The sequence below is a fragment of the Streptomyces sp. NPDC058221 genome, from assembly GCF_042882365.1.
GTDB lineage: Bacteria > Actinomycetota > Actinomycetes > Streptomycetales > Streptomycetaceae > Streptomyces.
Genome location: NZ_JBHVWF010000002.1, coordinates 1 through 55604, shown reverse-complemented (window position 1 = coordinate 55604; position 55604 = coordinate 1). Strand labels below are relative to the sequence as shown.

General features: G+C 69.7%; 58 protein-coding genes. 24 read left to right on the top strand and 34 right to left on the bottom strand.

The features are described from left to right. The first annotated feature begins 56 nt into the window (after positions 1–56). From ACFVW8_RS01115 to ACFVW8_RS01095, 5 genes are read left to right on the top strand one after another with little or no spacing between them, the layout of a single operon-like run. On the top strand, positions 57–1607 hold the full coding sequence (locus ACFVW8_RS01115; RefSeq protein ID WP_389685474.1) for an FAD-dependent monooxygenase: 1551 nt from the start codon (positions 57–59) through the stop codon (positions 1605–1607). A gap of 57 nt (positions 1608–1664) precedes the next feature. After that, positions 1665–3107, top strand: a complete 1443-nt coding sequence (locus tag ACFVW8_RS01110) for a hypothetical protein (RefSeq protein WP_389685473.1) — start codon at positions 1665–1667, stop codon at positions 3105–3107. Beyond that, positions 3104–3802, top strand: a complete 699-nt coding sequence (locus ACFVW8_RS01105; RefSeq protein ID WP_389685472.1) for a class F sortase — start codon at positions 3104–3106, stop codon at positions 3800–3802. Before ACFVW8_RS01110 ends, ACFVW8_RS01105 begins: the two co-directional genes overlap by 4 nt. Continuing rightward, entirely contained in the window at positions 3799–4257 is a 459-nt protein-coding gene (locus ACFVW8_RS01100) for a VOC family protein (protein ID WP_389685471.1), read from the top strand. Before ACFVW8_RS01105 ends, ACFVW8_RS01100 begins: the two co-directional genes overlap by 4 nt. A gap of 55 nt (positions 4258–4312) precedes the next feature. Beyond that, the gene (locus tag ACFVW8_RS01095; RefSeq protein ID WP_389685470.1) at positions 4313–5206 is read left to right on the top strand and encodes a septum formation family protein; all 894 of its coding nucleotides are present in this window, start codon (positions 4313–4315) and stop codon (positions 5204–5206) included. Between the two features lie 15 nt (positions 5207–5221). Here ACFVW8_RS01095 and ACFVW8_RS01090 read toward each other — a convergent pair whose 3' ends face one another. Together ACFVW8_RS01090 and ACFVW8_RS01085 are read right to left on the bottom strand one after the other, a co-directional pair. Beyond that, positions 5222–5419, bottom strand: a complete 198-nt coding sequence (locus ACFVW8_RS01090; protein WP_389685469.1) for a hypothetical protein — start codon at positions 5417–5419, stop codon at positions 5222–5224. Then, on the bottom strand, positions 5416–5682 hold the full coding sequence (locus ACFVW8_RS01085) for a hypothetical protein (RefSeq protein WP_389685468.1): 267 nt from the start codon (positions 5680–5682) through the stop codon (positions 5416–5418). Before ACFVW8_RS01085 ends, ACFVW8_RS01090 begins: the two co-directional genes overlap by 4 nt. 105 nt (positions 5683–5787) lie before the next feature. Here ACFVW8_RS01085 and ACFVW8_RS01080 point away from each other — a divergent pair, with 105 nt between their 5' ends. Both ACFVW8_RS01080 and ACFVW8_RS01075 read left to right on the top strand, forming a co-directional pair. Continuing rightward, positions 5788–6624, top strand: a complete 837-nt coding sequence (locus tag ACFVW8_RS01080; RefSeq protein ID WP_389685467.1) for a helix-turn-helix domain-containing protein — start codon at positions 5788–5790, stop codon at positions 6622–6624. Next, a complete protein-coding gene (locus ACFVW8_RS01075) occupies positions 6621–6830 on the top strand; it encodes a DUF397 domain-containing protein (protein WP_389685466.1) in 210 nt (69 codons plus the stop codon). Before ACFVW8_RS01080 ends, ACFVW8_RS01075 begins: the two co-directional genes overlap by 4 nt. Positions 6831–6872: 42 nt before the next feature. Here ACFVW8_RS01075 and ACFVW8_RS01070 read toward each other — a convergent pair whose 3' ends face one another. Next, positions 6873–7253 (bottom strand): winged helix-turn-helix transcriptional regulator, encoded by a 381-nt coding sequence (locus ACFVW8_RS01070; RefSeq protein WP_389685465.1) that lies wholly within the window; start codon positions 7251–7253, stop codon positions 6873–6875. Positions 7254–7336: 83 nt separating this feature from the next. Between ACFVW8_RS01070 and ACFVW8_RS01065 the strand changes: the two genes are divergently transcribed. Then, positions 7337–7771, top strand: a complete 435-nt coding sequence (locus ACFVW8_RS01065) for a nuclear transport factor 2 family protein (protein WP_389685464.1) — start codon at positions 7337–7339, stop codon at positions 7769–7771. Between the two features lie 45 nt (positions 7772–7816). Here the strand turns inward: ACFVW8_RS01065 and ACFVW8_RS01060 are convergent, their stop codons facing one another. Continuing rightward, positions 7817–8239, bottom strand: a complete 423-nt coding sequence (locus ACFVW8_RS01060) for a MerR family transcriptional regulator (protein ID WP_389685463.1) — start codon at positions 8237–8239, stop codon at positions 7817–7819. A 55-nt stretch (positions 8240–8294) separates the two neighbouring features. On the opposite strand from ACFVW8_RS01060, the gene ACFVW8_RS01055 reads away from it, so the two are divergent. Continuing rightward, a complete protein-coding gene (locus ACFVW8_RS01055) occupies positions 8295–9266 on the top strand; it encodes an SDR family NAD(P)-dependent oxidoreductase (RefSeq protein ID WP_389685462.1) in 972 nt (323 codons plus the stop codon). 181 nt (positions 9267–9447) lie between these two features. Here the strand turns inward: ACFVW8_RS01055 and ACFVW8_RS01050 are convergent, their stop codons facing one another. Beyond that, positions 9448–10050 (bottom strand): hypothetical protein, encoded by a 603-nt coding sequence (locus ACFVW8_RS01050; RefSeq protein WP_389685461.1) that lies wholly within the window; start codon positions 10048–10050, stop codon positions 9448–9450. A gap of 250 nt (positions 10051–10300) precedes the next feature. On the opposite strand from ACFVW8_RS01050, the gene ACFVW8_RS01045 reads away from it, so the two are divergent. The 3 genes from ACFVW8_RS01045 (at position 10301) to ACFVW8_RS01035 (ending at position 12592) form a co-directional block, all read left to right on the top strand. Next, positions 10301–11110 carry an HAD family hydrolase gene (locus ACFVW8_RS01045; protein ID WP_389685460.1) on the top strand — a complete coding sequence of 270 codons (810 nt, stop codon included), beginning with the start codon at positions 10301–10303 and terminating at the stop codon, positions 11108–11110. 298 nt (positions 11111–11408) lie between these two features. Beyond that, positions 11409–12002 carry a hypothetical protein gene (locus ACFVW8_RS01040; RefSeq protein WP_389685459.1) on the top strand — a complete coding sequence of 198 codons (594 nt, stop codon included), beginning with the start codon at positions 11409–11411 and terminating at the stop codon, positions 12000–12002. 50 nt (positions 12003–12052) lie between these two features. Further along, positions 12053–12592, top strand: coding sequence for a hypothetical protein (locus ACFVW8_RS01035; RefSeq protein ID WP_389685458.1), 540 nt, complete (start codon positions 12053–12055; stop codon positions 12590–12592). A gap of 8 nt (positions 12593–12600) precedes the next feature. Here the strand turns inward: ACFVW8_RS01035 and ACFVW8_RS01030 are convergent, their stop codons facing one another. From ACFVW8_RS01030 to ACFVW8_RS01005, 6 genes are all read right to left on the bottom strand, one after another. Then, the gene (locus tag ACFVW8_RS01030; RefSeq protein WP_389685457.1) at positions 12601–13170 is read right to left on the bottom strand and encodes a DinB family protein; all 570 of its coding nucleotides are present in this window, start codon (positions 13168–13170) and stop codon (positions 12601–12603) included. A 162-nt stretch (positions 13171–13332) separates the two neighbouring features. Continuing rightward, positions 13333–13611, bottom strand: a complete 279-nt coding sequence (locus tag ACFVW8_RS01025; protein WP_389685456.1) for a hypothetical protein — start codon at positions 13609–13611, stop codon at positions 13333–13335. A gap of 735 nt (positions 13612–14346) precedes the next feature. Next, positions 14347–14706 (bottom strand): hypothetical protein, encoded by a 360-nt coding sequence (locus tag ACFVW8_RS01020; RefSeq protein WP_389685455.1) that lies wholly within the window; start codon positions 14704–14706, stop codon positions 14347–14349. A 3-nt stretch (positions 14707–14709) separates the two neighbouring features. Continuing rightward, positions 14710–16644, bottom strand: a complete 1935-nt coding sequence (locus ACFVW8_RS01015) for a restriction endonuclease fold toxin (protein WP_389685454.1) — start codon at positions 16642–16644, stop codon at positions 14710–14712. Beyond that, on the bottom strand, positions 16590–16862 hold the full coding sequence (locus ACFVW8_RS01010) for a hypothetical protein (protein WP_389685453.1): 273 nt from the start codon (positions 16860–16862) through the stop codon (positions 16590–16592). Before ACFVW8_RS01010 ends, ACFVW8_RS01015 begins: the two co-directional genes overlap by 55 nt. Positions 16863–16972: 110 nt before the next feature. Next, positions 16973–17593 (bottom strand): TetR family transcriptional regulator C-terminal domain-containing protein, encoded by a 621-nt coding sequence (locus ACFVW8_RS01005; RefSeq protein WP_389685452.1) that lies wholly within the window; start codon positions 17591–17593, stop codon positions 16973–16975. 73 nt (positions 17594–17666) lie between these two features. Here ACFVW8_RS01005 and ACFVW8_RS01000 point away from each other — a divergent pair, with 73 nt between their 5' ends. After that, positions 17667–17891 (top strand): hypothetical protein, encoded by a 225-nt coding sequence (locus ACFVW8_RS01000; RefSeq protein WP_389685451.1) that lies wholly within the window; start codon positions 17667–17669, stop codon positions 17889–17891. Beyond that, complete coding sequence (locus tag ACFVW8_RS00995; protein ID WP_389685450.1) at positions 17891–18061, top strand: hypothetical protein; 171 nt, start codon at positions 17891–17893, stop codon at positions 18059–18061. Before ACFVW8_RS01000 ends, ACFVW8_RS00995 begins: the two co-directional genes overlap by 1 nt. Before the next feature lie 45 nt (positions 18062–18106). Here ACFVW8_RS00995 and ACFVW8_RS00990 read toward each other — a convergent pair whose 3' ends face one another. The 5 genes from ACFVW8_RS00990 to ACFVW8_RS00970 all read right to left on the bottom strand — a co-directional run bounded on the left by ACFVW8_RS00990 (position 18107) and on the right by ACFVW8_RS00970 (position 23384). Then, on the bottom strand, positions 18107–18697 hold the full coding sequence (locus tag ACFVW8_RS00990; protein WP_389685449.1) for a TetR/AcrR family transcriptional regulator: 591 nt from the start codon (positions 18695–18697) through the stop codon (positions 18107–18109). A 197-nt stretch (positions 18698–18894) separates the two neighbouring features. Next, positions 18895–19833, bottom strand: a complete 939-nt coding sequence (locus ACFVW8_RS00985; protein ID WP_389685448.1) for an ABC transporter permease — start codon at positions 19831–19833, stop codon at positions 18895–18897. Beyond that, entirely contained in the window at positions 19820–20809 is a 990-nt protein-coding gene (locus ACFVW8_RS00980; protein WP_389685447.1) for an ABC transporter ATP-binding protein, read from the bottom strand. Before ACFVW8_RS00980 ends, ACFVW8_RS00985 begins: the two co-directional genes overlap by 14 nt. A gap of 107 nt (positions 20810–20916) precedes the next feature. Next, positions 20917–22155 (bottom strand): outer membrane lipoprotein carrier protein LolA, encoded by a 1239-nt coding sequence (locus tag ACFVW8_RS00975; protein ID WP_389685446.1) that lies wholly within the window; start codon positions 22153–22155, stop codon positions 20917–20919. 218 nt (positions 22156–22373) lie between these two features. Beyond that, positions 22374–23384, bottom strand: a complete 1011-nt coding sequence (locus tag ACFVW8_RS00970; RefSeq protein WP_389685445.1) for a polyprenyl synthetase family protein — start codon at positions 23382–23384, stop codon at positions 22374–22376. A gap of 156 nt (positions 23385–23540) precedes the next feature. On the opposite strand from ACFVW8_RS00970, the gene ACFVW8_RS00965 reads away from it, so the two are divergent. The 5 genes from ACFVW8_RS00965 to ACFVW8_RS00945 all read left to right on the top strand — a co-directional run bounded on the left by ACFVW8_RS00965 (position 23541) and on the right by ACFVW8_RS00945 (position 29816). Continuing rightward, complete coding sequence (locus ACFVW8_RS00965; protein ID WP_389685444.1) at positions 23541–25040, top strand: peptide MFS transporter; 1500 nt, start codon at positions 23541–23543, stop codon at positions 25038–25040. 9 nt (positions 25041–25049) lie between these two features. Continuing rightward, positions 25050–27044, top strand: a complete 1995-nt coding sequence (locus ACFVW8_RS00960) for a CocE/NonD family hydrolase (protein ID WP_389685443.1) — start codon at positions 25050–25052, stop codon at positions 27042–27044. A 151-nt stretch (positions 27045–27195) separates the two neighbouring features. Continuing rightward, complete coding sequence (fahA, locus tag ACFVW8_RS00955; RefSeq protein WP_389685442.1) at positions 27196–28425, top strand: fumarylacetoacetase; 1230 nt, start codon at positions 27196–27198, stop codon at positions 28423–28425. Then, entirely contained in the window at positions 28422–29072 is a 651-nt protein-coding gene (locus ACFVW8_RS00950; RefSeq protein ID WP_389685441.1) for a GPP34 family phosphoprotein, read from the top strand. The genes fahA and ACFVW8_RS00950 overlap by 4 nt, the downstream gene beginning before the upstream one ends. 135 nt (positions 29073–29207) lie before the next feature. Continuing rightward, entirely contained in the window at positions 29208–29816 is a 609-nt protein-coding gene (locus ACFVW8_RS00945; protein ID WP_389685440.1) for a Uma2 family endonuclease, read from the top strand. Positions 29817–29843: 27 nt separating this feature from the next. Here ACFVW8_RS00945 and recQ read toward each other — a convergent pair whose 3' ends face one another. The 15 genes from recQ to ACFVW8_RS00870 form a co-directional block, all read right to left on the bottom strand. Continuing rightward, positions 29844–31925, bottom strand: coding sequence for a DNA helicase RecQ (recQ, locus tag ACFVW8_RS00940; protein ID WP_389685439.1), 2082 nt, complete (start codon positions 31923–31925; stop codon positions 29844–29846). A 134-nt stretch (positions 31926–32059) separates the two neighbouring features. Further along, positions 32060–33724, bottom strand: coding sequence for an NADH-quinone oxidoreductase subunit NuoN (nuoN, locus tag ACFVW8_RS00935; protein ID WP_389685438.1), 1665 nt, complete (start codon positions 33722–33724; stop codon positions 32060–32062). After that, a complete protein-coding gene (locus ACFVW8_RS00930; protein WP_389685437.1) occupies positions 33721–35292 on the bottom strand; it encodes an NADH-quinone oxidoreductase subunit M in 1572 nt (523 codons plus the stop codon). The genes nuoN and ACFVW8_RS00930 overlap by 4 nt, the downstream gene beginning before the upstream one ends. A 4-nt stretch (positions 35293–35296) precedes the next feature. After that, positions 35297–37198, bottom strand: coding sequence for an NADH-quinone oxidoreductase subunit L (nuoL, locus tag ACFVW8_RS00925; protein WP_389685436.1), 1902 nt, complete (start codon positions 37196–37198; stop codon positions 35297–35299). A 15-nt stretch (positions 37199–37213) separates the two neighbouring features. Further along, a complete protein-coding gene (nuoK, locus tag ACFVW8_RS00920; protein ID WP_024493678.1) occupies positions 37214–37513 on the bottom strand; it encodes an NADH-quinone oxidoreductase subunit NuoK in 300 nt (99 codons plus the stop codon). Further along, positions 37510–38340 (bottom strand): NADH-quinone oxidoreductase subunit J, encoded by an 831-nt coding sequence (locus ACFVW8_RS00915; RefSeq protein ID WP_389685435.1) that lies wholly within the window; start codon positions 38338–38340, stop codon positions 37510–37512. The genes nuoK and ACFVW8_RS00915 overlap by 4 nt, the downstream gene beginning before the upstream one ends. Then, positions 38337–39065 (bottom strand): NADH-quinone oxidoreductase subunit NuoI, encoded by a 729-nt coding sequence (gene nuoI / locus ACFVW8_RS00910; protein WP_389685434.1) that lies wholly within the window; start codon positions 39063–39065, stop codon positions 38337–38339. Before nuoI ends, ACFVW8_RS00915 begins: the two co-directional genes overlap by 4 nt. After that, complete coding sequence (gene nuoH / locus ACFVW8_RS00905; RefSeq protein WP_389685433.1) at positions 39058–40461, bottom strand: NADH-quinone oxidoreductase subunit NuoH; 1404 nt, start codon at positions 40459–40461, stop codon at positions 39058–39060. The genes nuoI and nuoH overlap by 8 nt, the downstream gene beginning before the upstream one ends. Continuing rightward, entirely contained in the window at positions 40458–42965 is a 2508-nt protein-coding gene (locus ACFVW8_RS00900) for an NADH-quinone oxidoreductase subunit G (protein ID WP_389685432.1), read from the bottom strand. The genes nuoH and ACFVW8_RS00900 overlap by 4 nt, the downstream gene beginning before the upstream one ends. Beyond that, positions 42962–44329 (bottom strand): NADH-quinone oxidoreductase subunit NuoF, encoded by a 1368-nt coding sequence (nuoF, locus tag ACFVW8_RS00895; RefSeq protein ID WP_389685431.1) that lies wholly within the window; start codon positions 44327–44329, stop codon positions 42962–42964. The genes ACFVW8_RS00900 and nuoF overlap by 4 nt, the downstream gene beginning before the upstream one ends. Beyond that, on the bottom strand, positions 44326–45141 hold the full coding sequence (gene nuoE, locus ACFVW8_RS00890; protein WP_389685542.1) for an NADH-quinone oxidoreductase subunit NuoE: 816 nt from the start codon (positions 45139–45141) through the stop codon (positions 44326–44328). The genes nuoF and nuoE overlap by 4 nt, the downstream gene beginning before the upstream one ends. Before the next feature lie 29 nt (positions 45142–45170). Beyond that, on the bottom strand, positions 45171–46493 hold the full coding sequence (locus ACFVW8_RS00885; RefSeq protein WP_389685430.1) for an NADH-quinone oxidoreductase subunit D: 1323 nt from the start codon (positions 46491–46493) through the stop codon (positions 45171–45173). Next, entirely contained in the window at positions 46493–47206 is a 714-nt protein-coding gene (locus ACFVW8_RS00880; protein ID WP_389685429.1) for an NADH-quinone oxidoreductase subunit C, read from the bottom strand. The genes ACFVW8_RS00885 and ACFVW8_RS00880 overlap by 1 nt, the downstream gene beginning before the upstream one ends. Further along, a complete protein-coding gene (locus ACFVW8_RS00875) occupies positions 47203–47757 on the bottom strand; it encodes an NADH-quinone oxidoreductase subunit B family protein (RefSeq protein ID WP_123524257.1) in 555 nt (184 codons plus the stop codon). Before ACFVW8_RS00875 ends, ACFVW8_RS00880 begins: the two co-directional genes overlap by 4 nt. Before the next feature lie 18 nt (positions 47758–47775). Continuing rightward, entirely contained in the window at positions 47776–48135 is a 360-nt protein-coding gene (locus ACFVW8_RS00870) for an NADH-quinone oxidoreductase subunit A (RefSeq protein ID WP_123460983.1), read from the bottom strand. Positions 48136–48936: 801 nt separating this feature from the next. Here ACFVW8_RS00870 and ACFVW8_RS00865 point away from each other — a divergent pair. Continuing rightward, positions 48937–49776 carry a C40 family peptidase gene (locus tag ACFVW8_RS00865; RefSeq protein WP_389685428.1) on the top strand — a complete coding sequence of 280 codons (840 nt, stop codon included), beginning with the start codon at positions 48937–48939 and terminating at the stop codon, positions 49774–49776. Positions 49777–49927: 151 nt separating this feature from the next. On the opposite strand, the gene ACFVW8_RS00860 is transcribed toward ACFVW8_RS00865, so the two are convergent. Further along, entirely contained in the window at positions 49928–50305 is a 378-nt protein-coding gene (locus ACFVW8_RS00860) for a cupin domain-containing protein (RefSeq protein WP_389685427.1), read from the bottom strand. Between the two features lie 48 nt (positions 50306–50353). On the opposite strand from ACFVW8_RS00860, the gene ACFVW8_RS00855 reads away from it, so the two are divergent. Then, positions 50354–51196, top strand: a complete 843-nt coding sequence (locus ACFVW8_RS00855; protein WP_389685426.1) for a helix-turn-helix domain-containing protein — start codon at positions 50354–50356, stop codon at positions 51194–51196. On the opposite strand, the gene ACFVW8_RS00850 is transcribed toward ACFVW8_RS00855, so the two are convergent. Continuing rightward, on the bottom strand, positions 51162–52445 hold the full coding sequence (locus ACFVW8_RS00850; RefSeq protein ID WP_389685425.1) for a geranylgeranyl reductase family protein: 1284 nt from the start codon (positions 52443–52445) through the stop codon (positions 51162–51164). The two genes, ACFVW8_RS00855 and ACFVW8_RS00850, sit on opposite strands and share 35 nt — an antisense overlap. A gap of 157 nt (positions 52446–52602) precedes the next feature. Then, positions 52603–53295 carry a demethylmenaquinone methyltransferase gene (locus tag ACFVW8_RS00845; RefSeq protein ID WP_389685424.1) on the bottom strand — a complete coding sequence of 231 codons (693 nt, stop codon included), beginning with the start codon at positions 53293–53295 and terminating at the stop codon, positions 52603–52605. A gap of 160 nt (positions 53296–53455) precedes the next feature. On the opposite strand from ACFVW8_RS00845, the gene ACFVW8_RS00840 reads away from it, so the two are divergent. The 3 genes from ACFVW8_RS00840 to ACFVW8_RS00830 form a co-directional block, all read left to right on the top strand. After that, positions 53456–53965, top strand: coding sequence for a SigE family RNA polymerase sigma factor (locus ACFVW8_RS00840; protein ID WP_389685423.1), 510 nt, complete (start codon positions 53456–53458; stop codon positions 53963–53965). Between the two features lie 17 nt (positions 53966–53982). Further along, complete coding sequence (locus ACFVW8_RS00835; RefSeq protein WP_389685541.1) at positions 53983–54939, top strand: hypothetical protein; 957 nt, start codon at positions 53983–53985, stop codon at positions 54937–54939. After that, a partial coding sequence (locus ACFVW8_RS00830; RefSeq protein ID WP_389685422.1) for a DUF3152 domain-containing protein occupies positions 54929–55604 on the top strand: 676 nt, incomplete at its 3' end. The genes ACFVW8_RS00835 and ACFVW8_RS00830, both read left to right, overlap by 11 nt.

Sequence of the window (55604 nt, the reverse complement as noted above, 5' to 3'; positions counted from 1 at the left end):
TTTGACTCGGTTGCGTTTTCCTGGATGCCAACGGAAGCGACGACCGAGGAGTACGCATGCCCAAGCCCCCGACCACCGTGCTGATCGTGGGATCCGGCCCCACCGGTCTGACCCTGGCCGTCGATCTGGCCCGCCGGGCCGTCGCCGTGCGGATCATCGACAAGTCCCCGCAGTTCCCACGCAGCTCCCGGGCCAAGGGCCCCAACCCGCGTTCCCTGGAGATCCTGGAGGACCTCGGGGTCGTCGGCGAGGTGCTCGCCGCCGGATCGGCGCCGCTGCCGATGCGCAAGTACCGCGACGGGCAGGTGATCGCCGACGCGGACCCGTACGCGGCGATGCGCCCGACAGTGGACGCCCCCTACGACCGGCCGTGGCTGATCGCCCAGTGGCGGCTGGAGGAGATCCTGCGCGCCCGGCTCGCGGAGTACGGCGTACGGGTCGAGGTCGGCGCCGAGCTCGTGGGGCTGGCGCAGGACGACGACTCCGTGACGGCCACCCTGGCCGGCGGTGCGGAGATCGGGGCCCGGTACGTGGTGGGCTGCGACGGCGCCCACAGCGCGGTGCGCAAGCTGCTCGGCGTCCCGTTCGAGGGGAAGACCACCGAGGAGCAGATGATGGTCTGCGGCGACGTCGAGGTGAGCGGCCCGGACCGCGGCATCTGGCACCAGTGGTTCGACGAGGACGGCGCCGTGATGCTCTGCCCGATCCCCGGCACCGCCTCGGGCTGGTGGTTCCAGGCCGGCCCGGAGAGGGACGGCTCCGGCCGCCCCGTGCCCCCGTCGCTGGAGAGCTTCCAACGCCTCTTCGCCACACACACCCGGCTGCCCGGCGACCTCCTCACGCAGGCCACGCTCCTCTCCACCTACCGGGTCAACGAGCGCATGGTGGACCGCTACCGGGTGGGCCGGGTCCTCCTGGCCGGCGACGCCGCGCATGTGCACTCCATCGCGGGCGGGCTCGGCATGAACACCGGCATCCAGGACGCCTTCAACCTGGGCTGGAAGCTCGCCCGGGCCGCCTCCGGCCGGGCCTTGCCGGAGCTCCTCGACACGTACGAGGAGGAGCGGCTGCCGATCGCCGCCCACACCCTGGACCTCACCGCGGAGCGGCTGCGGGCCACGCTGGAGGCGATCAGGAAGCCCGGCGGCGGACTGGACTCGGCGATCACCCCGGGGACCTACGGCCTGGGCGACGGCTACCGCTGGAGCTCACTGGCCACCGGCGGCGGCACCGACCGGCTGCGGGCGGGCGACCGCGCACCGGACGCCCCCTGCCGTGACACGGCGACCGGCGCACCCCGCCGGCTGTTCGAGACCTTCGCCGGACCGCACTTCACCCTGCTCGGCTTCGGCGCGGGCAGCGTCCGGGCCCTCCGGGACGCGGCCGCGGCGCACGGCGACGAACTGCGGGCGTACGCCGTGGACGCGGGCACCACGCAGGGTCTCTCCGACGAGAGCGGCCGAGCCCGCTCGGCGTACGGAATCGGGCCGGACGAGGACGTCCTGGTGCTGGTCCGCCCGGACAACCACGTGGGCCTGATCGCGCCGGCCGGTGACCACCGGACCGTCGCCGACTACCTGAACGGTGAGGCATTGGAGCGAGCTTGAGCGCGTCGCAGCGGGGCGTCCACGCGATGGCCCGCTGCTTATCTTTTCCTCACATTTATGACCCGACCCCTGCGCACGTCCGGGACGCCCCGCACGCTTCTGCGCACCGCGACCGCCACCGCCGCACTCTCCGCCGTGTCCGTCCTCGCCTGCTCCATCGCTCCCACCGCAGCCGCCGACGACACCGTGCAGACCGTCCACCAGGACGGGCTCGGCCCCAGCGGCCCCTGGCTCCGCCTCCAGGAGACGACCCCCGACCGGGATCCCGGGATCCAGGAGATCTCCCCGAAGCCCGACCCGGTCCATCTGAACGGCAGCCTGCGCCTGGCCATCGCGGCCGGCCAACAGGCCCAGGCAGCGCACTACTTCAACGCGACCTGGACGCCGGAGCCGTTGCAGCCCCTGCTGGACGCGGGCGTCTCGTACTGGGCGTACACGGCGTCCGAGGGCTCCAGCGTCACGAACATCGGCGCCAACCTCCAGTTCCCCGCCTCCTGCGGGGGATTCACCACCCTGTCCTTCGAACCCGGCAACAACACCGATGAGCAGGGCGCGGCGCTGAAGCCCGACACCTGGCAGAAGTACCGGCTCACCGGCGACTCCGTGATGCGGACCTCGCGCGCCGTGGCGGGCATCCCGGCGGGCGGGGACGCCCCGCTGTCCCACTTCGTCACGGAGTGCGAGGGCGCGTACGGGGTGATCGCCAACATCGGCCGGCTCGGCGACCCGAACGGCACGCTGAACACGTACGTCGACAACATCACCGCCAAGGGCACCGTCTGGGACTTCGCCGTCACCGGCCGGGCTTCGGCGGCGCTCACCGTCCCCGAGGAGATCAAGGCGGGCGACGGTCCCCGCCCGGCCGACGCCTCCTACACCAATCCCGCGGACGGCCCCGAGTACCAGGGCATCGGCACGCATCTGACGCTCAACGGGCCGGCCGGCCTGACGGCGGACCAGCTGACCGTGATGTCCGAGGGATCCGAAGTCCCGCTGACCCGGCAGACGGACGGCTCGCTCACCGGCGAACTGCGCACCAACCTCCGGGCGGGCGGCAATCTGGAGCCCGACGGGAAGGCGGGGGCAGCGTTCACCCTGGCCGCCGCCGAGGACGCCCCGATCGGCCGGCTCGATGTGACGACCGAGCTGACCGTCACCGTCGACGGCACCGACGGCCCGGTCCGCACGGGCATCAGCGCCACCGACCGCAGCCGGATCACGGCCGCCGACACGGAGCCCAGCCCGTCGCCCTCGCCCAGCCACCCCCACCACCCCAGGCCCACCCCGCCCGGCGGCGGTCACGGCAACGGGCACTGGGGCGGCGGCCACGGCGGGGCACCCCTGCCGAACGGCCCGGTCGACGCGGGTGACGGCTCCACCGCCCTGACCGGCTCCACCGGCCTCTCCGGTGCGGGCTGGGCGGTCGGCGCGGCCGGCCTGCTGGCATCGGTGGCCGCCGCTCTCGGCGGGCTCCGCACGGCGCGGCGCCGGCGCGGTTGAGCTCCCGCACCCTGCGGGAACGGCCGCCGCGGCGGCTGTTCCCGCGCCTGACCGTGGCGGCCGGCCTGATCCCGGCCGCCACGGCGGCGCTGGTCCTGCTGCTGGGTTCCCCCCTCACGGAACCCGGCGCCGGCGCCGCCGCCCCCCGGTCCGGCCCCGCATCCACCGCATCTGCCCCCCTCCCCGCCTCCCGCCCCGTCCGCATCGACATCCCCGAACTCCGGGTCAGCGCACCACTGGTGGACCTGACCCTGGACAGCGCGGGCAAGCTCGGCGTACCCGACCCGGCCGAGCGCAACCTGGCCGGCTGGTACCGGGACGGCGTGACCCCGGGCTCCCCCGGCAACGCGATCGTGGTGGCCCACGTCGACACCCCCACCGGCCCGGCCGCCTTCGCCGGACTCGACACGCTGCGGCCCGGCGCACGGGTCGACGTACGCCGCGCGGACAGGAGGGTCGCGACCTTCCGCATCTACGCGATCGACGAGTACGAAAAGAGCGACTTCCCGAGCACCCGTGTCTACGGCCCGACGAAGGACGCCCAGCTCCGCCTGCTCACCTGCGGCGGCACGTACGACCGCAGCGCGGGCGGCTACCAGTCCAACGTGGTGGCGTTCGCCCGGCTGGCATCGGTGCGGGCCCCGGTTCGATCAAACGGTTCAGCCCGCGTCCCCCACCCTTCCGGTAAAGAATGACTCCCATGCCTCTTGAGTGGAAAGTCGTCATCGACGCTGCCGACCCGCACGCCCAGGCCGGCTTCTGGGCCGCGGCCCTCGGCTACGAGATCGAGGACAACAGCCCCCTGATCGAACGCCTCCTGGGACTCGGAGCCGTACCGGAGACCCTCACGACCACGGCCCACGGCCGCCGCGCCTGGCTCGACCTGGCCGCGGCCCGGCACCCGGACGACCCGTACGAGGAGGAGAGCGGTACGGGCCGGGGACGACGCCTCCTGTTCCAGCGCGTTCCTGAGCCGAAGACGGTGAAGAACCGCCTCCACCTGGACCTCCACGCCGGCCCGGACCGCCGCGAGGCGGAAGTGGCCCGGCTGGAGGGCCTGGGTGCGAAGGTGCTGCGCCGGTTCGAGGAGCCCGGCGGCACGTGGACACAGCTCAGCGACCCGGAGGGCAACGAGTTCTGCGTGCAGTGACCCGGCGTTCCGCACAGGTTTCGGACCGTCACCGAAGGCCTGTACCGTGCGCGGGATGAGGCTCAACTCCCGTCGCGGCTGCGCCGCGTTGCTGCTCGCCGTCGCCGTCCTCGCGGGCTGCACATCGGAACACGAGACGCCGGGAAGTGCCGCGAAGGACGGCGGCACCTCCCCCGGTACGACGAAGAGCGGCGCACCCTCTCCCGGCACGAGCGGGAAGCCTTCGGCCACTCCTTCTCCCCGGCCTGAACGCACCGGCGTGGGCCCGTACCGGCCGGGCGATTGCGTGGAGCTCAAGGACGGTGTGACAAAGGTGAATTGCGACCGGCCTCACGAGTACGAGGTGACGAAGTCCGCGTCGTTCCCGTCGTCCGTGTCGGACAACTACCCGCCGCCCGTGAAGAAGTACGCCAGGCCCCGCTGCGACGCCGCTGTCCCCGGCTATCTGGGCAGCCCCGACTGGGAGGCAAGCCGGCTCGACACGGTGGCGTTCTGGCCGACGGAGAAGCAGTGGAAGAACGGCGACCGGTGGTTCGCCTGCCTGCTCGGCGAACGCAGCCCGAAGGACGAGCCCGTGCGCCGGAAGGGCTCGCTGTACGCCGGTCTCGCCCACGGCCTCGCCGGCCTGCAGGCCTGCATGAAGGGCGAGCCGGAGCCGGGAGGACCGAACAGCGTCATCCCCTGCGACGAACCGCACCGCACCGAAGCCGTTCCGGGTGTCGTGGACCACGGCGACCCCGCAGGCCCGGCGCCCAGCGTGGACGAGATGCTCCAGCAGACCAAGGACCGCTGCCCGGAAGCGGTCAAGAAGTACCTGGGCGGCGACAAGCCGGGCGTGACACCGCACTGGTTGTCCCCGAGGCCCGATCAGTGGTCGAGCGAGTACCACACCTCGATCTGCTACGCCGTCTCGAAGAAGGCGCACACCGGCACCTTGGCGAGCCGCTGACCGGTCCGGGCCCTTTCACGTCCGGCCCCCGTGCTCCGCATCCTGGTGCCGCCTGCGCAGCACCCGGCAGTCGGTCTCCCGGCTGGCGTCCATTTCACCCCTGGCTACGGCCTCGGCCAGATCGATCTCCTGACACTCCAGGCACTCGACGGTGCCGGGGGCGCGGTCGGGGGTGTCGCCGGGAGTGACGCCGGGATCACTTGCGGCACTCACGCCACCTCACCCCGGCTCCTGGCGTTCTCCCGCGCGGTCCGGGCACCGAGGCGCTCGGCGGGCGTGGCAAGGCGGATGCACTCGGGAAGCGCCTCCCACTCGGGACCGCCCTTTGCCGGGCGGAGCATCCAGTAGGGGCCGGCGACTCCGCGGAACTCCCCCACCCGGTCACGCTCGCGGCGGCTGGTGTCCGCCACGAGCGTGCCGGGGGGCGGGGGCTGCGTAAGTTCCTGCATCTTCGGCGGACCGTTCTCTGCGGACACGGTCACTCCTCTCCGTAGTCGTTCCACTACCAAGGGGATTGAGCGTGGCCTAGAGTTGGGAACCACTCAACGTGTCAGGTGGGAACGGAAAGTTGGTGACACCCCTTGAACCGGAAGGAGTTGGAGCCCGACAGCAGTCCGCAAGCTGCCTTTGGGGCTCGGATCCGCAGCTCGCGGGAGGCGCGCGGCTGGAAGCAGGAAGACCTTGCCGAACGGACCGGGTACTCCAGCACCCATATCTCGGCCGTGGAAACCGGTCGCAAGATGCCAACCCTTCGCTTCTCGCGCAGTGCCGACCAAGCCTTCGGCACCGGCGACACCGCCGACACGTTCGAACGCCAGTGGCGCGAGATCAGGCACGGCTCGCTGCTGGAGGGCTTCCCGCAGTACGTCGGGTACGAGGGGCGGGCGGTGGAGATCCGGCTGTACGAGATCGGGATCGTCCCGGGCCTGTTGCAGACACCGGAGTACGCACAAGCGCTGGCGAACAGTGCCGTACGGCGGGGCGCGATCACACAGGAACAGGCAGACGAACGCGTGGCGTTCGTGGCCGAGCGGCAGGCGGCACTCGTGCGCCCCAGGCCGCCCATGCTGTTTGTGACCATGGATGAAAGCTGCATCCACCGACCCATTGGCGGGACAGCGGTCATGGACGCCCAGTTGGCGCGTCTGGCCGAGATCGCGGAGATGCCGAACACACTGCTTCAGGTGGCCCCGTACGAGATGGGCGAGCGGCGCACATTCGATCTGCCTGTCAATCTCCTGACGCTGCCGGACAGGTCCGTGGTCTGCTACGCAGAGTCCCAGACGCAGGGGCACTTGGACCGGGAAAGTACGTCGGTGTTGCCCATGTTGACGGCCTACCATCAACTACAGGCCGAAGCAGCGTCTCAAGCCGCGTCCGTGGCCATGATCAGGAATATGCGAAGGGGCACCCCGTGACGACCGACACCCCCCGTTGGTACACATCCTCGTACAGCAACAACGGCGGCAACTGCATCGAGGTCGCCACCAACCTCGTCGCCGCCCGCGGTGTGGTCCCCGTCCGCGACTCCAAGAACCCGGCCGGCCCGGTCCTGGACCTGCCCGCCGGCGCCTTCGCCACCTTTGTGACAGGCATCAAGCGCGGCGACCTCGACACCGCCTGACCGCCCCGGCAACTCCCCCTGACGATCACCGGGCAGCGCCCGTCAGCCGTCGTGTTCGCGGTCGTAGGCGGCCTGGGCGGCGGCGACCGCGCTGCCGTGCCGCCTGGCCCAGTCGGTGAGCCCCAGCAGCGACGCGTGGAGCTCTTGGGCCATGTCCGTCAGCCGGTACTCGACCTTGGGCGGAACGACCGGATGGACGGTGCGTACGAGCAGGCCGTCCCGCTCCAGCTTGCGCAAGTTGAGCGTGAGCATGCGCCTGCTGATCCCCCTGATCGAACGTTCCAGCTCAGTGAACCGGACCGGACCCTGCGCAGCGGCCACCAGGATGCCGATGCTCCACTTCCCGGAGACGTGGTCGAGGACCTCCGAGACCGGGCACGCCTGGCTGGCCAGGACTGACACATCGATGTGACTCCGGGACATGAAAGTGCCTTCTTCCGCCGGGCCCGACAGTTACCAATCATGTACTCGGTATCAAATCGTGCACCAAACCGGAAGGCGGCTCGATGCTCCAGGAACTCACCGACCGCGCTGCGATCGTGGCCACCGTCATCGCGTACGCGACCGCTCTGGACACCAGGGACTGGGAGACGCTGGGCACACTGTTCACGGACGACGCCTGCTGGGAGTACAGCGGTTCGGGAGAACGGCTCTGCGGGCCTGACGCGATCGTTGCCAGGATCAGCACCGGCCTGGCGCGCATCGACGCCACCCAGCACCTGAACGGCAACCATGTCGCCGCACCGCACGGTGACGAGGCCGAGCACACGTGCTACTACCAAGCCCAGCATGTCCGCCACGGCCTGCCCGACGGCGAGAAGTTCCTCGGCGGGGGCCGCTACGACGACCGGCTGCGCCGCACCCCGGACGGCTGGCGTTTCACCCATCGCAGGATCACCAACATCTGGAGCGAGGGAAATCCCGCCGTGGTCACGTCCTGACGTCGGACCATGACCCGAGACACGACGCGGCTGTCCGCGCCGGCTTCAAGCTGTCGGGTCCCAGAGCCCGCCGGCTTCGCCGCCGGCGAGGTGCTCGGCGTAGACACCGACCTTCCAAGTGATGACGGATCGGCACTCCTCCAGTGCCTGGATCTGTGCGTCGACGCGCTGTCGATGGGCTTCGAGCAGGTGCAGGCGTTCTGCCTCGTTGCCCGGTCCGTGGCGTACCAGTTCGGCGAAGTGCTTGAGGTCGGCGAGCGGCATACCGGATTCGCGGAGCTTGACGCAGATCAGCAACCAGTCGACATCGACGGACGTGTAGCGCCGTCGGCCGCCCGACGTGCGCTGGACCGGTCCGACGAGCAGGCCCTCGCGCTCGTAGAAGCGCAGGGCGTGCACGCTCAGTCCGGTGCGCTCAGCCACCTCGCCGATACTCAGCGACTGCGCGGCCGCTTCGGTGGTTGTCATGCCGCTCACCCCTGGACTTGATCTAGACCTCGCTCTAGATCGTAGCGTCTGCGGCATGACCGTTACTGATCAGCAGCCGCTCGGCTCGCCCTTCTCCACGGCCACCACCGCCGAGGACATCGTGGCCGGCCATGACTTCTCCGGCATGACCGCTGTGGTGACCGGGGGCTACTCGGGGCTCGGCCTGGAAACCACCCGAGCTCTGGCGGCCGCCGGGGCCCGGGTCGTCGTTCCCGCTCGCCGCCCCCACGTCGCCCGTGCCGCTCTGAAGGAGGTGAAGGGCAGCGAGGTCATCCCCATGGACCTGACCGACCTCGGCAGCGTCCACTCAGCCGCCGCGCACATCAGCGACCGTATCGACCGGCTCGACCTCCTGATGGCCGTCGCCGGCGTCATGGCCACCCCGGAGCGGCACGTCGGGCCCGGCTGGGAAAGCCAGCTCACCGCCAACCACTTCGGACACTTCACCCTCGCCTGCGAGCTCTACCCGCTCCTGGCCGCCGCAGGCGGCGCGCGCGTCGTGGTGAACAGCTCCGCCGGACACACCCTGACCGGCATCCGCTGGCACGATCCGCACTTCCGCACCGGCTACGACCAGTGGCTGGCCTACGGCCAGGCCAAGACCGCCAACGCCCTGTTCGCCGTGCACCTCGATGCCCTCGGGCAAGGCGACGGGGTCCGGGCGTTCAGCCTCCACCCCGGCAAGATCATCACCGGTCTCCAGCGGGAGATGCCGCTCCAGGAGCAGATCGACCGCGGGTGGGTGGACGAGCACGGCAATGTGGTCGGCGCAGACTTCAAGACCCCCTCGCAGGGGGCAGCCACCGGCCTGTGGGCTGCTACGTCCCCGCTCCTCGACGGCCGCGGCGGGCTCTACCTGGAGGACTGCGACATCGCCCGCGTCACCGCCCCCGGCACTCCCATGGATGACGGCGGCGTACGCGCGTACGCCATCGACCCCGAGGAGGCCGCCCGGCTCTGGGACCTGTCTGTCGCCGTGACCGGCGCCACGCCCATCAACCGATGAACCCGCGCTCTGCAGATGCCGCGCTGCGTGCCGCAGCGGCACGCAGCGCGGGACGGGCCGCTCTTGGGCTCGTCACGGCGGTCCCGAGCCGGCCTGCCTGGCCATCCGCCGTCGGGGGGCGCATCTTGGCCGAGGAGCTCCGGTACGCCCGCGAGGCCGACCGCACGGCCGCGATTGACGTCTAGCGAGCCGTGCAGGCAGGGAAGCCGAGCGGCCCGAGCTCCGCCCCGGGCCAGTCCGGTCCTGCGTAGGTGTCGGCCTCCTCGTCGCTCACAGAAATCCCGCCACCGCTCTGCCGACCGACATGGCGGACAGCCATGCCGTCCCCGGCCGACTGGAGGACCTGGAGCTCGGAGCGGCCGTCGTGGTCGGTGTCGGTGACCCACACCCCGAACACGAACGTCGACTGCCTCATGCGGATGGTGCCGGTCCGGTCGCTGCTCAGGTCGCGCGCGAGGGGCCCGTAGCGCACCTCATGCACCAGCATGTCCTCCTGCGGGTTGTCGCCCGAGTCGCGCCGGCTGTAGAAGAACGCCAGATCGAGGTACCCGTCACCGTCGAAGTCGCCGAAGGTTCCCCGTGTCGCCATGCCCTCCTTCGGCGCGCCACGCAGCTTCTGCCAGAACCCGAGGGCAGCGCCGGTGCCGACAGTGGTGCGGTGATCGTCTCTCTGGAAGGTCACCGAGCCGACACCGCCGCGGTTCAGGTCGCGGATCTCGTCCAGGTGCCCATCCGCGTCCACGTCGGCGCGCAGCGTGGTTCTGCCGAAGGCACATATGGCCATGGGCGCATGGTCGCCCGGTGCGGGCCCGGCGCCCAGGGGAAGCCATAAGCCTCCGACGATCACGCAGAGACCGGCCCCGGCAGCCGTGAGGCGCCGGCGCCGACGCGCGCGCTGCCGACGCCGCAGCAACGCGAGCTCTTCCCCGAGGGTGGACCGGCGCTTCGGAACTGCAGGCAGGGGCATGACACGACCCTAGACCGTGCCCTGCCCGACCGACCGGCCGTGGGACAGACAGCCCTAGGCTTGCCCCATGCCTCTCCCGCCCGCATATGCCCTCGTCGCCACGGACCTGGACGGCACCCTGTTGCGCCGCGACGACACCGTGAGCCCCCGCTCCCGCGCCGCGCTCGGCCTCGCCGCAGCCGCCGGGGCCCGGCATCTCGTGGTCACCGGGCGGCCGGTGCCGGGAGTGCGGGGCCTGCTCGCCGGGATCGGGTACCAGGGGCTGGCCGTCTGCGGGCAGGGGACGCAGTTGTACGACGCCGGGGCGGGGCGCATCGTACGTGCGGTGACGCTCGACCGGGAGCTGGCCGATGCGGCACTCGGCAAGATAGAGGCGCAGGTGGGCCAGGTCTACGCGGCGGTGGATCAGGACGGCCCCGACGGGCGGACCCTGATCGAGCCGGGCTACCTGATGCCGCACCCCGCGCTGCCGGCCCACCAGGCGCTCCACCGGAACGAGTTGTGGGCCGCCCCGGTCGTCAAGGTACTGATCCGGCACCCGGAGCTGGACGACGACGCCCTGGCTGCCGCCGCACACGAGGCTGTCGGGGACCTCGCCACCGTCACGCTGTCCGGGCCGGGGACGGTCGAGCTTCAGCCGTACGGCGTGGACAAGGGCGCCGGGATCGCGCTGGCCGCCGAGTACCTGGGGCTGGACCCGACGACCGCGATCGCCTTCGGGGACATGCCCAACGACCTGCCGATGTTCCGCAGTTGCGGCTACGGCGTGGCGATGGCCAACGCCCACCCGCTCCTGCGGGCCGCCGCGGACGAGGTGACGCTGTCCCATGAGGAGGACGGGGTCGCGGTGGTCCTGGAGCGGGTCTTCGGCGGCTGACCGGCACCGCGTTCAGAGCCGCGTTTCCGGAGGCCTGACTCCTCCGGAACGTAACCATCCCCCATTGATGGCGGGGAGGTTTCCAGGAAGACTCGTCTCCGACTGGCTGTGTGGAACCGAGCAGGCAGGGAGCGAAAGCCGCTCCGCAGTGGGGCAACCAGGCATCGCCGCAGCCTCGTTGGAGAAGGACCGCGCGGGGCTCGACGGCCTCGTCGGCACCGACGACCGCACCGCACCGTGAAAACGCGGCAGCGCGAGCCGAACGTCACCGCCGGAACGCAGCGCTAAGGAGCATGCGATGAACTGGCTCGACCGGAGGATCCCGCTCCACAACGCTGATGACCAGACCGCGGAGTGGATGGCGAAGGCGCGCACGCCCGAGACCCGGACGCGCATCCGGCGCTGGTCGCGGGTGGAGACGAGCGGCCTGGTGGTGGCGCTGGTCGGCCTCTCGCTGCTCCTCCTCGCTCCCATTGCGGGGCTCGCGTTGGCCGTCTGGTTCAGCGTCGCCGGCATCGACCGCACGGACGTGTACTGGTGGCTGGGGAGCGTCGCCGTCGGGGTGCCGCTCGTCGGAGCCGCCCTCCTGGTCGTGGGCGGTCGTGAGCGCCGCGCAGCCTGCTTCGCAGACGGGTATGTATCGACAGGCCGGGTCGACAGGGTGGTCGAGCGTCCCGGCAGCGGCGACGACCCTACGTACTACGAGTTGAGGGTCAGCGCCGAGTTGTCCGACGGGGTATTCCTGCACCGGAAGGTCTACCAGGACGGAAACAGCCCTCGTCGGCGGCTCGGAAAACCGATCCGCTTCCGTCACAACACCCTCGATCCCGACGACCTGCACGACGTCCTGCTCGAAGGATGGTCCGACGACATGAAGGATGGCCAACTATGAGCAGCAGGCATTCCGGGAAGCGGACCCGGTCGGCCGAGGGGCACCTCGCCGTGGGCGTGATCGACGACGCGATCGAGGACGGCCCCAGCGAGGTGCAGGGGCCCGACACGCTCGTCATCAGCGCCCGCGTACCGGGCCATGGGGCCCTTCACCGGAGGGTGGCCTGCCCGCTGCCGATGCCCGGCAGCGGGCGCGGCCTCGTCGGGCGGGCGATCGGCATTCGCTGCATCGGGCTCGATTCCGACGATGTGGACGACGTTGTCGTCGTCCGGTGGCCCGACGAGGTCAAGAGAGCCCAGAGGCCGTTTCGTCCCGAGGGCCCCGGAGCGCTGCGCGCACGAGCGTGGAAGCTCCTGGCTGATTGCGGTGCAGCGGTTACCGTGGGAGGGATCCTGCTGACGGCGGTCATCCTCATCGGTGTGCTGTTCACCGCCGGTGAGCTGTTCGCCGAGCTGCCTGCGTGGTTCCGGCCCGGCGTGGCGCTTGCGGCGACTGCGGGCGCAGCGGTCCTGGGTGTGTTCGCGTTCGCCGTCGGCCAGTCACGCGCAAGGACCGTCCTGACTCGCGCGCATGACCAGATGCGGCCGTGACGAGAAAGTCATACTCGTCGCGGTACGGCTCCGTCCTGCCAGCGGTAGAGGTCGCGCAGCAGGGAGATCTCGGCGCCGTGATGGATCAGCTCCCTGTTGACGTGCAGGGCCCTGTTCTCCATGGGATACGGCTCGGGGCCCATCGCGGGCGGGTTCTCCAGGTCGGTATCCGAGAGCTCGCGGACCCCCGCGTTCCATCGCCCGTACATCTCATCGAGCTGTTTCAGTGCCTCGTCAGCGGTCCCCGCGTAGGCGAACGCATCGGCGTCGAAGTCCTGGCCGCCGAAGTACCACTCGACCCGATAGGCCAGGCACGAGACGATGATGTGCCCGAGGCGCCAGGCAATCGTGGTCACCGGCGCCGGCTCCGGCGCCTGGTCGGGGGACGCGGAGTCCATCGCCCATTCCCCCGAACCTCCCGACAGCGGAGCGTCCGACGTGCCACGCTGGCGGATGCTCCAGCAGCCGGGCACCGGCTCCCAGAAGTACTCGTCATCAGTAAGACCCTCCAGCCGCGGCCGCAGGTTTTTGCGCCAGTACCAGTCCAACTGGTCCGCGAGCCGCTCGCTTCTTGTCATGCACGCACAGTACATACACCGAAGGCCTGCCTGCGGGCCCTCACGGACGCCGTCGCCTGCCGCGTCAACCCACGCCATCAGGGGCACTCATGCGCACTTCGGGCCCCACCGGTGCGAGCGGCTTTGCGATATCAACGACCCGGTCCCACGGGGCGTGATCGACTACAGCGGGAATTCGCTTTTCCAAGGAGCGTCCAAGCTGTCCGGATCGACGCCGAGGTCCCGCAGCACGTCATCGACATCTTCCGGGGTCGCCACCGTGGCCACGTACACTCGTTCGATGTCTTCTTCCCCGAAGCAGGCATCTTCGCTCACAAGGTGTTGTGGAATTTCGACTGTTGAGATCCTGAACGTTCCGTCACGCAGCGGAAATACCCACACCCATGCACATGAATCCGAGGATCGGGATTCACGTCGGGCCGACACAAGTGCGTTGGACATGGTGAGACGATTTTTCACCTCCGTTCGCATACTCTCCACCACCCTGATTATTGATCACCGAGGCGGGCCCCGTATCGACTGGGCCCCTCACGCAAATCCCAACTCAACGTTCTTTTTTACGCAAACTTGGAGCACTGCGAGGAGATCGCGAAGTTGCCCCATATAATTCCGCACTTCAGAGTTCAAATCAGCACGCGATCCACAGTCCGAAATCACCCTCTCAAGTCGCGGCAAGATCAGTTTGCATTCTTCAGCTGAAAGATCCCTACCGTGATCATCCGGGTGATTCAGGAGGGGTTCAAGGACAGTAGTGACGCCGCTCCACGGAGTTTCGCCGCCAAATCCTTGCATGTCACCGAGAACAATCCCTTCCTTCCATGCCAAGCTCCTGCGAAATTTTGCGAATTCACGGTACGAGAAACATGCATCCGGCCCATCAGTTTCCCCATCACTGGGAAACAGGCACAATCCCATCAAGACCCCACTCCAACAACAGCGAACGGCACACACGATGCCGAGCTGTCCAGGATGGCCCGATTGCTACTATTCATAGTTGCGGGCAGCCAAGACCATGTGCACAATCAATTGCCAATCGGGTTTGATCAGGAACAGCCTCTCCCTGATTCTCATACCACCCCGGAATGCCATCCATCCAGGCCGCCCAGGAAGTCAGGAAAGCCTCAAGCGAATCATTCTCCCAGGCTTCCGGATTCACCGCCAGGTCATCTGCGGCCCCTATCGACTGACTACGGTCACTTGCCCACCGGCCACCCGCCAGCCCTCGGATTGCTCACCCTCGTCATCATCGACGAAGAAGACTCCTTCGACGTCTGCGACGATCCTTGCAATGTTCTCCAGCTGATCGCGAATGAGACCGAGTCCGCCGCGATTGACCGAGGCGCCGAAAAATGCGTGCGCAACCCAATTAATTTCCACCTGCTGATACAGCCATCCCATGGAATAGAGTTGGACGATTTCCTCGGAGAGACCGAACTCTCCCCCTCGACCGGTATACCCATCCACAAGTTGTCGAATCTGATCAAGGTCACCGAAATCGCAGTCCAGGTACCCTCTGACGTTACAGAAACGAGACATCGCTTAATGTTCCCCTAGCCCCAAGATCACCTTCACGCCCTTACCTTCAATATATTTCCGAACATCCGGATGAACTCCATACTTAAACCAATACTCTGCCTCCAATCCCATCTCGTCGGAAATTCTCGCTGTCGCCTTTATTTGCTTCCTCGTGCTCTGGCTCAGGAAATTTCGCGGACGATTTACGGCTGCCAGACTGCGTTTCACTTGTATAAGTGCATTGTGATTTACGACATCAATCTCGCGCCCCTGGATAACCATGGACGTCCCACCTACGCGGGCTCGCACCATGTCTTCATAGTGGATGTCGGCAGCTTCTCCCAGTTTTCCCTCAGCGTGACGCTTGCGAGCCTGATTGGAAAGTGTGGTGACGTACCGCGGCGCCAGTCCGTCAGGGTCCACCGCAGTCGTGGGGTTGTGGACGTAGGCAGATGGGTTGGGCGCCGGCCTCAACCCCAGCGGGTCCGGGCTCAGGTATCGGGCTGTTTCGGGGTCGTAGTGGCGGTGGAGATTGTAGTGGTGCCCCGTCTCCAAGTCGTCGTATTGGCCCGGGAATCGGAGTGGGATATACGCGGTGGCATCGTGGTTCCAGGTGGTGGTGCCCCAGAGGGTGGCCTGGGCTTGCCACGCGATGTGGCCGGATTCGTCGACCAGGTGGGTGGGGGTGCCGATCAGGTCGGTGATGATCGCGTAGAAGCGGGCGTTGACCTCGGGCTGGGTGGCCTCGGCCGCCGGGGTGTAGCGGGTGGTCTGGGTGAGAGGGGTCAGGCCGTCGGTGTCGTGGTCCCAGGTGAGGGTTTCCCGGCCGGGCCAGTCGGAGGATGCCGTCGTCTGCTCTATGAGCGTGTTGCCCTGCCAGGTGAAGACCGTTTCCTCAGCGACCGTGTCGTCGGAGGCCATGCGTTGCTTCGTGGTGCGGCGGCCCAGCGGGTCGTAGGTGTAGCGCCAAGCGGTTCCGTCCGGGGTGATCACTCGGACGAGACGGTCCTCGGCGTCCCAGGTGTAGTGCCAGGTGTCGGGTTTCCTGGAGAGGCGCGTCTTCTGACGGAGCGTGGTGCGGCCGGCGGCGTCGTGCTCGTAGCGGATGCTGCCCGCGGTTTGGATACGGGTTCCGGTGTACGTGCGGACACCGGTGGCTTCTGAGTGCGGGAGGGCCTCGGGCCAGGCGGCCTGTGTCTGGTTGCCCGCCTGGTCGTAGGCGTACGACTCCTGCCAGGTGTCCGCGTTGACGTGGGTGACTCTGCCGGTGGCGTCGAGGCTGTAGCTGGTGTCGTCGGTGGCCGTGAGGTGCCCGTCGGGGCGCCATGTGTGGGTGTGGTTCAGGAGCGGGACCGTGGTCGCGTACGAACGGGTGGTGATGCGGCCCGCCGGGTCCCTGCGCTGGGTCAGGGAGAGGACGCCGTTCCAGGAACGCCTGGATTCCCGGCCCGCCGGGTCGAGTTCGTGGGTGACAGTCCGTCCGGATGCTGTCAGGCCCGTGCGTTGTCCGGCGAGGTCGTGGGTGTACGTGGAGACGGCGCCGGTGGGAGTCTCCCGGCCCACCAGGTTGCCCGAGGCGTCGTAGTCCAGCTGCAGAGTGAGGCCATTGACCGTCTCGGACGTCATGCGGCCGGCTGGGTCATACGTCCGCTCCAGGGCCGCTCCAGGGCTTGTGGCCCGGAGGAGATCGCCCGTCGGCGACCAGCGGAACGTGGTGCGTTGCCCGGCTGCGTCCTTGGTGAGGATGCGGCCCAGTGCGTCGTGGGTGTAGCGCGTGACCTGGCCCAGCGGGTCGGTGTGTGCGGTGAGCCCGCCCGCCTGGTCGTGCGCATAGGTGAGGGTGCGGCTGTCGAAGTCTCTCTCGGAGACCAGGTGCCCGGCCGGGTCGTACTCGTAGGTCCAGGTCAGGCCCTGGGGGCGATCTTGATCAGTTCTTCCGCGACCGGAGCGGTCGTCCACGACACGGTGTCCAGCACAGCGCTGACGGTTTCGTGGCGCGAGGCAGCCAACTGCCGTGCGGTCACCAGCTCCACCAGCATCGATGCAAGGCCACATCCGTACGCCCCCACCCCGAGGGCAAGGAACACCGTCGGCCAGCGCACCGTCCGCACCGGCCAGGTGAGCAGCAGCAACTGCAGCACACCCCACACCGACGCTGCCGCCATCCAGAACGCCACGCCCACCCCCAGGTGTGATTTGCAAACGCGCATGCAAAAGTTAGAGCAAACCATGTGTGATCACAAGGGGGTTCCAGGGCCGACTGTGCTTCAGCGCACGGCCAACGGCATCAACTGCACCGCAGATCTCCCAGGTGCGCGTGCAGCACTTCGACGCACATCCGCGGGCTCACGACGTCCGGGTGCAGTACGGCGCCGAGCCCGAGTCCGTCCAGGAGCGCGGCGAGACGCTCGGTTTCGATGTCGAGGTCACGGCCAGGGCTCAGGGTTCCGGCTTCGTCGAGCGCGGCGAGGACGCGGCGCACGAGCCTTCTCGCGCCGGCGGCGGCCTGGCGCGAGAGGTCACCGAAGTCCGGATTGGTGCGTGCGGCCGCGTTGAAGTCCAGGAAGACGGTGACCTCGGCGCGGCGTCGCTCGTCGAGCGGGAGCAGCTCGGCCAGGAGGTCGGCTGCCAGTCGGACCTGTTCGGCGCGGGGGTGAGCGCTCAGCTTCCCGATCTGCTCGACGCGCTCCACCAGCCGGCTGCCGAGCCGGTCGAGCATCGACTGCATCGCGAAATCCATCAACTCCTGCTGACTGGCGAAGTAGTGGCGCAGGGAACCGATGTTGAGCTCGGCCTCGTCCGCGACGGCGCGCAGCGACGTGCGCTGCAGGCCATCGCGGACGACCACTCGGAAAAGCGCGTCCACGACGTCGCGACGGCGGGCTTCGGAATCCACGTACTTCGGCATGCAACCTTTCTATCACTGCTGTGATAGAAAGGCTGGTATCACGGTCGTGATAAAAAAACTACGGAGGCCCTTCGTGGAGACGTACCTCAACCTCATGCTGATCAGATTCGCCCTGGTGGCGGGCGTCCTCGTCGTACTGGCGCTGGTGGTCTTCACCATCGCCCTGACCCTCAAACGCAGGGGCAGGCTCGACCAAGTACGCCGTTACGCGGACCCCGCAGTGCGCGCCGGACTGCGCGCCGCTGCCCGGAGGTTGGAGGACGGGCCGTCTCGGAACCGACGACGGGACCGCTGGTGATGACCGCCGTCGCAGCGGAGTCCTCCGACCTCGTCCACCACCTGTTGGTGGACTCCGCGCTCAAGGCCGTCATCGTCGTCGTGGCCCTGGCCGTGCTGGCGCTCGGCATGACCGTGATCTGGCGGAAGGCGGGCCGCGCGGACGATCGGCCCGGTGCGCCCGACGACTGACGGCGACCGGCGGGTCACGGCGGCCCGTTCCCCCGCCCGTCGGCGTCAGCCCGCCACCGCCCCCAGCGACCGCAGCACGTGCTCGACCAGCGTCGCCACCGCCTCCGCGTCCTGCATCGGCTTGCGCAGCACATGGCGGTAGTAGACCGGGCCGTAGAGCATCTCCACCGCCAGCCGCAGATCGGCGCCCGGCGGGATCTGGCCCTTTTCCTGGGCGCTGCGCAGGCGGTCGACCGCTGCTTCGAAGCGGGGTTCGATCAGTTGGGTGCGAACTGTTTCGGCCAAGTCGTCGTCGTGATGGACCTCGGAGAGTATTCCGGCGTACGCGGGGCCGAAGGGCGGTACGGAGAGGACACCGACCGCGCTCGCCACGTGGGTTCGCAGGTCCGCGGCGATGTCGCCGGTGTCGGCGAACGGGGTGGCCAGGACCAGGGCCTCCGTGAACGCCTCCAGCAGCACCGCACTCTTTGACGGCCACCAGCGGTAGATCGTCTTCTTGCTGACACCCGCCCGCGCGGCGATGGCCTCGACCGTGACGCGGCCGTACCCCTTCTCCGTGCACAGGTCGAGGGCGGCTTCCAGGGTCGCCCTGCGTGAGCTCTCGCTGCGGCGCAGTGAACTCGGCGATGTGATCATTCGGTGAGCATAGGGCTGTTCGAGCCAATCCTTGTTGACAGCCCGTCGCCAAAAGTCGAACAATGCTCACGTGGAAACGGAACGTAGCGTGTCGGCTTGTTCCAGCGCTTCCACACCGTTCGTGCCGTTCGTGCCGCGACGAGCCGATCGGGGGACGGCTCGCCCGGCCGACGGTACGGGTGAGACAGCCGGCCCGGTCAGGCGGTGATGTCCTTCGCCGTGAAACGTGCCCAGGCCGCCGAGCCGAACACCGCCGCGTACAGGCCCTGGAGCTCCAGGTTCTTCAGCAGGTCGTCCCAGTAGACGGGGGCGCGCAGCAGGTCCGCGAAGGACAGCCAGTAGTGCGGGAAGAGGTACGGATGGATCCCGTGCAGCTGCGGAATGGTGTCCAGGATCTGCACCGTGATCAGCAGGCCGACCGTGGCCGCCATGGCCGCGATGCCGCTGTTGGTGAGGGTCGAGACGAACAGTCCGATCGCCGCGAAGCCGATCAGTGACACGGCGACCGCCACCGCGATGACCGCCGCTCTCACCAGTCCCTCGCCGAAGCCGATCCGGGTGCCGGAGATCGTCGTGACATCGCCGACGGGGAACAGCAGCGCGCCCACGATCAGTGCGGACACCGCCACGACCAGGGTCGCGATCAGACAGAAGGCCAGCGTGGTGGCGTACTTGGTGAGCAGCAGCCGGGTCCGGCCGGCCGGGGCGACCAGCAGGTAGCGCAGCGTGCCCGCGTTGGCCTCGCCCGCGACGGAGTCGCCCGCGATGACGCCCACCGCCATCGGGAGGAAGACCGGGAGCGTGGCGGCGAGGGAGGCGAAGACCAGGAAGAGGCCGTTGTTGGTGACCTGGGAGAGGAACGCGGGGCCGGCCCCGCTCTCGCCGGGGCCGGCCGGTGAGCCGTCGGCCGTCTCGATGCGCACCGCGATCCCGATCAGCACGGGGACGGCGGCCAGCACTCCGAGCAGGGCGATCGTGCGCCAGCGGCGCAGCGTGGTGGTCAGTTCGGAGCGCAGGATGCCGAGCGTCCACAGGGGGTTGCGCCGGGATGGGTGCGTCGTCTCCCCGGGTACCTGTTCCGCCTGCGACGGATCGGCCTGGGGCGGATCGGCCTGCGTCGGTTCAGCCTGCGACATCGAATCCCTCTCCGGTGAGCGCGACGAAGGCGTCCTCCAGCGAGGCCCGTTCGACGCCGAAGGACCGTACCCGGACCCCGGCTTGCACCAGGGCCGCGTTCAGGTCGGACAGTTCGACGGAGCCCGGTGGGGCGTCGGCGCGTACCCGCTCGCCGTCCACGGTGACTCCGCCGATCCCGTGCTCGTCGAGGACGCGGGCGGCGTCGGCCGGGTCCGGGGTGGTGACGGCGAGCCGGCCGCGGGTGCCCGCCGCGAGATCGGCGACCGGGCCCTGGGTGAGCAGCCGGCCGCGTGCCATGACCGCCGCGTGCGTGCAGACCTGCTCGATCTCGTCGAGGAGGTGGGAGGAGAGGAAGACCGTGGTGCCCTCGGCGGCCAGCTCCCGGACCAGGGTGCGGATCTCCCGCATGCCCTGCGGGTCCAGGCCGTTGGTCGGCTCGTCCAGGACGAGCAGCCGGCGGGGCCTGAGCAGGGCGGCGGCGAGGCCGAGGCGCTGCTTCATGCCCAGTGAGTACGCCCGCGCCTTCTTTGCGCCCGCGGCGGCCAGGCCGACCCGGTCCAGGGCGTGGCCGACGCGGTCGTTGCGCGTACGCGGATCGGCGGTGGGGTCGGCGCGGTCGTAGCGCACGAGGTTGTCCCGGCCGCTCAGGAACCCGTACAGCGCGGGCCCTTCGATCAGCGCCCCGACCTGCGGAAGCACCGTGCGGGCCGTGGCCGGCATGGAGTGGCCCAGGACGCTCGCGGTGCCGGACGTCGGGTCGATCAGCCCCATCAGCATCCGGATGGTGGTGGTCTTCCCGGAGCCGTTGGGGCCGAGGAAGCCGAAGACGCTGCCGCCGGGGACGGTGAGGTCGAGCCCGTCGACGGCGAGCTGGCCGCCCCGGTATCGCTTGGTCAGGCCCCGGGTCTCGATCACGGGCACCGGCTCGCTCACGGGTACGGGCTCGATCACGGGCGCGATGTCGGCACCTGTCATGGCTACTCCCGATGGGTCGCGATGCGGGCAGCGGTCGCGGATCGCGTCCGCCCCGCCGTATGGAGGCTACGGCGGGGCGGACTGCTGGTGCATACAGCCAGGTGGTGTCAGCCGGCGTTCGCGGCCTTCACCAGCGCGTCCTTGGTGACCGCGCCGACGTACACCCGTCCGTCATCGGTCATCAGGGCGTTGACCAGGCGGGTCTTGAAGACCGTGCCCGAGCCGAACTTCCCGGTGACCTTGTCGCCGATCGAGCCCAGCAGCTCCTGCGCCTCGGCCGGTACGTCACCCGACGCCTTCGACGGGGCGCCCTTGCCGCCACCGGGGCCCTTGATCTCGGCGATGCTGTTCCAGCCCTTGCCGATCACGTTCAGACCCTTGAGCTCGCTCAGCCCGCTCAGGCCGCCCTCGGCCTTCTGCGCCTTCTCGTGCCTGCCTGCCGCGCTGTCCGCCTCGGTGATCTTCGCGCCCTTGGGCGGGGTGAAGGAGAACGAGGACGCGTCCGGCTTGCCGAAGTCGACCGAGGTGAATCCGGCGTCGACGGCCGTCTTGCCGCCGCTGCTGGGCTGCAGCGTGAACTTGAGCGGCACGCCGCTCTTCGCGTCCACCGCGACGGTGATCGAACCGATCGTGGAGCCGCTCTGCTCGGGCTTGATGACCAGCCGGTAGGCGTCGCGGCCGGCGACCTGCGCGGTGCCCTCGACCTTCACGGACGTGGTGCCGTCGGCGGCCTTGAGTGCCTGTTCGGCGAAGGCCTTCGGGGTGGCCGGTACGCCGTCGGGGGCGGCCCGGTGCTCGCCGCGCTTCGCGGCGTCCGCTGCCTTCTCCTTGGCGTGGTAGACCGCGTTCGACTTGCTGTCGTACGCCCAGACCTGGTCGCCGTTGTGGATGAGGCTGTACTCGGACGCGTTGTCCAGGATGGACACCCGCTGCTTGTCGGGGCCGTCGGCGGCGACCCGGAGGGTGTGCGTGCCGGAGGCCAGCTCCGTCAGCTTCGTCTGCGGGTCGGCGTCGGCCGAGCCCTTGTCGCCCGCGCCGTCCGGGACGAAGGAGCCGGCCAGTCCGCCCAGGGAGGGGATGCCGAGGTCGGTGCTGATCTTCACCGTGCCGGACAGCTGCTCCGTGTCCGAGGCGGCGATCTTCTCGATGAGTTTCTGCGCGGTGATCTCGGGCAGATCCGGGTCGCCCGAGCTCGCGAGCGCCGGGACCAGCCCGATCGTCGCGGCCGCCACTCCCGCCACCGCGACGGGGACGACGTAGCGCACCGCCTTCCGGCGGCCTGCGACGGCGCCTCCGGTTCCGTGCCCGGTCGTGCCGTTGGTCCCTGCGCTGTCGTTCGGTGCCATGTGTGCCCTACCTCCGTGGTCGGCGGCTTCCGTCGGGATGCACTCGTCCACTCCGTGCCGCCATTCTCACCCGTTTTGGTCAGGAGTGGTTGTTCTCCATCTGACCAAATCGGGCCGCTTCAGGCGTCAGCCCCCGGGAGCAACTCCACCTACCTCTTCGGGATGACACCGGGAGGCCGTTGCTCCGCCATCCCGTAGGGGTCGGCGCGCAGCGCTTCTCAGCCCGCGCGGTGCACCACGGCGTCGCACATCTCTTCCAGCGCGGACCTGGCGTAACAGACGGGCAGCGGGGCCAGCGTGGCCCGTGCCTCCTCCGCGTACCGGATGGTGTCGCGCCGCGCCTGGTCCAGCGCCGGGTGGGCGCGCAGCCGGCGCAGCGCCTCGGCGAGCCGGTCGCCTTCGGTCAGATCGCCGTCCAGCAGCGCGACGAGCTCCAGGTCGTCCGGCTTGCCGTCGGCCGCGGCCTGCGCCCTCAGATGGAGCACGGGCAGCGTCGGGATGCCTTCGAGGAGGTCGGTGCCGGGGGTCTTGCCGGACTCGTGGGAGTCGGAGGCGATGTCGAGGACGTCGTCGGCGAGCTGGAAGGCGACACCGAGCCGCTCGCCGTACTGGGTGAGGGTGTCGGTCGCCGCATCGTCGGCACCGGCCATCATCGCGCCGAAGCGGCAGGCCACGGCGACCAGCGAACCGGTCTTGCCGCGCATCACCTCGAGGTAGTGCTCGACCGGGTCGCGGCCGTCACGCGGTCCCGCCGTCTCCAGGATCTGGCCGGTGACCAGCCGCTCGAACGCCTCGGCCTGGATGCGCACGGCCTCGGGGCCGAGGTCGGCCAGAATGTGCGACGCGCGCGCGAAGAGAAAATCGCCGGTCAGCACCGCCACCGAGTTGCCCCAGCGGGAATTGGCGCTGTCGACCCCGCGCCGCACGTCGGCCTCGTCCATCACGTCGTCGTGGTACAGCGTCGCGAGATGCGTCAGCTCGACGACCACGGCCGCGGGCACCACACCGGGGGCCTCCGCGTCACCGAACTGGGCCGCCAGCATCGCCAGCAACGGCCGGAACCGCTTGCCGCCCGCGTGCACCAGGTGCTGCGCGGCCTCTGTGATGAAGGGCACCTCGCTCTTGGTCGCATCGAGCAGCCCCGACTCGACAGCAGCCAAACCGGCCTGGACACCGGCTTCAAGAGCCTGGTCCCGCACGCTCAGTCCGAACGGCCCGACGACGGTCACGAGGGGATCTCCTGTCTGCTGACGATCACACGGAATGTCGATGTGTCGCTGTCATCACTCAAGTCAGCGTATCCGGTCCCCTTTGGATCACCGTGGGCGCCTTCCCGCCACCGCCGGTATGTTCGGGATCAGCTCATACGATCAGGAGTTGTCCCTTTGTCCCACACCGCTGCCGACACCGAGTCCGCCCAGCCCCCACCCGGCGACGACCACGCCTTCTTCGGCCAGCCACGGGGTCTGATGACCCTGTCCGGCCTGGAGGTCTGGGAGCGGTTCTCGTTCCTCGGCATGCAGGCGATCCTGGTCCTCTACTTCGCCGACACCGTCGCCAACGGCGGCATGGGGATGGAGGCCGGCACCGCCGCGTCCGTCTCCGCCGCCTACGGCACCCTCGTCTATCTGGTCTCCGTGGCCGGCGGCTGGCTGGCCGACCGGATCCTCGGCTCGTACCGCGCCGTCCTGTACGGCGGCATCCTCATCGCCTTCGGGCACTACGCCATGGCGGTGCCCACCAACGCCATGACCTGGGTCGGCCTGGGCCTGATCAGCGCCGGAACGGGCCTGCTCAAGCCCAATGTGGCCACCATGGTCGGCAAGCTCTACCGCACCGACGACGAGCGCCGTGACGCCGGCTTCGCCCTCTACTACATGGGCATCAACATCGGCGCGTTCCTCGGGCCGCTGATCACCGGCTGGCTGGGTGACCACGCGAGCTGGCACTGGGGCTTCTCGGCCGCGGCCTTCGGTATGACGCTCGGCCTGATCCAGTACGTACTGGGCCGCCGTCACCTGGCCGGGCGTAAGAAGACCGCCGAATTCGCGCTGGCCCCCGCACCGATGCGCCGGGCCGTGCGGCTCATCGTCGTCGGCGTCGTCGTGGTCGCCGCGCTCGCCACCGCACTGGCGCTGGCGGGCTGGCTCACCATGGACCGCTTCGTCGACCTGCTCACCCTCATCTCGGTGATCGCCCCGGTCGTCTACTTCGCGGTGATGTTCCGGAGCCCCCGGGTCACCCCGGAGGAGCGCGGCAGGCTGCGTCCGTACGTGGTGCTCTTCCTGGCCTCCGTCGTCTTCAACTTCATCCTCTTCCAGGCGTACTCGACGATGATGCTGCTGGCATCGACCAACGCCCGAACAGAGATCTTCGGCTTCCACTTCCCGGCCTCCTGGTACGCCTCGGCGCTCGGCGCCTTCGAGGTGGCGCTGGCCCCGGTGGTCGCCGCCGTCTGGGCGCGGATGGGGACCCGCCAGCCGCACGCGTCCAACAAGATCGCGATCGGCGTGATCCTCGGCGGGCTCTCGTTCCTGCTGATGGTCCTGCCGACCTCCGGGCACTCCGGGGACAGCTACAAGATGGCCGCCTGGTGGATCGTCGGCTCGTATCTGCTGCTCGGCCTCGGCGACATCCTGCTGGAGACCTCCGGCATGTCCGCGACCACGAAGCTCGCCCCGAAGGCGTTCGCCAGCCAGACGATGGCGCTCTGGTTCCTCTCGCTGGCCCTCGCCAACGGCATCCAGGCCCAGATCGTGAAGCTGTACGGCGAGGTCTCCAACCCCGCCTACTTCGGTGTCAATGGCGCTATCGCGGTGGCGGCCGGTGTGGCCGTCGTCGCCGCCGCCCCCTGGCTCAAGCGCACCATGCACCCCGTCCACTGAGGTAGCCCCATGCACATCGAGACCGAGTTCCCGTACGAGACGACCCACGAGGACATCCGCATCCCGCTGCCGGACGGCACCCGGCTGTACGCGCGGATCTGGCGGCCGGTCACCGACGAACCGGTGCCCGCGCTGCTCGAATACCTGCCGTACCGGCTGAGCGACTGGACCGCGCCGCGCGACGCGCAGCGCCACCCCTGGTACGCGGGGCACGGCTACGCCTCGGTGCGGGTCGACGTGCGCGGCCACGGCAACAGCGAGGGGCTGCCGGGCGACGAGTACGACGCGACGGAGCTCGCCGACGGCGTCGCCGTCGTCCACTGGCTCGCCCAGCAGGAGTGGTGCTCGGGCCGGGTCGGCATGTTCGGCATCTCCTGGGGCGGCTTCAACTCCCTCCAGATCGCCGCGCTCGCCCCCGAGCCGCTGAAGGCGATCGTCACCGTCTGCTCGGCGGACGACCGGTACGACAACGACGTCCACTACATGGGCGGATCCGTCCTCGCCGTGGACATGCACGCCTGGGCGGCGACGATGCTGGCCTTCGTCTCCCGGCCGCCGGACCCCGCCCAGGTCGGCGACGCGTGGAAGGACATGTGGCTGAACCGGCTGGAGGCCGTCGACCCGTTCATCCACACCTGGCTGGCGCACCAGACGCGCGACGACTACTGGCGGCACGGCAGCGTCTGCGAGGACTACTCCGCCATCAAGGCGAACGTCCTCGCGGTCGGCGGCTGGCACGACCCGTACCGCGACACCGTGCTCCGGCTCGTCGAGCACCTGGACCCGGCGAAGGTCCGCGGGCTGATCGGGCCCTGGTCGCACCAGTACCCCGACCGCGGTCTGCCGCCGGGGCCCGGCATCGGCTTCCTCCAGGAGACGCTGCGCTGGTGGGACCAGCATCTGAAGGGCAAGGACACCGGCGTCATGGCGGAGCCGCTGCTGAGGTCCTGGATCAGCGAGTCGCACCGGCCCGCCACGGTGTACGAGACGCTGCCCGGCCGCTGGGTCGGGGACACCAGCTGGCCCTCGGAGAACGTCTCGCCGGTCGCGTACGCCCTCAAGGGCGGGCCGCAGACCGTCGACTCGCCGCAGCAGACCGGGGTGGACGCGGGCCGGTTCTTCCCGTTCGGCAACGACGCCGACCTGCCGCCCGACCAGCGCGACGAGGACGCCAAGTCGGTGTCCTTCGAATTCCCGGTCGAGGCCGCCCCGATCGAGATCCTGGGCCGCCCCCGGGTGCGGCTGCGCATCCGGATGGACGTCACCCGAGGCCAGGCGATCGCCCGGCTGTGCGACGTCGCCCCCGACGGCTCCTCCACGCTCGTCACCCGCGGCGTCCTCAACCTCGCCGCCCGGCACGGCCGGGACCGCGCCGAGGACTGGCCCGCGGGGGCGACCGAGGACGTGACGTTCGAGCTGAACGGCATCGGCCACACCTTCCCGCCCGGCCACCGGATCAGGCTCGCGGTCTCCTCCTCGTACTGGCCGTGGATCTGGCCGCAGGCCGGCTCGGCGGGCTTCACCCTGGACGCCGAGGGCAGCTTCGTCGAACTGCCGGTGCGCCGGCACACCGAGGACCCCGCGATCCACTTCGAGGAGCCGGAGCAGTCGGAGCCGCTCGGCGTCGTCTACCCGGCCACACTCGACGAGCAGCGTCCCGAGCGGCTGGTGATCCGCGATGTCGCCAAGGGCGAGTGGCGGATGGAGGTGGACCCGCGCTACGGCGGCACCCGGGTCTACCCGGACGGCCTCGAATTCACCGAGGACGCGGTGGAGACGTACACGGTCCAGGAACGCGACCCGCTCTCCGCCCGCACCCGTTCCGACTGGACGATCCGGCTGCACCGGCCTGAACTGGCGTGGGACGCGCGGATCGAGACGCGCTCCGAGATCAGCGCCGACGCGAGCGACTTCATCACGTCCAACGAGGTGGTGTGCAAGGACGGCGACGAGGTCGTCTTCCACCGGACCTGGGAGAAGCGCATTCCGCGCACGGCCGGGTGAACCACGCCGCCGGTCCTCGCGTTCCTCCGGGTGCGCGGGGATACGGCGGGACTTTCCGGGCATGGGGAGGGGGTGGTTGGGGCTCTGCCGCCGGGTGACACCCCCGACGTAACGTGTCCCCCAAGCGACCTGGAAAGCGAGGCAGCAACAGATGCCCGAGCAGAGCAGCCCGCTCGACGTGGCCGAGGGCGATCCCTTCGGTCCGCACAACCTTCCGTACGGCGTCTTCTCCACCCCCGACCGGCCCGGGGAACGACGCGTCGGTGTCCGTATCGGCAGCCATGTGCTGGACGCCGGAGCGGCCGCGCTGGCCCTCGGCTCGCCCTACGCGCAACTGCTGGCCCAGCCCGACCTGATGCCACTGCTCGCGGCCGGCCGCACCGCCTGGAGCGATGTGCGCCGGGCGCTGACCGCGTGGCTGACGGTCCCGGCCCACCGCGCGGACATAGAGCCGCTGCTGCACCCGGTGGACTCCGTGACGCTCCATATGCCCTACCGGGTGGCGGACTACGTCGACTTCTACGCCAGCGAGCACCACGCCACCAACGTCGGCCGGATCTTCCGCCCGGACGGCGACGCACTGACCCCCAACTGGAAGCACCTGCCGATCGGTTACCACGGCCGCTCGGGCACGGTCGTGGTCTCGGGCACGGATGTGGCGCGGCCTTCGGGACAGCGCAAGGCACCCGCCGACCCCGCCCCCGTCTTCGGTCCGTCCGTGAAGCTGGACATCGAGGCGGAGGTCGGCTTCGTCGTCGGCGTCGCCTCGGAGCAGGGCCGCCCCGTCGCCCTCGCCGACTTCCGCGAGCACGTCTTCGGCCTGTCGCTGCTCAACGACTGGTCGGCGCGGGACATCCAGGCATGGGAGTACGTCCCGCTGGGCCCCTTCCTCGGCAAGTCGTTCGCCACGTCCGTATCGGCGTGGGTGACGCCGCTGGAGGCCCTGGACGCCGCCCGCACCGCCCCGCCCGCCCGTGACTTCGCGCTGCTGCCGTATCTCGACGACGCGGACGAGGAGGAGCCCGGCGGCTTCGACCTGCGGATCTCCGTCGCGATCAACGGCCAGGTCGTCGCGGAACCGCCGTTCTCCACCATGTACTGGACGGCCGCCCAGCAGCTGGCGCAGATGACGGTCAACGGCGCCTCGCTGCGCACCGGCGACCTGTACGGCTCCGGCACCGTCAGCGGATCCGAGCCGGCCCAGCGCGGCTCACTGCTCGAACTCACCTGGAACGGCCGCGATCCGCTCGAACTCCCCGACGGCAAGCGGACGTTCCTGGAGGACGGGGACACCGTGACGCTGACAGCCTGGGCACCGGGCCCGGACGGCACCCGGGTCGGTCTCGGTGAGGTCACCGGACGGATCGTGTCCGCGCCATGATGCCGACCCCGCCGGTACCGGCACTTCCCGAGGAACTTCTGCTGCTCGCCCTGGACCCGGTGCGCGGCAAACCGTTCTGCCGCAACCGCTTCCTGGAGTACGCGATGGCCGGGGCGGCCCTGGCGGAGCTGGAGCTCCAGGGCCGGGTCACCGGGCAGGGCGGGCACTTCCAGGTGGCCAACCCGCTGGAGCCGCCGGACCCGGTGCTCGCCGCGGTGATGCGGAGCCTGCCGGCGCCCGGCAAGGGCGGGCGGTTCTCCGGGGTGTCGGCCAAGGGCTGGGTGCGGCACGCCGGGCGGCAGGTCGAGGGCATGTATCTGGACGCCCTGGTGGAGCGCGGCGTCCTGCGCCGCGAGACCCACCGCTTCCTCGGCCTGCTGCCGTACCACCGCCACCCGGTGGTGGCGAAGGACCTGGCGGCCCATGCCAGGCAGCGGTTCGTCGGAGCCGAGCAGGCCGGCTTCCCCGACCACCGCAGCCGGACCCTCGCCGCCCTCGTCTCGGCGGCGGGCCTCGCCCGCTTCGTCGGCACCGACCGCGGCAGCCGCAGCGCGATGCGCCGTCTGGTCCGCGACCACTGGCCGGCCCACGCGGTGCTCCGCAACGTCCGCCAGGACAAGTCGAACCAGTCGGGGGGCGGCGGGTAGGGCCTGGGTCGGCGGGCGGCCCGGGGGGACGGTGGTCAACGACGCGTGACTCGTTCACACGTTCAGGCAGGCCCGAGCCGGTTTCGTGCGGATACGCTGGACGGACCCGCCAGACTCCGGCGCATGGGAGCACTGATGAGCATCGAACCCGAGGCCTCCGAGCCGCGGTGGGCGGTTCCGCCCGTGGGCGGCTGGACCGCCGATGACCTGGACACACTCCCGAATCTGCCTCCGCATACGGAGCTGATCGACGGGAGCTTGGTTTTCGTGAGTCCGCAGACCCTCTTTCATTCGCGGGCGGTCGACTTCTTCAATTGGCAGTTGCAGTCGCTGGCGCCGTCCGACCTGGACGTCGTGCGGGAATTCACCATCGACGTCGACTTCCAGAACCGGCCCGAGCCCGATGTGGTCGTCGTCCGAGCCGATGCGGTCGAGAGTCTGCGGCAGACCCGGTTCCCCGCGAGCAGCGTGCTGCTCGCGATCGAGGTCGTGTCCGACGAATCCGTCACCCGTGACCGGGAGACCAAGCCCGTGAAGTACGCACGGGCGAAGATCCCGCACTACTGGCGGGTGGAGAACCAGGACGGCCACGCGGTGGTGTACGTCTTCGAGCTGGAGCCGGCGACCGGGGCGTACACCTCCACCGGGATCTTCCACGACCGGATGAAGGTGTCCGCGCCCTTCACGGTCGACCTCGATCTGACCGCGATCGTCTCCAGGCGCCGGGCGGCGGCCTCCGAGTAGACCGGCCGCCGCAACTCGGTATCCGCCTCAGTCGAACTCCGGCGGCTCCTCGTCCCAGCCGAACTCCGGATCGGCGGCCGGAGCGGCGGGTGCAGGCGCTGGATCGGGCACCCGGACCCGGGGTGTGGGAGAGGCAGCTGTGGCCGTGGCGGGTGCAGGCGCCGGGGCCGGGACCGGGGCAGAAGCAGACGGCTCCGCCGCCCCCGCATCGCCCGGTGCCGCGTCCCCCGGGAGCCCCGCCAGTACCTCCAGCACGCCCTCCCCGTACGTCGCCAGCTTCTTCTCGCCCAGTCCGCTGATGCCGCCCAGCTCCGCGAGCGAACCCGGCCGCAGCGCGGCGATCTCCCGCAGCGTCGCGTCGTGGAAGATCACGTACGCCGGCAGGCCCAGCTCCTTGGCCTGGGCGCCGCGCCAGGCGCGCAGCGCCTCGAAGACCGGGACGGCCGACTCCGGGAGGTCGGCGACGGCGGCCGCCTTGCCCTTGCCGCTCTTCGACGAGGAGGAACGGGACGGGGCCACCTTCTTCGGCTCCTTGCGGAGCAGCACCTCGCGCTCCCGGCCGAGGACGGAACCGCTCTCCTCCGTGAGCACCAGCGTGCCGTACTCGCCCTCGACCGCGAGCAGGCCCTGGGCCAGCAGCTGGCGGACCACGCCCCGCCACTCCGCCTCGGCCAGCTCCTCGCCGATGCCGAACACCGAGAGCTGGTCGTGGTCGAACTGGATGATCTTGGCCGTCTTGCGGCCCAGCAGGATGTCGATGATCTGGCCCGCGCCGAACTTCTGTCCGCGCTCCCGCTTCAGCCGTACCACCGTGGACAGCAGCTTCTGGGAGACCACCGTGCCGTCCCACGTCTCGGGCGGGGCCAGGCAGGTGTCGCAGTTGCCGCAGGAGGCCGAGGTGGGCTCCTGGCCGAAGTACTTCAGCAGCTGGGCCCGGCGGCACTGCACCGTCTCGCACAGCGCCAGCATGGAGTCCAGGTGCGAGGCGGCCCGGCGGCGGAAGGCCTCGTCGCCCTCGCCGCCCTGGATGAGCTTGCGCTGCTGGACGACGTCCTGGAGCCCGTAGGCCATCCAGGCCGTGGAGGGGGCGCCGTCACGGCCGGCCCGGCCGGTCTCCTGGTAGTAGCCCTCGACGGACTTCGGCAGGTCGAGGTGGGCGACGAAGCGCACGTCCGGCTTGTCGATGCCCATGCCGAAGGCGATCGTCGCGACGACGACCAGGCCCTCCTCGCGCAGGAAGCGGGACTGGTGGACCGCTCGGGTGCCGGCGTCCAGGCCCGCGTGGTACGGGACGGCCTCGATGCCGTTGCGGCAGAGGTACTCGGCGGTCTTCTCGGTCGAATTGCGCGAGAGGCAGTAGACGATGCCCGCGTCCCCGGCGTGCTCCTCCTTGAGGAAGGACAGCAGCTGCTTCTTCGGGTCGGCCTTGGGCACGATGCGGTACTGGATGTTGGGCCGGTCGAAGCCCGCCACGAAGTGCTTGGCATCGGGCATGCCCAGGCGCTGGGTGATCTCCCGGTGTGTGGTCTCGGTGGCCGTCGCCGTCAGTGCGATGCGCGGTACGGCGGGCCAGCGCTCGCCCAGCACGGACAGGGCCAGGTAGTCGGGCCGGAAGTCGTGGCCCCACTGGGCGACGCAGTGCGCCTCGTCGATCGCGAAGACGGAGATCTCGCCACGGGAGAGCAGGCCGAGGGTGGACTCCAGCCGGAGCCGCTCCGGGGCCAGGTACAGCAGGTCCAGCTCACCGGCGAGGAACTGGGCCTCCATGGAGCGCCGCTCGTCGAGATCCTGCGTCGAGTTGACGAATCCGGCCCGCACACCCAGCGCCCGCAGGGCGTCCACCTGGTCCTGCATCAGGGCGATCAGCGGCGAGATGACGATGCCCGTACCGGATCTGACCAGGGACGGGATCTGGTAGCAGAGCGACTTGCCGCCACCGGTCGGCATGAGCACGACGGCGTCCCCGCCCGCGACCACATGGTCGACGACGGCCTCCTGCTCACCCCGGAACGTCTCGTACCCGAAAACCCGGTGCAGCGTCTCCTGCGCATCGCTCCCGGTCACACCCATGGTCACGTCCGTCACGCCCGTCCCGCCCGTCCTGCTCATCGCTCTGTTCCCCCGACGGCCTGTCCCGTTCTGTCCCTGCGCTCTCCCCTGCCACGATAGGCGCCGCCTACGACAACGCCGGACGGGCTTGACCTCCAAGCCCGTCCGGCGCTCTCCCAGCAGTGGTGCGCGCGCTACCGCACGAAGACTCCCGCCTGGCTCGCCAGGTCCAGGAAGTACTGCGGGGCCAGGCCGAGCACCAGGGTGACCGCGACACCGACCGCGATCGTGGTCATCGTCAGCGGGGACGGGACGGCGACCGTGGGGCCGTCCGCCTTCGGCTCGCTGAAGAACATCAGCACGATGACCCGGATGTAGAAGAACGCGGCGATCGCCGAGGAGATCACACCGACGACGACCAGTCCGCCCGCGCCACCGTCGGCCGCGGCCTTGAACACCGCGAACTTCCCGGAGAAGCCCGAGGTCAGCGGGATACCGGCGAAGGCCAGCAGGAACACCGCGAAGACCGCGGCGACCAGCGGGGAGCGCCGGCCGAGCCCGGCCCACTTCGACAGGTGCGTCGCCTCGCCGCCCGCGTCACGCACCAGGGTGACGACGGCGAAGGCGCCGACCGTCACGAAGGAGTACGTGGCCAGGTAGAAGAGGACCGAGGAGATGCCCTCCGGCGTGGCCGCGATGACACCGGCCAGGATGAAGCCGGCGTGCGCGATCGAGGAGTAGGCCAGCAGCCGCTTGATGTCGGTCTGGGTGATGGCGACGATCGCACCGCCCAGCATCGTGAGGATCGCGACGCCCCACATGACCGGCCGCAGGTCCCAGGTGAGGCCCGGGACGACCACGTACAGCAGGCGCAGCAGCGCGCCGAACGCGGCGACCTTCGTGGCCGCGGCCATGAAGCCGGTGACCGGGGTCGGGGCGCCCTGGTAGACGTCCGGGGTCCACATGTGGAACGGGACGGCGCCGACCTTGAAGAGCAGGCCGGTCAGGATCATCGCGCCGCCGATGAGCAGCAGCGCGTCGTTGCCCATGGTGTCCGCGAGCGCCGGGTCGATCTGCTGGATGGAGCCGTCGACGACGGAGGCGATCTTCGCGTACGAGACGGAGCCCGCGTACCCGTACAGCAGGGCGATCCCGAAGAGCAGGAACGCCGAGGAGAAGGCGCCGAGCAGGAAGTACTTCACCGCGGCCTCCTGCGACATCAGCCGCTTGCGGCGGGCGACGGCGCACAGGAGGTAGAGCGGGAGCGAGAAGACTTCCAGGGCCACGAAGAGCGTCAGCAGATCGTTGGCGGCGGGGAAGACCAGCATGCCCGCCACCGAGAAGAGGATCAGCGGGAAGACCTCGGTGGTGGTGAACCCGGCCTTGACGGCGGCCTTCTCGCTGTCGCTGCCGGGGACCGAAGCGGCCTGCGCGGCGAACGAGTCGATGCGGTTTCCGTGCGACTCGGGATCGAGCCGCCGCTCGGCGAAGGTGAAGACGGCGACCAGTGACGTCAGCAGGATGGTGCCCTGGAGGAACAGGGCGGGCCCGTCGATCGCGACGGCCCCCATCGCGGCGATGTGCGCCTTCGTCGTCCCGTATCCGCCGGCCGCCAGGCCGACCACCGCGGCGAACGCGGCGACGAGGGCGAGGACGGTCAGGAAGACCTGCGTGTAGTAGCGGGCCCGGCGCGGCACGAAGGCCTCGACGAGCACGCCCACGACGGCGACTCCGATCACGATCAGGACCGGGGTCAGCTGGGCGTACTCGATGACCGGCGCCTTGAACTTCTCGTCAGGGGCGGCCGATGTCACCCCGCCCGCCATTGTCCACAGGCTGTGGACAGCTGTTGCGCTCACTGGGCGGCCTCCACCTCGGGCTGGGGGTCCTTCTTCTGTACGTCCGACATGGTGTGCTGCACCGCCGGGTTGACGATGTCGGTCAGCGGCTTCGGATAGACACCCAGGAAGATCAGCAGTGCGATCAGCGGGACGACCACCACCAGCTCACGGACCTTGAGGTCCGCCATGCCCTGGACCTCGGCCTTGACCGGTCCCGTCATCGTCCGCTGGTAGAGGACGAGGACGTAGATCGCGGCGAGCACGATCCCGGTGGTGGCGATGATGCCGACCGCCGGATACGCGGAGAACGCGCCGACCAGGACCAGGAACTCGCTGACGAACGGGGCGAGCCCCGGCAGCGACAGGGTGGCCAGACCGCCGATCAGGAAGGTGCCGGCCAGGACCGGGGCCACCTTCTGCACTCCCCCGTAGTCGGCGATGAGCCGCGATCCGCGGCGGGTGATCAGGAAGCCCGCCACCAGCATCAGCGCGGCGGTCGAGATGCCGTGGTTGACCATGTAGAGCGTCGCGCCCGACTGGCCCTGGCTCGTCATCGCGAAGATGCCCAGGATGATGAAGCCGAAGTGCGAGATCGACGCGTAGGCGATCAGCCGCTTGATGTCGCGCTGGCCGACGGCGAGCAACGCCCCGTAGACGATGCTGATCAGCGCCAGGACCAGGACCACCGGGGTGGCCCACTTGCTGGCCTCCGGGAAGAGCTGGAGGCAGAAGCGCAGCATCGCGAAGGTGCCGACCTTGTCGACGACCGCGGTGATCAGCACGGCGACCGGGGTGGTCGCCTCGCCCATGGCGTTGGGCAGCCAGGTGTGCAGCGGCCACAGCGGGGCCTTCACCGCGAAGGCGAAGAAGAACCCGAGGAAGAGCCAGCGTTCGGTGCTTGTCGCCATGGACAGCGTGCCGTTGGCCCGGGCCTCGGCGATCTCGGAGAGCGAGAACGTCCCCGTGACCGTGTACAGCCCGATCACCGCGGCCAGCATGATGAGGCCGCCGACCAGGTTGTAGAGGAGGAACTTCACGGCCGCGTAGGAGCGCTGGGCGGCGGCGTTCTCGTCGCTGCCGGTGTGGGCCCGGTCCCCGAAGCCGCCGATGAGGAAGTACATCGGGATGAGCATGGCTTCGAAGAGGATGTAGAAGAGGAAGACGTCGGTGGCCTCGAAGGAGAGGACCACCATCGCCTCGACCATGAGGATCAGGGCGAAGAAGCCCTGGGTGGGGCGCCACCGCGACGAGTTCGTCTCCAGGGGGTCGGCGTCGTGCCAGCCGGCCAGGATGACGAAGGGGATCAGCAGGGCGGTGAGCGCCATGAGCGCCACCCCGATGCCATCCACCCCCAGCTCGTACCGCACCCCGAAGTCCTTGATCCAGGCGTGCGATTCGGTGAGCTGGTAGCGGCTGCCGCCGGGTTCGAAGCGGGCGAGCGCGATTCCCGCGAGGACCAGGGTGGCCAGCGAGAAGAGCAGCGCCAGCCATTTGGCGAACGTGCGCCGCGCGGCCGGGACGGCGGCGGTGGCGACCGCGCCGATCGCGGGGAGCGCCGCCGTCGCTGTCAGGAGGGGAAAGGACATGTGATCAGACCGCCCTCATCAGCAGGGTCGCGGCGATGAGAACCGCCGTACCGCCGAACATCGAGACCGCGTAGGAGCGGGCGTAGCCGTTCTGCAGTTTGCGCAGCCGGCCGGAGAGCCCGCCCATCGAGGCGGCCGTGCCGTTGACGACGCCGTCGACCAGGGTGTGGTCGACGTAGACCAGCGAGCGGGTGAGGTGCTCGCCGCCGCGGACCAGGACCACGTGGTTGAAGTCGTCCTGGAGGAGATCGCGGCGCGCGGCCCGGGTGAGCAGCGAGCCGCGCGGGGCGACTGCGGGCACCGGCTTGCGGCCGTACATCGCCCAGGCGATGCCGACACCGATGACGAGCACCACCATGGTGGCGGCGGTGACGGTGGTCGCGCTGACCGGTGCGTCGCCGTGGTCGTGGCCGGTGACGGGCTCCAGCCAGTGCAGGAAGCGGTCGCCGATGGAGAAGAAGCCACCGGCGAAGACCGAGCCGAACGCGAGCACGATCATCGGGATCGTCATGGACTTCGGGGACTCGTGCGGGTGCGGCTCATGGCCGTCCGCGTCGGGCTGCCAGCGCTTCTCGCCGAAGAACGTCAGCAGCATCACGCGCGTCATGTAGAACGCGGTGATCGCGGCGCCCAGCAGCGTGACCGCGCCGAGGATCCAGCCCTCGGTGCCGCCCTTGGCGAAGGCCGCCTCGATGATCTTGTCCTTGGAGAAGAAGCCGGACAGTCCGGGGAAGCCGATGATGGCGAGGTAGCCGAGACCGAAGGTGATGAAGGTGACCGGCATGTACTTCCGCAGGCCGCCGTACTTCCTCATGTCGACCTCTTCGTTCATGCCGTGCATGACCGAACCGGCGCCGAGGAAGAGCCCGGCCTTGAAGAAGCCGTGCGTCACCAGGTGCATGATCGCGAAGACGTAGCCGATCGGGCCGAGCCCGGCGGCCAGCATCATGTAGCCGATCTGCGACATCGTCGACCCGGCGAGGGCCTTCTTGATGTCGTCCTTCGCGCAACCGACGATGGCTCCGAAGATCAGCGTGACCGCACCGACGACCACGACGACCAGCTGTGCGTCCGGGGCGTTGTTGAAGATCACGCCGGACCGGACGACGAGGTAGACGCCCGCGGTGACCATGGTGGCGGCGTGGATCAGGGCCGAGACCGGGGTCGGGCCCTCCATCGCGTCACCGAGCCAGGACTGCAGCGGGACCTGGGCGGACTTGCCGCACGCGGCGAGCAGCAGCATCAGGCCGATCGCCGTCAGCTTGCCCTCGCTCGCCTGATCGCCGCCGGCGGCCTCCAGGACCGGGCCGAAGGCGAAGGTGCCGAACGTGGTGAACATCAGCATGATCGCGATCGACAGGCCCATGTCGCCGACCCGGTTGACCAGGAAGGCCTTCTTCGCGGCGGTGGCCGCGCTGGGCTTGTGCTGCCAGAAGCCGATGAGCAGGTACGACGCCAGACCGACGCCCTCCCACCCGACGTACAGCAGCAGGTAGTTGTCGGCGATGACCAGGATCAGCATCGCCGCGAGGAACAGGTTCAGATAGCCGAAGAAGCGGCGGCGGCGCTCGTCGTGCGCCATGTAGCCGACCGAGTAGATGTGGATCAGCGTGCCCACACCGGTGATCAGCAGGACGAACGTCATCGACAGCTGGTCGAGCTGGAAGGCCACATCGGCCTGGAAGCCCTCGACCGGAATCCAGCTGAACAGCTTCTGGTGCAGGGCCCGGTCCTCGGCGCCCTTCCCCAGCATGTCGAGGAAGATCACCACGCCGATGACGAAGGAGGCGGCGGCGAGCAGGGTGCCGAGCCAGTGGCCCACACGGTCGAGCCGCCGGCCGCCGCAGAGCAGCACCGCCGCTCCGAGCAGGGGCGCCGCGACAAGCAGCGCAATCAGGTTCTCCACGGTACAAGCGCCCCTCTACAGCTTCATCAGGCTGGCATCGTCGACCGAGGCCGAGTGGCGGGAACGGAACAGCGACACGATGATCGCGAGCCCGACGACGACCTCCGCGGCGGCGACGACCATCGTGAAGAAGGCGATGATCTGGCCGTCGAGGTTGCCGTGCATACGGGAGAAGGTGACGAACGCGAGGTTGCAGGCGTTGAGCATCAGCTCCACGCACATGAACACCACGATCGCGTTCCGCCTGATCAGCACCCCGGACGCGCCGATGGTGAACAACAGAGCGGCGAGGTAGAGGTAGTTGACCGGATTCACTTGGCGACCTCCTCTTCTTCGGCGTCGTCCCGGCCGAGCCGTTCACCGGAGCGCTGCTCCAGTGCCTTGAGCTCGGCCAGCGACTCGTTGGACACATCGCGCATCTGGCCGCGCTTGCGCAGCGTCTGCATCACGGTGAGTTCGGACGGAGTGCCGTCGGGGAGCAGACCGGCGATGTCCACGGCGTTGTGCCGGGCGTAGACACCGGGGGCGGGCAGCGGCGGCAGGTGGCTGCTGCGTACGCGCTCCTCGGACATCTCCCGCTGGGTCTTGGCCCGTTCGGTGCGCTCGCGGTGCGTGAGCACCATCGCGCCGACGGTCGCGGTGATCAGCAGGGCGCCGGTGATCTCGAAGGCGAAGACGTACTTGGTGAAGATGAGGCTGGCGAGCCCCTCCACGTTTCCACCGTGCTCGGCGTTGGCCGCGCCGAGCCCGTTGAAGCTGTGCAGCGAGGCGTTGCCGATACCGGCGATCAGCAGGACGCCGAAGCCGAGCCCGCAGGCGACGGCCAGCCAGCGCTGGCCCTTGAGGGTCTCCTTCAGCGAGTCGGCCGCCGTCACACCGACGAGCATGACCACGAAGAGGAACAGCATCATGATCGCGCCGGTGTAGACGACGATCTGGACGATGCCCAGGAAGTAGGCGCCGTTGGCGAGGTAGAAGACCGCCAGGATGATCATGGTCCCGGCGAGGCTGAGCGCACTGTGCACGGCCCTCTTCATCAGCACGGTGGACAGCGCGCCGATCACGGCGACGGTGCCGAGCACCCAGAACTGGAAGGCCTCGCCCGTGGACGTCTGGGAGGCCGCTGCGGCCAGGCCGGTCATGCGTCCACCTCCTGTGCCGAGCCGTTGCTCTCGCTGTCGCCGTCCGACGGCTTCTCACCCTTGGAGACGGCGGTCTGGCGTTCCGTACCGGGAGCGACCTCGGTCACCAGGCCCCGGTAGTAGTCCTGTTCGTCCGTGCCGGGGAAGATCGCGTGCGGGCTGTCGACCATGCCCTCCTCCAGGCCCGCGAGCAGCTCGTCCTTGGTGTAGATGAGGCTCTCGCGGGTGGTGTTGGCGAGCTCGAACTCGTTGGTCATCGTCAGCGCCCTGGTCGGGCAGGCCTCGATGCACAGTCCGCACAGGATGCAGCGCGCGTAGTTGATCTGGTAGACGCGGCCGTAGCGTTCCCCCGGGGAGTAGCGCTCCTCCTCGGTGTTGTCCGCGCCCTCGACATAGATCGCGTCGGCCGGACAGGCCCAGGCGCACAGCTCGCAGCCGATGCACTTCTCCAGGCCGTCCGGGTGGCGGTTGAGCTGGTGCCGGCCGTGGAAGCGCGGCGCCGTCACCTTCGGCGTCTCCGGATACTGCTCGGTCAGCCGCTTCTTGAACATGGCCTTGAAGGTCACGCCGAAGCCGGCCACCGGATTCTGGAACTTGTCGTCCGAGGACTGCGGGGACTGGGCGGACCCGCCGGCCCCCGAGCCCCCGGAAGCCACACTCGACCCCGTCGGCCCGGTGGCCTTCGGCGGGCCCTGGGACCCCTGCGACTCAGGCAGTTCAGACATGGTCGGCCTCCTTTCCGTCACTCGGATTTCCGTCACTCTGAGTATCCGCGCCACCACTGACAACGAGCTCCCGCTCGCGGCGTGGCCTGCGCCTCGGCACCGGTGGCAGGGTCTGTCCCGGCAGCGGTGGCACCGGGAACCCCCCCGCCATCGGGTCGAACGCCGGCTCCGGTTCCGCGTCGGCCGCTTCGGCCCGGCCCTTCTTGTCGCGGAAGATGTCGACGACGAAGGAGATCAGCAGGATCGCGATCACGGCCCCGGCCACGTAGAGCAGGATCTTCGAGTAGTCGTAGCCCTCGTTGCGCAGGGCCCGCACCGTGGCGACCAGCATCAGCCAGACCACGGAGACCGGGATCAGGACCTTCCAGCCCAGCTTCATCAGCTGGTCGTAGCGGACCCGGGGCAGCGTGCCGCGCAGCCAGATGAAGAAGAACAGCAGCAGCTGGACCTTGATGACGAACCAGAGCATCGGCCACCAGCCGTGGTTCGCGCCCTCCCAGAAGGTGCTGATCGGCCACGGGGCCCGCCAGCCGCCCAGGAACAGGGTGATGGAGACCGCGGAGACGGTGACCATGTTGACGTACTCGGCGAGCATGAACATCGCGAACTTGATCGACGAGTACTCGGTGTTGAAGCCGCCGACCAGGTCGCCCTCGGACTCCGGCATGTCGAACGGGGCCCGGTTGGTCTCACCGACCATCGTGATGATGTAGATGATGAACGAGACCGGCAGCAGAATGATGAACCAGCGGTCCTGCTGGGCCTCCACGATCTTCGAGGTCGACATCGACCCGGAGTAGAGGAAGACCGAGGCGAACGCGGCGCCCATCGCGATCTCGTAGGAGATCATCTGCGCGCACGAGCGCAGGCCGCCGAGCAGCGGGTACGTCGATCCGGACGACCAGCCCGCCAGCACGATGCCGTAGATCCCGACCGAGGCGACCGCGAGGATGTAGAGCATCGCGATCGGCAGGTCGGTGAGCTGCATCGCCGTACGGTGCCCGAAGATCGAGACCTCGTTGCCGGACGGGCCGAACGGGATCACCGCGATGGCCATGAACGCCGGTACGGCGGCCACGATCGGGGCGAGGATGTAGATGAACTTGTCCGCCCGCTTGACGATGACGTCTTCCTTCAGCATCAGCTTGATGCCGTCGGCGAGCGACTGGAGCATGCCCCAGGGACCGTGCCGGTTGGGACCGATGCGCAGCTGCATCCAGGCGACGACCTTGCGCTCCCACACGATGGAGAAGAGCACGGTCACCATCAGAAACGCGAAGCAGAAGACCGCCTTGATGACGACGAGCCACCAGGGGTCGGTGCCGAACATGGACAGGTCCTCGGCGGCGAGCACTCCGCCGTGCGGAACCGCGGCCAGTTGAGCGAAGGCAGTCACGCTCGCACCTCCGGTGTGACGTCGGGAGTACCCGGTGCGGCGGGACCGATCCGCACCAGGCCGCCGGGCTGGGTGCCGGTACCGGCCGGCACGCCCCGTCCGGTGGAGTTCAGCGGCACCCAGACCACCCGGTCCGGCATGTCGGTGACCTGGAGCGGGAGTTCGACACTGCCCGCCGGGCCGCTGACGGACAGCAGATCGCCGTCCTTGACGCCGGTCTCTGCAGCGGTGACGGCGGAGAGCCGGGCGACCGCGGCGTGCCGGGTGCCGGCCAGCGCCGTATCGCCCTCCTGGAGCCGGCCCAGGTCGAGCAGCATCCGGTGGCCCGCGAGGACCGCCTCGCCGTCGCCCGGCCGGGGCAGCGGCTGGGCCGGCTCGCGCGGGTCGTCCGCGTGGCTGCCCGGCCGGCCGCCGAGGCGGTCCAGCTCGCGGCGCACCGACTTCAGGTCCGGCAGCGCGAAGTGGACGTCGAGCGCGTCGGCCAGCATGTGCAGCACCCGGGCGTCGCCCGGCGCGAGGGTCCGGGTCATCTGTTCCGGCTTCAGCGCGGCCTCGAACATCCGCGCCCTGCCCTCCCAGTTGAGGAAGGTGCCGGACTTCTCCGCGACCGCGGCGACCGGGAACACCACATCCGCGCGGTCGGTGACCTCACTGGGGCGGAGCTCCAGCGAGACCAGGAATCCGACCCGGTCCAGGGCCTCCAGGGCCCGGCCGGGGTCGGGCAGGTCCGCGGTCTCTACGCCGGCGACGAGCAGTGCGCCCAGTTCGCCGGTGGCCGCGGCCTCGATGATCTGGCCGGTGTCGCGGCCGAAGCCGGCCGGGAGTTCGGCGACGCCCCAGACGGCCGCCACCTCGTCCCGGGCCCGCGGGTCGGTGGCCGGGCGGCCGCCGGGCAGCAGGGACGGGAGCGCGCCCGCCTCCACCGCACCGCGTTCGCCGGCCCGGCGCGGGATCCACACCAGGGTGGCGCCGGTGGCCGTCGCCGTCCGTACCGCGGCGCTCAGCCCGCCCGGCACACCGGCCAGCCGTTCGCCCACCACGATCAGGGCGCCTTCGCCGCGCAGCGCCTCGGCCGCGGCGGCTCCGTCGCCGTCCAGGCCGACACCGCCCGCGATGGCGTCCAGCCACTCCGTCTCGGTGCCGGGGGCCGCGGGCAGCAGCGTGCCGCCCGCCTTCGTCAGCCCGCGGGTGGCGTGCGTGGCGACGGCGAAGGTCCGCTGCCCGTGCTTGCGGTTCGCCTTGCGCAGCCGCAGGAAGACGCCGGGCGCCTCCTCCTCGGACTCGAAGCCGACCAGCAGCACGGCCGGGGCCTTCTCCAGCGAGGTGTACGTGACCCCCGCACCGTCCAGGTCGCGTCCGCGCCCGGCGACGCGGGCGGCCAGGAAGTCGGCCTCCTCGCTGCTGTGCACCCGGGCCCGGAAGTCGATGTCGTTGGTGTCCAGGGCGATCCGGGCGAACTTGCCGTACGCGTACGCGTCCTCGACGGTCAGCCGGCCGCCCGTGAGGACCCCGGCCCGGCCGCGCGCCGCGGCGAGTCCGGCGGCGGCCGCTTCGAGCGCCTCGGGCCAGCTCGCCGGTTCCAGCTCACCGGAATCGCCCCGCACCAGCGGGGTGGTGAGCCGGTCGCGCTGCTGCGCGTACCGGAAGCCGAAGCGGCCCTTGTCGCAGAGCCACTCCTCGTTGACCTCGGGGTCGTTGGAGGCGAGCCGCCGCATGACCTTGCCGCGCCGGTGGTCGGTGCGGGTGGCACAGCCGCCCGCACAGTGTTCGCACACCGACGGCGTCGACACCAGGTCGAAGGGGCGGGAGCGGAACCGGTACGCCGCCGAGGTCAGCGCCCCGACGGGGCAGATCTGGATGGTGTTGCCGGAGAAGTACGACTCGAACGGGTCGCCCTCGCCGGTGCCGACCTGCTGGAGCGCGCCGCGCTCGATCAGCTCGATCATCGGGTCGCCCGCCACCTGGTTGGAGAACCGGGTGCAGCGGGCGCAGAGCACGCACCGCTCGCGGTCCAGCAGCACCTGGGTGGAGATCGGTACGGGCTTCTCGAAGGTGCGCTTCTTCCCGTCGAAGCGGGAGTCGGCGCCGCCGTGCGACATCGCCTGGTTCTGCAGGGGGCACTCGCCGCCCTTGTCGCAGACCGGGCAGTCCAGCGGGTGGTTGATGAGCAGGAGCTCCATCACCCCCTTCTGGGCCTTCTCCGCGACGGGCGAGGAGATCTGCGATTTGACGACCATGCCGTCGGTGCAGGTGATGGTGCAGGACGCCATCGGCTTGCGCTGGCCCTCGACCTCGACGATGCACTGGCGGCAGGCGCCGGCCGGGTCGAGGAGCGGGTGGTCGCAGAAGCGCGGGATCTCGATGCCGAGGAGTTCGGCGGCCCGGATGACCAGGGTGCCCTTGGGCACGCTGATCTCGATGCCGTCGATGGTCAGCGTGACGAGGTCCTCGGGCGGGAGAGCCGCCTCGCCGCCCCCGGAGGGCGCACTTGTGGTGACTGTCATGCGTTCACCCCCCGGTGAGCGTTCTTGTCGTCGGCCCAGACGGTCGACTTGGCAGGATCGAAGGGGCAGCCCTTGCCCGTGATGTGCTGCTCGTACTCCTCGCGGAAGTACTTGAGCGAGGAGAAGATCGGCGAGGCCGCGCCGTCGCCGAGGGCGCAGAACGACTTGCCGTTGATGTTGTCGGCGATGTCGTTCAGCTTGTCCAGGTCGGACATCTGGCCCTTGCCGGCCTCGATGTCGCGCAGCAACTGGACGAGCCAGTACGTACCTTCACGGCACGGCGTGCACTTGCCGCAGGACTCGTGGGCGTAGAACTCGGTCCAGCGGGTGACGGCGCGCACGACGCAGGTCGTCTCGTCGAAGCACTGGAGCGCCTTGGTGCCGAGCATGGAACCGGCGGCGCCGACGCCCTCGTAGTCGAGGGGCACGTCGAGGTGCTCCTCGGTGAACATCGGGGTGGAGGAGCCGCCCGGGGTCCAGAACTTGAGCCGGTGGCCGGGGCGCATGCCGCCGCTGATGTCGAGGAGCTGGCGCAGGGTGACGCCGAGGGGCGCCTCGTACTGGCCGGGTCCCACGACATGGCCGCTGAGCGAGTAGAGCGTGAAGCCCGGGGACTTCTCGCTGCCCATCGACTTGAACCAGTCCTTGCCCTTGTTCAGGATCGCGGGAACCGAGGCGATGGACTCGACGTTGTTCACCACAGTGGGGCAGGCGTACAGACCGGCGACCGCGGGGAAGGGCGGGCGCAGCCGGGGCTGGCCACGGCGTCCTTCGAGCGAGTCGAGCAGTGCGGTCTCCTCACCGCAGATGTACGCACCGGCGCCCGCGTGCACGGTGAGTTCCAGATCGAGTCCGGAGCCCAGGATGTTCGTGCCGAGATAGCCCGCCTCGTAGGCCTCGCGCACGGCCTCGTGCAGGCGCCGCAGTACGGGGACGACTTCACCGCGCAGGTAGATGAAGGCGTGCGAGGAGCGGATCGCGTAGCAGGCGATCACGATGCCTTCGATGAGGCTGTGCGGGTTGGCGAAGAGGAGCGGGATGTCCTTGCAGGTCCCGGGCTCCGACTCGTCGGCGTTGACCACCAGGTAGTGCGGTTTGCCGTCGCCCTGCGGGATGAACTGCCACTTCATCCCGGTGGGGAAGCCCGCGCCGCCACGGCCGCGCAGACCGGAGTCCTTGACGTACGCGATGAGGTCGTCCGGGGCCATGGTGAGGGCCTTGCGCAGTCCCTCGTACCCCTCGTGGCGGCGGTAGGTCTCCAGCGTCCAGGACTCGGGCTCGTCCCAGAAGGCGGAGAGGACCGGTGCGAGAAGCTTCTCGGGACTGGTCCCGTTCTTGTCGATTTCGGCGGCCAACGTCATCACTCCCCCTCCTCGGCGGCGGGGCCGGCCGGGTGGTCCGGGTCGGATGCCGAGGTCTCTTGTGGTGCGTCGTGGGAGCTGAGGTGTTCGGCGCCCTTCTGCGGTTCGTCGCTCGGGGCCTCGCCGCGCGGGCTCACCACGCGGGCCGGCGCCGTGACCTCGCCCTTGGCCAGCTTCAGGCCGATCAGCGAGGCCGGTCCGGCGCCGCCGGTCGCCTCGACCGCGCCCGGGCGCTCGTCGGGGAAACCGGCCAGGATCCGGGCGGTGTCCTTGTACGAGCACAGCGGGGCGCCGCGGGTCGGCTCGACGGTGCGGCCGGCGATCAGGTCGTCGACGAGCTGCGTCGCGCTCTCGGGCGTCTGGTTGTCGAAGAACTCCCAGTTGACCATCACGACGGGCGCGAAGTCGCAGGCCGCGTTGCACTCGATGTGTTCGAGGGTGACCTTGCCGTCCTCGGTCGTCTCGTCGTTGCCGACGCCGAGGTGCTCCTTGAGCCGGTCGAAGATCGCGTCGCCGCCCATCACCGCGCAGAGCGTGTTGGTGCAGACACCGACCTGGTAGTCGCCGCTCGGCCTGCGCCGGTACATCGAGTAGAAGGTGGCGACCGCGGTGACCTCGGCGGTGGTGAGGCCGAGCTGCTCGGCGCAGAACGCCATGCCCGTACGGGAGACGTAGCCCTCCTCGGACTGCACGAGGTGCAGCAGCGGCAGCAGCGCGGAGCGGCTGCCGGGGTAGCGGGCGATCACCTCCTTCGCGTCCGCTTCGAGCCTGGCGAGCACCTCGGCCGGATAGGCGGGGGCGGGGAGCTGCGGCATCCCCAGACTGACTTCCTGACGTGCTTCGGTCACCGGTCGACGCCTCCCATCACGGGGTCGATGGACGCGACGGCGACGATGACGTCGGCTACCTGGCCGCCCTCGCACATCGCCGCCATGGCCTGCAGATTGGTGAAGGACGGGTCGCGGAAGTGGACCCGGTAGGGGCGGGTGCCGCCGTCCGAGACGACGTGCACGCCGAGTTCGCCCTTGGGCGACTCGACCGCGGTGTACGTCTGCCCGGCCGGGACCCGGAAGCCCTCGGTCACCAGCTTGAAGTGGTGGATCAGGGCCTCCATGGAGGTGCCCATGATCTTCCTGATGTGGTCGAGCGAGTTGCCGAGTCCGTCCGGTCCGAGCGCGAGCTGCGCGGGCCAGGCGATCTTCTTGTCGCCGACCATGACCGGTCCCGGTTCGAGCCGGTCGATGCACTGCTCGATGATCCGCAGCGACTGGCGCATCTCCTCGAGACGGATGAGGAAGCGGCCGTAGGCGTCGCAGCTGTCCGCCGTGGGGACGTCGAACTCGTAGTTCTCGTACCCGCAGTAGGGATCGGTCTTGCGCAGGTCGTGCGGGAGCCCGGCGGAGCGCAGGACGGGGCCGGTGGCGCCGAGCGCCATGCAACCGGTCAGGTCGAGGTAACCGACGTCCTGCATACGGGCCTTGAAGATGGGGTTGCCGGTGGCGAGCGCGTCGTACTCCGGCAGGTTCTTCTTCATGGTCTTCACGAACTCGCGCAGATGGTCGACCGTGCCCGGGGGCAGGTCCTGGGCGAGGCCGCCGGGCCGGACGAACGCGTGGTTCATCCGCAGGCCGGTGATCAGCTCGAAGACATCGAGAACGAGTTCACGATCGCGGAAGCCGTAGATCATGATCGTCGTGGCGCCGAGCTCCATGCCGCCGGTGGCGATGCACACCAGGTGCGAGGAGAGCCGGTTGAGCTCCATCAGCAGCACGCGCAGGACGCTGGCCCGGTCGGGGATCTGGTCCTCGATGCCGAGGAGCTTCTCCACCCCCAGGCAGTACGCCGTCTCGTTGAAGAACGGCGTCAGGTAGTCCATGCGTGTGACGAAGGTGGTGCCCTGCGTCCAGTTGCGGAATTCGAGGTTCTTCTCGATGCCGGTGTGGAGGTAGCCGATACCGCAGCGGGCCTCGGTGACGGTCTCGCCGTCGATCTCCAGGATCAGCCGGAGCACACCGTGGGTGGACGGGTGCTGGGGACCCATGTTGACGATGATGCGCTCGTCGTCGGAGGCTGCCGCCGATTCGACGACCTCGTCCCAGTCGCCGCCGGTGACCGTATATACAGTCCCCTCGGTGGTCGCACGGGGTGTCGCGTGGGGAGTGGTCATCAGGAGTACGACCTCCGCTGGTCCGGAGACGGGATCTGGGCGCCCTTGTACTCGATGGCGATGCCGCCGAGCGGGTAGTCCTTGCGCTGCGGGAAGCCCTGCCAGTCGTCCGGCATCATGATCCGGGTCAGGGCGGGATGCCCGTCGAAGACGAGCCCGAAGAAGTCGTAGGTCTCGCGCTCGTGCCAGTCGTTGGTCGGGTAGACCGCGACGAGGGACGGGATGTGCGGATCGCTGTCCGGTGCGGACACCTCCAGCCGGATGAGCCGGCCGTGGGTGAGGGACCGCAGGTGGTAGACGGCGTGCAGTTCGCGTCCCTTGTCACCGAGGAAGTGGACGCCGCTCACCCCCGTACAGAGCTCGAAGCGCAGCGCCGGGTCGTCGCGCAGGGTCCTGGCGACGGTGGGCAGGTGCTCGCGGGCGATGTGGAAGGTGAGCTCGTCGCGGTCCACGACGGTCTTCTCGATGGCGTTCTCGGGAAGCAGCCCCTGTTCCTCCAGGGCTCCTTCGAGCTCGTCGGCGACCTCGTCGAACCAGCCGCCGTACGGGCGCGAGGTGGCGCCCGGCAGGGCGACCGTGCGGATGAGCCCGCCGTAGCCGGAGGTGTCGCCGCCGTTGTTCGCGCCGAACATGCCCTTGCGTACGCCGATGACCTCGCCGTGCTCGTCGCGCGGGGAGGGGACGCCGTTGGCGCCCTGCTCCTGGTCGCTCATCGCAGCAGCCCCTTCATCTCGATCAGGGGCAGTGCGTTGATCGCCGCTTCCTCCGCCTCGCGGGCGGCCTCCTCCGCGTTGACCCCGAGCTTGGAGCCCTGGATCTTCTGGTGGAGCTTGAGGATCGCGTCGATCAGCATCTCGGGACGCGGCGGGCAACCCGGCAAATAGATGTCAACCGGGACAATATGATCAACACCCTGAACAATGGCGTAATTGTTGAACATCCCGCCCGACGACGCACAAACCCCCATGGAGATGACCCACTTGGGGTTCGGCATCTGGTCGTAGACCTGTCGCAGGACGGGCGCCATCTTCTGGCTCACCCGCCCCGCCACGATCATCAGGTCCGCCTGCCGCGGCGATCCGCGGAAGACCTCCATCCCGAACCGGGCCAGGTCGTAGCGCCCGGCCCCGGTGGTCATCATCTCGATGGCGCAGCAGGCGAGGCCGAAGGTGGCAGGGAATACGGATGACTTCCGTACCCAGCCGGCGGCCTGCTCGACAGTGGTCAGCACGAAGCCGCTGGGCAGCTTCTCTTCGAGTCCCATGGTGTGCCCCTCAGCCCCTCAGTCCCATTCCAGACCGCCGCGGCGCCACACGTATGCGTAGGCGACGAAGACGGTGAGCACGAAGAGCAGCATCTCGACGAGCCCGAAGATCCCCAGGGCGTCGAAGGTGACCGCCCAGGGATAGAGGAAGACGATCTCGATGTCGAAGACGATGAAGAGCATCGCCGTCAGGTAGTACTTGATCGGGAAGCGGCCGCCTCCGGCTGGAGTGGGGGTGGGTTCGATACCGCACTCATACGCTTCGAGCTTTGCCCGGTTGTACCGCTTGGGACCGATAAGCGTGGCGCTGACCACGGAGAAGATCGCAAACCCTGCCCCGAGGGCGCCGAGCACGAGGATGGGCGCGTAGGCATTCACGCTCCTCGCTCCTTCCAGTCGTCCTTGACCGTTGGACCGCATCGGGCAATCTGGCTCGCCACCTCACCAAGATCGTGCACATGTGAGGCAGTTCACAAGCCCGACTGCCCCGCATCCTATGCCCGCCGTCCTGTGATCTGCGACACGGGGTACGACAACGCCTTTGTGATCTCCACCACCTGACGAACGATCATGAAGTCGGATGAGCGGTGATCTTCGTACGCGAAGCGGCCGAGTGATCACGAGACGTGACATTCACTCCCGTCACCGCTGGTCAAAGAGGTGTTGCTCTATCAAGCCACAGCGCCAACCGCCAAATTGGCGATGGACGCGATGCGGTGATATAGGGATCTGCCCCGGTCTGGGGTCAACCCGGGACACCGGGGACCGATCGGAGCCGCCCGGGGTCGCCCGGACGGGGGACGAAGTGGACGCTTCGCGACATTGCCACTCTTCCGGACGAATGGGCCGTCACGCGCCACCAGTTCCTCACCCGTTCCGCTCTTCTCGCGCGAGGCACTCGTATGCCCGTCACACCGAGACCATGCTGTGACCTGCATCACGCAACCTCCCCTGCCATACAAGCGGGCTTGGCCAACAGTGTGAACGGATGGTAAGTGACGGGCAATTCGGGCGTATTGCCGAAAACCCGTGATCACAGCCGTGATCGTGGGTGCCCGATTTGCCCGTTACGGCGTCAATAAGGGCCGCCAGAAAGCGGATTCACAGATTCCGAACGTAATTGTGTCGCAACACACGTTTCTTGATGGGACCCCTGAGGCCCTGATAGCGCTAGTACCCATGTCCCAAACCGCTCTCATACCCAGCCACCGGAAGCCCCGCCGAAACGCCTCGAAGACGGCGCTGCGGGCCGGAGTTGCCGGTGGCGTCCTCAGCACCATCGCGGTCGCAGGCGCTGCCGGTCCTGCCCAGGCGGCCGAGCCGGTGACCCAGACCATCGAGATGCCCACCATCACGGCCGGGCTCTCCACGACCGTCGCAGCGTCCGCCGAGGCCACGCAGCAGGTCGCCCTGGACCTGGAGACGCAGGCCAGCGAGGACGCCGCGGCCACGACCGCCGCCAAGGCCGCCAAGAAGGCCAAGGCAGAGGCCGTCCGCAAGGCGGAGGCCAAGAAGAAGGCCGAAGCCGCCGCGAAGGCCAAGGCGGAGGCCGCCGAGCGCGCCTCCCGCTCCACCGAGCGCACGACGCTCAGCGCCTCCTCCGGCTCCTCCTCGTCCGGTTCCTCGGCGTCGACCACCTCGGCCCCGTCCTCCTCGTCGGCCACCGGCTCCGCGGCCTCCGTCGTCTCCTTCGTGCAGATGCAGATCGGCGACGCGTACGTCTCCGGCGGCACCGGCCCCAACTCGTGGGACTGCTCCGGCCTCGTCCAGGCCGCGTTCCGCACGGTGGGCGTCGACCTGCCGCGCGTCTCGCAGAGCCAGTCCACGGCCGGCACCCAGGTCTCGCTGAGCAACCTCCAGCCGGGCGACATCCTTTACTGGGGCGGCGCGGGCAGCGCGTACCACGTCGGTGTGTACGTGGGCGGCGGCCAGTTCGTCGGCGCGCAGAACTCCTCCACCGGTGTGGTGCAGAAGCCCCTGGACTACGACCCGCCGTCGGGTGCGGTCCGCGTCCTCTGAGTTCTCGGATTCACAAGCGCCTCGGCGCACGTCGAAGGGCCGTGGCTCCCCCGCTCGGGAGCCTCGGCCCTTCACTGTGCGCCGAGGCGCTTGTGAACCGGGGCGAACAGCCCTGAACAGCCCCCACCGGACCGCACCGGTGGCATCCGGGTCAGTCCAGCGCTTCGGCCGCCCTGGTCATCGCGCCGCCCGCATCGCCCGTGTTCAGCACCCCCGCGGGCTCCAGCAACAGGATCGCGGTCTCCTCGGCGGCGACCGTACGGTGCTCGACGCCCCGGGGCACGACGACCAGTTCGCCCGGGTCGAGCACCACGTCCCCCTTCCGGAACTGGACGGTGAGCCGCCCGCTGACGACCATGAGCAGTTCGTCCGTGTCCTCGTGGGTGTGCCAGACGAACTCCCCCTTCAGCTTGGCGACCTTGACCTCGTAGTCGTTGACCGCCGCGATCCTCTTCTGGGACCAGAGCTCGGTGAACCGGGAGAGCCGCTCGCCGATGCTGACGGGGCCGGGAACCTCTGTGATGGACATGTCCCCAGCGTTCCGTGCCCGGCGCGGCCGGTCTTGTACGTTCCTGGCATGCCCGACGACCGGCCCCGTACCGCGATCACCGCCTGGCGACCCGGCGTTCAAGGGATTGCCGAGGTCTTCCACGCGCACTTCACCGACCACGCCTACCCGGTCCACACCCACGACACCTGGGACCTGATGATCCTGGACGAGGGGGCGGTCGACTTCGCCGTCGACCGGCATCGGCACGGGGTGGCCGGAGCCGGATCGGTCGTCCTGCTGCCGCCCCATGTCCCGCACGACGGACGTACGGCCCGGCCGTCCGGATTCCGCAAACGGGTGCTCTACCTGGACTCGGCGGTCCTCCCCCAGCGGCTGGCCGGGGCCGCGGTCGACGGCCCGGTGCACGGGGACGCGCTGCTGCGGCAGCGTATTCATCAGCTGCACGACACGCTGCGGAGCCCCTCGGACGCCTTCGAAGCCGAGTCCCGGCTGGCATTCGTACGCGAGCGGCTGCTCCAGCGCCTGCGGACGTCGCTGCCGCGCGCGCCCGGCCGCGAGGCCAACCGGCTGGCCACCGGCCTGCGCGAGCTGCTGGATGCCCGCATATCCACCGGAATATCACTGGACGAGGCGGCCGCGCGGCTGCACGCCCACCCCACCCACCTGATCCGCTGCTTCACCCGGACGTACGGCATCCCGCCGCACACCTACCTCACCGGCAGACGGGTGGACCGGGCCCGCCGGCTCCTGCTCTCCCGCGCCCGCCCGGCCGAGGTGGCCGCCACGGTCGGATTCCACGACCAGGCGCACCTCAGCCGGCACTTCACCCGCCATCTGGGGTCCCCGCCCGCGCGCTACGCCGGGTCCCGCCGGGTCAGGACCGCGGAGCCACCTTCGTCAGCCCGTTGATGATGCGGTCCATCGCGTCGCCGCCCGTCGGGTCGGTGAGGTTGGCGAGCATCTTCAGCGTGAACTTCATCAGCAGCGGGTGCGTCAGGCCGCGCTGGGTGGCGACCTTCATGACCTTCGGGTTGCCGATCAGCTTCACGAAGGCGCGGCCCATCGTGTAGTAGCCGCCGTAGGTCTCCTTGAGCACCTTCGGGTAGTTGTTCAGGGCCAGTTCGCGCTGGGCCGGGGTCGAGCGGGCGTGCGCCTGGACGATGACGTCCGCGGCGATCTGGCCCGACTCCATGGCGTACGCGATGCCTTCGCCGTTGAACGGGTTGACCATGCCGCCCGCGTCACCGACGAGCAGCAGGCCCTTGGTGTAGTGCGGCTGACGGTTGAAGGCCATCGGGAGGGCGGCGCCGCGGATCGGCATCGTCATGTTCTCCGGGGTGTAGCCCCAGTCCTGCGGCATGGACGCGCACCACGCCTTGAGGACCTCGCGCCAGTCCAGCTCCTTGAAGGCGGAGGAGGAGTTGAGGATGCCGAGGCCGACGTTGGAAGTGCCGTCGCCCATGCCGAAGATCCAGCCGTAGCCGGGCAGCAGCCGGTCCTCGACGCCCCGGCGGTCCCAGAGTTCCAGCCAGGACTCCAGGTAGTCGTCGTCGTGGCGGGGCGAGGTGAAGTACGTACGGACCGCGACGCCCATCGGGCGGTCCTCGCGCCGGTGCAGGCCCATCGCGAGCGAGAGCCTGGTGGAGTTGCCGTCGGCGGCGACGACGAGCGGGGCGTGGAAGGTGACCGGGGTCTTCTCCTCGCCGAGCTTCGCGTGCACGCCGGTGATCCGGCCGGTGCGCTCGTCCTTGATCGGTGCGCCGACGTTGCAGCGCTCGTACAGCCGCGCGCCGCCCTTCTGCGCCTGTCGGGCCAGCTGCTCGTCGAAGTCGTCGCGCTTGCGGACCAGTCCGTAGTCCGGGTACGAGGCGAGATCCGGCCAGTCCAGCTGGAGCCGGACGCCGCCGCCGATGATGCGCAGGCCCTTGTTGCGCAGCCAGCCGGCCTCTTCGGAGATGTCGATGCCCATGGAGACGAGCTGCTTGGTGGCGCGCGGGGTCAGGCCGTCGCCGCAGACCTTCTCGCGCGGGAACGCGGTCTTCTCCAGGAGGAGGACGTCGAGTCCCGCCTTGGCGAGGTAGTACGCGGTCGTGGAGCCGGCCGGGCCTGCCCCGACGACGATCACGTCCGCGCTGTGTTCGGACAGGGGCTCGGTCACGGTCGGATCTCCCGAGGACTCGAATATCGCGTGCCGCGCGGCACATGGCCAAGGCAGTCTATGGGGGCGTGCCGGGCTGCCTCCGAAGGGCTCCCCGATGTCGGCCGCGCCCCGCGCCGGAGCGGTTGCGCGCGGCCGGGGGGCCGCTCCTCGTCGGTCAGGCGCGTACGCCCCGGTGCAGCGCCACCACTCCGCCGGTCAGGTTGCGCCAGGCAACCTCCGACCAGCCGGCCTGCTGGAGCCTGGCGGCGAGCCCGGCCTGGTCGGGCCAGGCGCGGATCGACTCGGCGAGATAGACGTACGCGTCGGGGTTGGACGACACCGAGCGCGCGACCGGCGGCAGCGCCCGCATCAGGTACTCGGTGTAGACGGTCCGGAACGGCGTCCAGACCGGCTGCGAGAACTCGCAGATGACGACCCGCCCGCCGGGCTTCGTCACCCGGTACAGCTCGCGCAGCGCCTGGTCCGTGTCCTGGACGTTGCGCAGCCCGAAGGAGATCGTCACCGCGTCGAAGGTCTCGTCGCGGAACGGCAGCCGCGTCGCGTCGCCCGCGGTGAACGGCAGCCAGGAGTTGCGCTTCTTGCCCTCCTGGAGCATGCCGATGGAGAAGTCGCACGGCACGACGTACGCACCGGTCGCGGCGAACGGCAGCGAGGACGTCGCGGTCCCGGCGGCCAGATCGAGCACCTTCTCGGCGGGCCGGGCGGCCACCGCCTTCGCGACCGCTTTGCGCCACAGCCGCGCCTGGCCGAGCGAGAGCACGTCGTTGGTGAGATCGTAGTTCGCCGCCACGTCGTCGAACATCGAAGCGACTTCGTGCGGCTGCTTGTCCAGGGAGGCTCGGGTCACCCGCCCATTCAAGCAGCCCGGCCCCGGACTGATCGCGGCGGACGCCCGGGAGGAAGCGAACGCCCGGGAGAAACCCGTCTTCAACCTTTTCGGTCCGGCGGCACTCAGTACAGGGGGAGAGAGCACCAAGGACCACCGGGGAAACGGAGAGGGGGGACGGATGGCCGCAGCAGGCAGTGGGGGCGCGGACGGCTTCGAGGAGTTCGCCCGGGCGAGCCAGCGCCGGCTGTACCGCACGGCGTATCTGCTGTGCGGTGACGCGGAGAGCGCCCGCGATCTGACCCAGACGACGCTGGCGAAGCTCTTCCAGCACTGGCACCGGGCAAGCGCCGCCGAACACCCCGACGCCTACGCCCGGACCGTGCTGACCCGTACCTACATCGCCGAGCGCCGCCGCCGGCTGCGCGATTTCCGGGCCCATACGCCGATCGCCGCCCAGCCACCCGCGGTCGGCCCCGAGCTGACGCTCACCCTGCTGGCCGCGCTCACCGAACTGCCGCCCCGCGCACGGGCGATGGTCGTCCTGCGCTACTGGGAGGACCTGAGCGTGGAGACGGTCGCGGAGCTGCTGCGCTGCAGCCCGTCCACCGTGAAGAGCCAGTGCTCGCGCTCACTCGCCAGCCTGCGCACGCGGCTGGGCGACGCCCACCTCTACACCACCCGAAGCTGAGGAGAACCGCCGTGGACATGTCTTCGGACCGCTTTCCCCGCCGGGGACCGGACGAGGAGGCCGAGGCCCTGCTGATCCGGGCGGCCATGGAGCAGGCGACCGACGGTGCGCCGGCCCTGCCGGACCTGGTGCCCGCAGCCCTGGTGCAGGGCCGCAGCCGTCGCGTCCGGGCCCGCGCCGCCATCGGGGCGGGGGTGACGGGCGTGGTGGCGCTGGGTGTGCTGGGCGCGGTCCTGCCGGTGTGGGGCGGGGGCGGAAGCGTCGGTGCGGAGCCCGCCGGGACCTGGTCCGCCGCCTCGCGCGGTGCGCGTATCCCGCCGTCGGCCGTGCCCTCGGTCCCGGCGGCCCCCGTGACCACGGCGCCGTCGTGGGTCGCCCCCACGGATTCTCCGCTCCCCTCGCGCCTGCACATCGCGCCGTCGCCCGGCCAGTCGTCCATGGCGGATCTGCCGGACGCCGAACGGGTCCGGCAGGAGGGGTTCCAGCAGGAGGCCGCGGCGCTGCTCGACAAGCTGCTGCCACCGGAGTTCGGCCCGGTCCGGCCGGTGGACCTCGCGGTCAGCCGGTATCAGGGCGGGGCGGACGGCAAGGCCTTCCCCCTCGTCTTCTCGGTCCGCCCCATGGGCACTCCGGGGGGCGGCGCGGCCCCCGGGCAGCCGCCCTGCCGTGACGACCTGGACAAGAAGGTGCGCTGCCGGACGGCGACGCTCCCCGGCGGGATCGAGGCCCGCGCCGTCACCACGGCCTCCCGCCCACGGCAGTCGCAGTCCGTCACCACCACGGTCGTGCGTTTCGCGTACGGCGACAGCTCCGTCGCCCTCTCGGTCGGCGGAGACACGACCACGAAGACGTCGCCCCCGGTCAGCGTCGGCGAGCTGCTCGGCGTCGCCGGGAACGACAGATTCCTCGACCTCGTGAAATACGCGGACGAGCACTCGATGGAAACGAAGGAGTCCGCGGAACGTGTCGGCTGAGGCATCACGGAAGCAGAGACAGCGGCGCGGCCAGGGGCTGCGGCGGCGCGCACGGCAGGAGCGTCGCAGACGCAGCCGGATACGGGTGCTGCTCGCGGTCCTCGTGCCGGCGGCGCTGGTGTGCGCCGCGGTGCTGGCCGCCCCGCTGTGGACCGGCGGGGACGATCTGCCGGCCGCGGCGGCCGAGTCCGGGCCGGACGGTTCCACCGGGGGTGCGCCTGCGTCGTCCCCCGGCCCCGACTCGACGTCCGGGGCGAGCCCGGGCAAGAGCGCGAAAACGGAGCCGGCCCCCAAGGCCAGTCCGCGTGCGAAGCCCAAGGCCAGTCACAGCACCACCATTCCCGCGTCGGGCCCCGGCACCTTCACGGTCGCCCGGGCGGGCGTCACCTCGGGTGGCGGCAACGCCTACCGGGTCGAGGTGGAGGACGGTACGGGTGTCGACCCGGACAAGGCCGCCGCTCAGGTCGCCGGCATCCTGGCCGCACCGCGCGGCTGGGCGCACGGCGGGGCCCACACCTTCCACCAGGTCTCGGGAGGGACGGCGGGTCTGGTGGTCCGTATCGCCACGGCCGCGACCACCGACAGGATCTGCGGGCAGAGCCGACTCGACACCCATGGCGAGGACAACTGCCGCGTCGGCGTCGACGTGATGGTCAACCTCAAGC

Excerpts from the sequence above, each read along its gene's own strand:
- ACFVW8_RS01115 (WP_389685474.1), top strand. The coding sequence starts at position 57 with ATGCCCAAGCCCCCGACCACCGTGCTGATCGTGGGATCCGGCCCCACC.
- ACFVW8_RS01110 (WP_389685473.1), top strand. The coding sequence starts at position 1,665 with ATGACCCGACCCCTGCGCACGTCCGGGACGCCCCGCACGCTTCTGCGC.
- ACFVW8_RS01100 (WP_389685471.1), top strand. The coding sequence starts at position 3,799 with ATGACTCCCATGCCTCTTGAGTGGAAAGTCGTCATCGACGCTGCCGAC.
- ACFVW8_RS01095 (WP_389685470.1), top strand. The coding sequence starts at position 4,313 with ATGAGGCTCAACTCCCGTCGCGGCTGCGCCGCGTTGCTGCTCGCCGTC.
- ACFVW8_RS01070 (WP_389685465.1), bottom strand. The coding sequence starts at position 7,253 with ATGTCCCGGAGTCACATCGATGTGTCAGTCCTGGCCAGCCAGGCGTGC.
- ACFVW8_RS01065 (WP_389685464.1), top strand. The coding sequence starts at position 7,337 with ATGCTCCAGGAACTCACCGACCGCGCTGCGATCGTGGCCACCGTCATC.
- ACFVW8_RS01060 (WP_389685463.1), bottom strand. The coding sequence starts at position 8,239 with ATGACAACCACCGAAGCGGCCGCGCAGTCGCTGAGTATCGGCGAGGTG.
- ACFVW8_RS01055 (WP_389685462.1), top strand. The coding sequence starts at position 8,295 with ATGACCGTTACTGATCAGCAGCCGCTCGGCTCGCCCTTCTCCACGGCC.
- ACFVW8_RS01050 (WP_389685461.1), bottom strand. The coding sequence starts at position 10,050 with ATGGCCATATGTGCCTTCGGCAGAACCACGCTGCGCGCCGACGTGGAC.
- ACFVW8_RS01045 (WP_389685460.1), top strand. The coding sequence starts at position 10,301 with ATGCCTCTCCCGCCCGCATATGCCCTCGTCGCCACGGACCTGGACGGC.
- ACFVW8_RS01040 (WP_389685459.1), top strand. The coding sequence starts at position 11,409 with ATGAACTGGCTCGACCGGAGGATCCCGCTCCACAACGCTGATGACCAG.
- ACFVW8_RS01030 (WP_389685457.1), bottom strand. The coding sequence starts at position 13,170 with ATGACAAGAAGCGAGCGGCTCGCGGACCAGTTGGACTGGTACTGGCGC.
- ACFVW8_RS01025 (WP_389685456.1), bottom strand. The coding sequence starts at position 13,611 with ATGTCCAACGCACTTGTGTCGGCCCGACGTGAATCCCGATCCTCGGAT.
- ACFVW8_RS01020 (WP_389685455.1), bottom strand. The coding sequence starts at position 14,706 with ATGTCTCGTTTCTGTAACGTCAGAGGGTACCTGGACTGCGATTTCGGT.
- ACFVW8_RS01005 (WP_389685452.1), bottom strand. The coding sequence starts at position 17,593 with ATGCCGAAGTACGTGGATTCCGAAGCCCGCCGTCGCGACGTCGTGGAC.
- ACFVW8_RS00995 (WP_389685450.1), top strand. The coding sequence starts at position 17,891 with ATGACCGCCGTCGCAGCGGAGTCCTCCGACCTCGTCCACCACCTGTTG.
- ACFVW8_RS00990 (WP_389685449.1), bottom strand. The coding sequence starts at position 18,697 with ATGATCACATCGCCGAGTTCACTGCGCCGCAGCGAGAGCTCACGCAGG.
- ACFVW8_RS00985 (WP_389685448.1), bottom strand. The coding sequence starts at position 19,833 with ATGTCGCAGGCTGAACCGACGCAGGCCGATCCGCCCCAGGCCGATCCG.
- ACFVW8_RS00980 (WP_389685447.1), bottom strand. The coding sequence starts at position 20,809 with ATGACAGGTGCCGACATCGCGCCCGTGATCGAGCCCGTACCCGTGAGC.
- ACFVW8_RS00975 (WP_389685446.1), bottom strand. The coding sequence starts at position 22,155 with ATGGCACCGAACGACAGCGCAGGGACCAACGGCACGACCGGGCACGGA.
- ACFVW8_RS00960 (WP_389685443.1), top strand. The coding sequence starts at position 25,050 with ATGCACATCGAGACCGAGTTCCCGTACGAGACGACCCACGAGGACATC.
- fahA (WP_389685442.1), top strand. The coding sequence starts at position 27,196 with ATGCCCGAGCAGAGCAGCCCGCTCGACGTGGCCGAGGGCGATCCCTTC.
- ACFVW8_RS00950 (WP_389685441.1), top strand. The coding sequence starts at position 28,422 with ATGATGCCGACCCCGCCGGTACCGGCACTTCCCGAGGAACTTCTGCTG.
- ACFVW8_RS00945 (WP_389685440.1), top strand. The coding sequence starts at position 29,208 with ATGAGCATCGAACCCGAGGCCTCCGAGCCGCGGTGGGCGGTTCCGCCC.
- recQ (WP_389685439.1), bottom strand. The coding sequence starts at position 31,925 with ATGAGCAGGACGGGCGGGACGGGCGTGACGGACGTGACCATGGGTGTG.
- ACFVW8_RS00930 (WP_389685437.1), bottom strand. The coding sequence starts at position 35,292 with ATGTCCTTTCCCCTCCTGACAGCGACGGCGGCGCTCCCCGCGATCGGC.
- ACFVW8_RS00915 (WP_389685435.1), bottom strand. The coding sequence starts at position 38,340 with ATGACCGGCCTGGCCGCAGCGGCCTCCCAGACGTCCACGGGCGAGGCC.
- nuoI (WP_389685434.1), bottom strand. The coding sequence starts at position 39,065 with ATGTCTGAACTGCCTGAGTCGCAGGGGTCCCAGGGCCCGCCGAAGGCC.
- ACFVW8_RS00900 (WP_389685432.1), bottom strand. The coding sequence starts at position 42,965 with ATGACAGTCACCACAAGTGCGCCCTCCGGGGGCGGCGAGGCGGCTCTC.
- nuoE (WP_389685542.1), bottom strand. The coding sequence starts at position 45,141 with ATGCCGCAGCTCCCCGCCCCCGCCTATCCGGCCGAGGTGCTCGCCAGG.
- ACFVW8_RS00885 (WP_389685430.1), bottom strand. The coding sequence starts at position 46,493 with ATGACCACTCCCCACGCGACACCCCGTGCGACCACCGAGGGGACTGTA.
- ACFVW8_RS00880 (WP_389685429.1), bottom strand. The coding sequence starts at position 47,206 with ATGAGCGACCAGGAGCAGGGCGCCAACGGCGTCCCCTCCCCGCGCGAC.
- ACFVW8_RS00875 (WP_123524257.1), bottom strand. The coding sequence starts at position 47,757 with ATGGGACTCGAAGAGAAGCTGCCCAGCGGCTTCGTGCTGACCACTGTC.
- ACFVW8_RS00865 (WP_389685428.1), top strand. The coding sequence starts at position 48,937 with ATGTCCCAAACCGCTCTCATACCCAGCCACCGGAAGCCCCGCCGAAAC.
- ACFVW8_RS00860 (WP_389685427.1), bottom strand. The coding sequence starts at position 50,305 with ATGTCCATCACAGAGGTTCCCGGCCCCGTCAGCATCGGCGAGCGGCTC.
- ACFVW8_RS00855 (WP_389685426.1), top strand. The coding sequence starts at position 50,354 with ATGCCCGACGACCGGCCCCGTACCGCGATCACCGCCTGGCGACCCGGC.
- ACFVW8_RS00840 (WP_389685423.1), top strand. The coding sequence starts at position 53,456 with ATGGCCGCAGCAGGCAGTGGGGGCGCGGACGGCTTCGAGGAGTTCGCC.
- ACFVW8_RS00835 (WP_389685541.1), top strand. The coding sequence starts at position 53,983 with ATGTCTTCGGACCGCTTTCCCCGCCGGGGACCGGACGAGGAGGCCGAG.